Here is a 57,671-nt window from a genome sequence, read left to right on the forward strand (position 1 = left end):
CGTGGACCTGCTCGAAAACGGCTTCCCCAACGGCGGCCCCCGCTACGAGGGCCCGCGGCACTTCGACTACAAGCCCTCCCGCACCGACGGCTACGACGGCGTCTGGGAATCCGCCAAAGCCAACATGAACATGTACCTGCTCCTGAAGGAACGCGCCCTGGCCTTCCGTGCCGACCCCCAGGTCCAGGAAGCCCTCGCCGCCTCCGGCGTCTTCGAACTCGGCGAAACCACCCTCACCGCCGGCGAAACCGCCACCGACCTGCTCAACGACACCACCGCGTTCGAAGACTTCGACGCCGACAAAGCAGCCGAACGCTCCTTCGCCTTCGTCCGCCTCAACCAGCTCGCCATCGAACACCTCCTCAACGCGCGCTGACCCGAGCCACACTGCACACCCGCCGCCGTCATGAGCAGCCTGCACAGGCCTGGTCATGGCGGCGGCATCTTAGAAAAGACATTTTTATGCCATTAGTCGCCGGTATCGATAGCTCCACCCAGTCCTGCAAAGTCGTGATCCGTGACGCTGAGACGGGGGCACTTATCCGACAAGGCCGGGCGGCCCATCCGGAAGGCACCGAGGTACATCCCGATCACTGGTGGAATGCACTCAAGGAAGCTGTGGCAGAAGCTGGCGGCCTGGACGACGTTGCCGCGCTGGCAGTCGCGGGGCAGCAGCACGGGATGGTTTGCCTGGATGTCGATGGCCAGGTGATCCGGCGTGCGCTCCTCTGGAACGACACACGCAGCGCCGGTGCCGCAACAGAGTTGATCAAAGCCGCCGGTGGAGGCGACGCAGTTGCAGGGGCGGGATACTGGGCCGGCGCTACCGGGACAGTCCCCGTAGCGTCCCTTACCCTGACGAAGCTGCACTGGCTGGCTCAGAGCGAGCCGGAGAATGCGGCGAAAACAGCAGCGGTATGCCTCCCCCATGACTGGCTAACCTGGCGGTTGGCAGGCTATGGGCCAGGAAGCGGCGCACAAGGACTTGAGGCGCTCGTCACGGACCGGTCAGACGCGTCAGGCACCGGGTACTACTCCACGGCCGCGGGTCAGTATCTCCCCAGCGTACTGTTGGCTTCCCTTGGCCACGTCCCGATCCTGCCCAAGGTCCTTGACCCGCTGGAAGCAGCAGGCAAAACCCGCGACGGCCTTCTTCTCGCCGCCGGAGCCGGAGACAACGCCGCGGCCGCGCTCGGTGCCGGTGCCGGCCTGGGCGATGTGGTGATCTCCCTGGGCACCTCCGGCACGGTATTTGCCGTATCTGACACGCCAGCTGCCGATCCCACCGGGCTGGTGGCCGGGTTTGCCGATGCTACCGGACACTACCTGCCTCTGGTCTGCACACTAAACGCCACCCGCGTTTTCGACGCCACCGCTGCCCTGCTGGGAGTTACGCTGCAGGAATTCAACGAGCTTGCCCTCTCCGCTGCCCCCGGTGCGGGCGGCCTGACCCTGGTCCCCTACTTCGACGGGGAACGGACCCCTAACCTGCCTGATGCCACCGGCGCCCTGCACGGAATCACCCGCACCAACTACACCCCTGCGAACATGGCCCGTGCCGCCGTCGAAGGCGTGGTGTGCTCTCTGGCCGACGGTTTAGCAGCCCTTCAGGCTCAGGGCGTCAGGGCCCAACGCATCATCCTGGTAGGAGGAGGCGCACAATCGGCTGCCGTGCAGGAGGTTGCCGTGCAGCTGCTGGGAACCGACATTACCGTGCCGCAACCGGGAGAATACGTAGCCGACGGGGCGGCACGCCAGGCCGCCGGAGCGCTCTCGGGTCGCTTTCCCAACTGGCCGCTGAATGCAGCCGAACGGCCCGCCGTAAAAGATGACTCCGGAGTGCTCTCCAGGTACCGCCGCTACGCCGCTCTTTACGCATAGGGAACACCTTGAATGATTTCTTGAATGAGCACAGGATCAGCGCCGGAAGCTACACGGCCGTCGTCAGCGCAGAAGGAGCAAACCTCCGTAGCCTGCAGTACAGGGGGCGGGATCTGGTCCTTCCATCCAGGACAGGCCACCCAAACCCGGACTACAGGGGCATCATCGCCGCGCCATGGCCCAACCGTATCCCGGACGGACACTACACATTCGACGGAGAACTCCTTGAACTGCCGATCAACGAGCACGACCGCCGCAGCGCCCTGCATGGTCTGGTGTTCGGGAGGACATGGGAGCTGGACGTCCACGAGAGTTCATCTGTCATCCTCAAGTGCACCGTTCCAGCCCAGGAGGGATACCCCTTTGCCCTTCACCTGACGGCCCAGTACCGACTGACCGAGGAGGGCCTGAACATCACACTGACGGCGAAGAATACCGGTGCGACGCCCGCGCCCTACGGCGCATGCCCGCACCCCTACCTCGTGGCCGGTCCTTCCCCACTGGATGAATGGGTCCTGCAGTTCAAGGCGGAACGCTTCCTGGAAGTTACCGCCGACCGGCTACTTCCAGTCGGGGAACGCGACTTGATGGGGCACCCATTCGACTACGAACAGCCACGACCGATTGGAAACACGCAGATGGACCACGCCTTCACCGGCCTGGGCGTCGACGGGAACGGCACTGCGGAGCTGACGCTTATGGACCCGACTGGTGTGGGAGTAGGTATGTCCTGGGACACGAGCTGCACCTGGCTCCAGCTGCACACTGCTGACCGCGAACCGCCCCTGCCAAACAGGCTGGGCCTGGCAGTAGAACCCATGACCTGTCCCCCCGATGCTTTCAATAGCGGAAAGGACCTTGTCCGGTTGCTTCCGGGCGAGGAGCACCTTCTCAGGTGCAGCATCTACGCTCTGTAACCGGGATTTGCTTGGCTGCCGTTTAGGGCGGACCGGATCAATCAGGAATGCCCGCGCACAGGAGCCCTCACCGTGGTGAGGGTTCCTGTTTCGAGTGCAGGCAACAGCGGGATACGGTCAGGACCCGGGTTCGGCTGGCTGCGCATGCATCAAAACGTGTGGGCGGATCCGCTCGACCCAGGACCGGTATCCTTCTGCGTTCAGGTGCAGCTTGTCCAGTGAGAAGTCCGGTCGAAGGGTGCCTTCGGGTGTTGCCAGTGCCGGCCATAGGTCGATGTAGTGGGCTGACGGGAAGTCTGTTTCGCAGAGCTGTTCAAGTCGTTCGTTCAGGCGGCTGATTCTGTCCCGGTAAGCCGCGGTGCGGGGCATGACGCTTTGCACGTACACCGGGCAGCTTTCTGCGCGGCGACCAATTTCCCGCAAGGTATTGCGCACGTTCTGTACGATCTCATCCTCCGGAATTCCGACCGAGAGGTCATTGGTTCCGATGAGCAGGAATACCGCGAGTGGTTCGTTGATCGCTGAATCCAGGCGTGCGAGGACCTGGCTGGAGGTCTCTCCGCCGATTCCACGGTTAAGTACGGGAAGTTCAGGGAACCATTCATTCCAAAGGCATTGTTCGGTGATGCTGTCACCCAGGAAGACGATGCGCCCGGACCGGCACCCGAGCGCGTTGAACTGGGAACGGCGGTGTTCTTGCTGCGGACGGATGAGTGGAGCCGCTAATTGCCCGACGGCGCGACCGAGCCGGCGTCGTAGTCTTTGGCGCCAGGTGAGGTCGTGAGAAATACTGCCGGCGGGCCCTGTGGTGAGTGTCGTGGTCAAGGTCTGATTTCCTTTGAAGCTGTCTGGGTTGCGGGTGTGGGGCACATCTATGGATAGCGAGGGGCCTAGAGGAAACTCCGGCCGCCATCGGTCCCGGAAATAGTGCCGTTGATAGCGAAGCTGTGGTCACTGAGAAGGAAAGTGATGCACTCGGCGACCTGCAAAGAGGTTGGAACCATGGGAAGAGACGTCTGCAGCAGTGGACGGACTCGCCCTGGTGAGGTTTGTAGTGGAGTGCCGGTTGTGCCTGGCAGGGACGGGCTCGGGGCTACCGCGTTGAAGCGCAGGCCCTGAGGTCCGAAGGTAGCGGCCGAGCTCTTGGTGAGGCCAAGCACCGCGTACTTTGACGCCGTGTACGCAGCTCCCGCGGAGCATCCGCTCAACTCCGTCTCGGACGCAACATTTACAACTGAGCCCGCCCCGGCACCCAGCATCAGGGGTATCACGGCACGCGTAAGACGCATGGTGGCCGTGACGTTCACCCGGAACACCCGCTCCCAAAGCTCATCGTCGATGAGGTGGACAGGAGCGAAGTTGTCCACCGCGCCGACGATATTTGCCAGCCCATCGACGCGGTCCCCCGCAGCGGCCAGTACGGCGGCTACGGTAGCATCATCGGCGATGTCACCAAGGACCGGAACAAGATCCATGTCCTTGTTTCCTGCCAGGAGGTCGTCGAGTCGATCCTTGTTGATGTCCACCGCGATGACGCGTCCCGCTTTGGCACCTATCCGCAGGGCCGTGGCCAGGCCGGTGCCTGCTCCAGCGCCGGTGACGATAATCGTCTTGTCCGCGAACTGGCCCTTACCCGCGATCGTGCCGAATCCGATCTGGTCGCCGACTAGGCTGTTCTGTCGCGGTGTCGTCATGGAACTAGAGGCAGTCATCGAAGCTACGTGTGGGCTCTGGCCGGGCTTGACGGCCGCGTGGAAAGGCCGGCTGCCTGGTACAGCGCATCGATGGTCCGCAACTGAGCGACGGCTTCCCGTGCGCCCGTTTGCACCGCCCCGCCCCTTATTGCGTCGCGGAAAGCCTCCAACTGGTAGTCGAAGGTAGAGCGCCGGACGGGCCGCTCCACTCGCGAGCCCCGGATCCCGTCGATGCGGATGCGGCCGCCCAGCTGGGGGTGGGTCGGCGTGCCAACGCGCATTCTGCCCTGTGACCCTTGAACCTCAAGCCGGGAGGCCAGGAGCTTTCTGGACCATATCGAGGACAGCAACGTTGACCGGACTCCCCCGGCATGCGTCAACTGCGCCTCGAGGCACGCGTCGATTTCGCCTCTTGTTTTGGCAGTCGCCGTCATACCGGTGACCTCACCGAAAAGGTCGCGGAGGAGCCGAAGCGGGTAATAGCCCAGGTCAAGCAGACCGCCGCCGCCTAACTCGAAATTCCACCGGATGTCCTTTCCAGGCGGGATAGGGGCGCAAGCGATAGCCGTCGCGGACCAGATGTCGCCTAACTCGCCGGACTCAATGATGTCGTGCAGTCGCTGCCGCAGCGGGTGGTAGTGCGAGTGGTAGGCCTCCATGAGGACAACGGAGGAGGTTGCGGCAGCGGATGCCACTTCCTCTGCTGCGGCAGCGTTGCTGGTAAAGGGCTTTTCACAGAGTATGTGCTTCCCCGCCTCGAGCGCCGCTGTCATCCACTGGGCGTGCAGTGCGGATGGAAGAGGAATGTAGACGGCATCAATGTCGCGATCGTCAAGCAGAGATGAATAGGACGCATGCACCTTGCCTATTCCGTGTCTTGCCGCGTATCGAGCTGCACGTTCAGGATCCCGTGCTGCTATGGCAACGACTTCGATTCCTTCTACCCGCGCACTCGGGCGAAGGAGTGCTTCCTTCACGATATTGGCGGCACCCAGGACTCCGACACGGATCGACGTCTGCCTTGAGGTATCTGACTCTATTGCCATATCCACTCCTTTGAGGTTATGAGTAAAGGCCCGATTGAATCTTTGGGGTGCAGGTAAGCCAAGGCGACACTGGCCGATTGGTCTCGACGCCCTTACGCTAGGGGTGAGGAACGCGTTTGTCCGAGTTCGCGTGACAACGTAACGACCGGCAGTCCGACGCGACGCGGGAGACGCTGCCGTTTTTCCCATGCGGGAAAAACTCTATGGGGTCGGGTTCTTTCCGTCAACCCCCACCCACACTCCTTATTGCGGCTACAACTACTACGTCTCCGGCCCTGCAGATATGGATCTACCAGGCTAAGAGTTGACTAACGCTACGTGCGCCGTTAGGTTTTTCCCATTACGGGAAATATTGGCTGCAGTGCCGTGGTCTAGACATCTAGACGAAATTGGGGGTCTTCATCACCATGACCTGCGACGTGGCCTTCGCGACGCGCGATCCAGCGGTAAGCAAGACGCGTACGACCGGCGTCAGACAGCTTTCCTAAATGCATCATCAGAAGGAAGCAGAATATGAACTTGGAGAATAAGGTCTTCGTCGTCACGGGTGCTGGAAACGGCATCGGACGCGAAGTCGCTCTCGAACTGCTGAGGCGGGGTGGGCATGTAGCCGCCGTGGACCTCAGCCCTAAGGGCCTGGCAGAGACTGCTTCTCTTGCTGGCGCACCAACGAGCGGACTGTCGCTGCACGCTATGAACATTACGGAACGTGGTGCGGTAGAAGCACTGCCGGCGCGAGTTCTGGAGGAGCACAGCCAGATTGACGGGCTGGTCAACGTCGCAGGTGTCATCCACAGGTTTGTTCCTATTAAGGAGCTCTCCGTTGAGGAGATTGAGCGGGTGATGTCGGTGAACTTCTGGGGCACCCTGTACATGGTCAAAGCTTTCCTCCCCGAGCTGCTCCAACGCCCAGCCGCCAGTCTCGTCAACGTCTCTAGCATGGGCGGACTCGTACCGTCCCCGGGCCAAGGAGCTTATGGAGCCAGCAAAGCAGCCGTGAAGCTATTTACCGAGACCCTCTACGCCGAACTGCGGGATACGAACATCAAAGTGACCTGCGTCTTTCCCGGTAGTGTGGGAACAGACATTCTCAGCAACTCCGGAGTCACCTTGGATACTTCGAAGATCGCAGCGCCCAACGGGAAAGCGCCTAAAATGACCTCACCTCAGGACGCGGGAGGCCAGATTGTCAACGCGATTGCTTCGGGAGCAGTCCGTGTGCTGATAGGGACAGATGCCCGCGGCGTGGACCGGCTCGGAAGGCTGTCTCCTACGCGGGCTATTGAGATAGTCGCTGATCGCGTGAAGGTCCTGATCGGCTAGCAAAACTCCAGCACCAACGATTACCGCTGGGCGTGGATCTCCAAACTGCTCCTCCAACTCGCCATGGCATCGGCAGCGTCTTCTCCGTGTCCTCCCATGGTGGTGGTTGTCGTTGGAAAGTGCCTTCCTCATCATGGACGCCGGTTTTTGTTGCGCCCTGTCGCCGACGCCGCCTTCAATGTTGGCTCAGGTGATACTCAACATGGTTTCGCTTATGAAGCCCGTCGTCGTTCTGCGGGCTGGTATCGATATGATGCCTAACACCGTGGCGGCTGGACGTTACTGAGCTTTCAGCCTTGGGATAGAAGCTGAGACAAGGGTGTGGCGACCCATCCCGGTTTGGCCCCGTCCCGTCGTTGTTGTGCTTGTTTCCGGGCCCGCCGTGTTGACCATCAGACACGTCTGGTGAGGAGACTTCTTTTGCTCGCCTGCAGCCGGGAACGGGCAAAAACCGATGAATCTAGGTCGGGTGCTGCAGCCGCCACCTCCAAGGCTTCCTGTTCAGAATGACCGCCACCGGAGCTGGGAGGCCTTCTGCTTGAGTCTCCGGACAGATGTCAGAGCGCCCGACGAACCGCTCTGAATCCACCCCACATGGGACTCGACCAACGGACGTGCGATACTGCGGGAATGAAGGTCGAAAGAGCTCCCAGGGCTACGAGTTGGGATGTCGCCCGGCTTACTGGCCTCTCGCGAACCACTGTCAGTCAGATTCTGAACGGCCGCGATGCGCGCTTTCCCCAAGAGACACGGGACAGGGTGTCCGCCGCTGCGCGAGAGCTCAACTACCGGCCCTCAAGGGCCGGTAGAGCATTGGTCTCTGGCGTCAGTGATCTCGTTGTCATCGTTTTGCCGAATTTCAACATCGGGCGGCGCTTCCAAGAGATCGTCGAACGTTACTCTGCCGAGGTGGAAGCGCACGGGCTGAACGCCCTCGTACGCTATGCCGGCAGTGACGTCAGAGCCACCCTTACGACCATCCTTGACCTTCGCCCAGCAGCGGTCTATCACTTCAGCGTTTTCGATGCCGATGCAGTGGGGGAGCTTCGAGCGGCGGGAGTGCAGGTCCTACCGGAAGGCGCCGACAGGCCGGACCCGTCGAGTCGGTACGACCGCATGTTGGGACGCGTTCAATGCAAGATACTCTTGCGCGTGCCCGAACGCCGACTGCTGTATGCTGCCCCTGCCGACCCCCGAGTTGGGCCCTACGCACGGCTCCGTGCGGGAGGTCTGGCTGAAGGGGCCGCGGACGTAGGTGCTGATCAGCCGCGGGTGATAGCGGTTCCTTCGGACCTGGAAGGAGCCATCAGCGTGCTCGGTCCCACCCTGAGTCAAGCAGATGGCCCCCTCGGCATCGCATGCTACGACGACGAGGTCGCCATCGCTGTGCTCGCTGTGGCGAGGAGCTTGGGCTTGAAGGTTCCAGAGCGGGTGGGGGTCGTAGGTGTGGATGGAATCGACATCGGGCAGCTCATCCAGCCGCGCCTGACCACGATTGCGATCAATACTGCCGCCCTCGAAGCCAGATTTTCAGCCGAACTTAACCGGCTCTTGGGGCCAAGAGGACGGATAGCACGTGCAGGCCGAAAGGACTCTCCGGCACAAGGTCAGGAGGAAGAAAGCATCACTGTCATCGAGGGTGAATCCTGTTGATGGTGCACGGACGTTAGGACGGCGGTTCCGAGTGGTTGCTCGCATCCGTATCACGTGATACTAAGGGTGCGGCATGCCTTGTGTAGGGAGGCGGAATGCTTCATGACCCGAGGGGAGAGCTTGAAGATGGAGCACGCTGAACCTCGGCCGACCAGTTTGGACGTTGCAAGGCTGGCGGGCGTGTCTCGTTCCACGGTCAGCCAAATTCTTAACGGCAATGGCTCACGATTTCCTGAGGAAACGCGCACCCGTGTGACTGCCGCCGCGTGCCGACTGAATTACCGCCCGTCCAGGGCAGCAAGGGCCCTTGTTTCCGGTGTTAGTGACTTGGTGGTTCTGGTGGTGCCAACCATTACGTTTGGGCGGAGCGTCCAAGAGATGGTGGAAAATTTTTCTGCGGCGGCCGAAGCCTTCGGGCTCAACGCCCTCGTGCGTTATGGCGAAAGCGATCTAACGGCAACCATCACGACCATCCTTGACTTGCGTCCGAGGGCAGTATTCAACTTTGGTGTTCTGAACGCAGCAGCAGTGGCCGAACTCGAGGCAGCCGGGACTCAGGTCATGCCCCGCGGCGCCGAGGGCGTGGCAGGATCAAGTAGGTTTGACGAGATGCTGGGGCGCATGCAGGCAGCGGAACTTCTGAAAGTACCACAGCGACGGCTGATATATGCCGGACTCGCAGACCCCCGCGTTGCTCCTTATGCAGCCGCGAGAGCGAAGGGTGTGAAGGAGGCCGTCGCGGCAGCGGGCGGAGCGGTCCCTGATGCAGTAGAGATTCCGCTGCAGCTTGACGCGGCAATCGAAGCGTTGGCGCCTGTCCTTCAAGATATTAGCGGGCCCATCGGCGTGGCCTGCTACAACGATGAAGTGGCGATAGCCGTGCTGACTGCCACGAGATACCTTGGCCTCAGCGTGCCTGACGAGGTGGGAGTGATCGGTCTAGAACTTACACAGGCAGGTCAGTTTTTCTCACCACGTCTCGCCACGATCGGCCTCAAGACGTTACCGATGAGGGCTGTTTTCGAAAGGAATCTGCGGGATGCGATCCGGCCAGGTGGAGGGCGGACCTCCCCCGGTCGGATTGCTCTTCGCGTCGGAGTGTTTGAGTGGAATGAGCTGGTTACCCTTGTGCCCGGAGAGTCCTGTTGACAGACCCCCGCTGCGTATTCCTTCTAGGACAGCCCATCCTTGCGGCTCATCACCGCCGAGGAAGTGAACTAGGGCGTGTCTCTTAATGGGAAGGGAGTGGCCGTTCCGGGGCCGCCGCCAGGTCGTGAAGGATATCTACCGATACCGATGTGGGATTGCCTGATGGGACCCGCCCGTGCAATTCAAGCCCTGGCAGACCGCCTGGAAGCGGCATCGCCGTTTCGCCGCTGACGGAACTTGGGACCGGATTTTCAGCCGGAACTTGGCTGAATCCGATGCTGCCGGGCAGGTTGATTGAACCGTTTCCGTAGATTCGACCATCAACACAGGACAAACCTTCCCCGGGCCACAGGGGGAACTCCCGAATTACAAGAAACTGTTCGAAGAACCGCCGGACCACGCCATTGGGCGTTCCCGTGGAGGCCTGAATACCAAGATCCATCATGCCTGTGACGGGAGAGGCATACCTCTGGCAATGGGCCCGGTCAGGGCGGGGACTCACCGATGTTGCCGTTCTAGTGGAGGCCTTTAAGATGTCTCGGTTGGGAGGCGCGGGCCGCTCAGGACGCGCCGGGACGCCGTAATGGGCGATCAGGCGTACTCGTCCCGAGCGAACCGGGCTTTCCTGCGGACCCGACGCATCAAAACGCCGCGGATCTCGCGGCGGCCGGCCCATCAACTTTGACTCCCAGGCCTACAAAGGGCGGCAGCAGTGGGCCGTGTCGAACGGTCCTTCAACCTCTTCAACCAATGATGAGCGATCGCAACGCGCTATGATCAACTAGCTATCACCTACCGAGTTGGAGTCGCCAATAGGGAGACACACCCTAGGGCCAAGACCTAAGCAGGAGCGATGAGTAGCTGTCGGCGCGCTTCACGGCGCTTCGCCTGCCTGTCAGGGTCCGCCGTTGGCGCCGCCAACAGCAGCCGGCGCGTGTACTCGTTCTGGGGCGTGTTCGTCACATTACGCACTGAACCGGTCTCAACCAGTTCCCCTTGGTACATTACTGCGACTCGGTGACTGATATGCCTTACCACCGACAAATCGTGAGTGATGAAGAGGTACGCGACACCGGTCTCCCGCTGCAGTTCCATGAACAGATCGAGTACCCGCGCCTGCGTCGTTAGGTCTAGCGCGGAAACCGGCTCATCGCACACAATTAGTTTCGGCCTCAGCGCAAGTGCTCGTGCGATAGCGACACGCTGGCGCTGCCCCCCGCTGAACTCGCGGGGGTATCGTTCCGCTGCCCCGGCAGGTAGACCCACCCTGTCCAGGAGTGCGCTCACCGACGCCCGTGCATGCTTCGCATCAGTGCCTTGCGCAATGAGGGGTTCAGAAAGGATGTCCGCAATCTGCAGGGCGGGGTTAAGCGAGGTGTAGGGATCCTGGAACACAACCTGGATGTCTCGTGCTAGTGGTCGTCTCTCCCGATGATTAAGGTGTGTGATGTCCTTCCCGCCAAAACTGATTGAACCGCCGGTGGGTGCAGCCAGGCCGAGCACTGCCCGCCCGAGCGTGGTCTTGCCCGAACCGGATTCACCCACGAGCCCCAAAGTCTCCCCAGGAGCAATGACCAGCGATACTCCCCTTAGCACTTCGGCGGACTTGGCACGCAAACCCCGCCCTGGATAGCGGAGCCGCAGATCGGACACGGTGAGAAGTGCGGTCATGAAAACTCCTTCGAGGTCGCCAGGGCAGCGGAGGGGAAATCCTCGCGAAGGACGTCCTCGTCGAGGATCGATCCGATGAGCTCCTGAGTGTAGGGGTGCTGCGGGTTATGGAAGATGGACCGCACGGTTCCGGACTCGACCAGTTCTCCCGAGCGCATCACCAGGACACGATCACAGAGGTCGGCGACGACACCGAAGTTGTGCGTTACGAGGAGTACTCCCATGCCGTACTCTCGCTGTAGGTCGCGAAGCAAGTCGAGAATCTCCGCCTGGACGGTAACATCCAGCGCGGTTGTGGGCTCGTCGGCTATCAGCAGCTTGGGGCGCAATGCCACGGAGCCCGCGATCAACACGCGCTGAGCCATCCCGCCGGAAATTTGATGAGGGTAGGAGTTGAATGTGCGGACGGGGTCGGTGATCCCTACCCGGGCGAGCAATTTCAGCACCGTATCCTTGGCCTCGCGCCGGGTCATTGCGGAAGTGAGGCCTTCCACAAGCTGGCTGCCGACTGTGAAGGACGGGTCTAGGTTCGACATGGGCTCTTGGGGAATATAGGCCACGACCCCGCCTCGAAGCCGCCGCAGTGCATGATTGTCTTTGGTCAGCAGGGGCTCCCCCGCCAGGGCAAGGACGTCAGCGGTGACCACGGCTTGCCGCGGGAGCAGTCCGAGGATCGAGAACGCGGTCTGGGACTTACCGGATCCAGACTCACCGACCAGCCCGACGATTTCGCCGGGGGCCACATCGAGTGAGATACCTCGGACGACGTCTTTCTGTGAACCATCCACCTGTGGGTATCGCACCCACAGGTTGCGCACGGTGAGGAGCCCGCAAATGGCGGCGGCGGCGCTACTATTCGAGTTTTCTGTGCGGGGGTGGTGGTGGTTAACCTTTTTGCGTCGGCCAGCCCTGTTCCCTGCTTGGGGTGCGGCCAGTGCATCGCGGTAGGCATTGCCCAGCAGCACGAGGGAGCCGTTCAGCAGGGCAAGGAAGCCGGCTGACCACAAGAGCTGTACGGGTTCGGTGTAGATGTTAACGAAGGCGTCGCCGGTCATCGTTCCGAAGCTGGGCAGGGTGCTTTGGCCGAAGCCTAGGAAGGCGAGGCCCGCCTGGACTCCGATTGCCGCGCTGGCGAGAAAGGCTGCCGAGATGATTACTGGCCCTCGTACGGCGTAGAACACGTGGCGGGCGAGGATCCGCATATTCGACAGCCCGGAGACTCTGGCTGCGTCGACATACAGTTCGCTGCGGACGCCGACCACAAGGTTGCGGACGAGTCGGAAGATGCCGGGGGCGAGGAAGACACCGAAGAGCGCCATCATCGTTTGATAGGTACCGCCGGTGACAGGTTGGAGGACGATGACCAGCACCAACGCCGGAAATGTCATGAGCAGGTTGAAGATCCATGACATGACAGCGTCTATCCGTTGTCCCGCGTAGCCGGCGATGAGGCCAAACACGGTTCCCAAAACCACTCCGACGCCTGCGCCGATGAGCGCGGAAATGAGCGATACGTTAATCGAGGCGAGCACCCGGGCCCAGATGTCCCGTCCGTTCTTGTCTCCTCCCAATGGCCATCCCGGTGTGCCGGGTGGGGCATTGACGTACTCTAGCGCTGAAAACGTCGGTGAGTGTGTGGCAAGGACCGGCTCCAGGAGTCCTAGGGTGATGAGCGTCAGCAGCACCAAGAGTGACAACAATCCCAGGGGCTTGCGCAGTAGCCTGACAAAAACTCCTTTCCGACTAAGGGTCTTGGCGTCCGCCGAGACGATTTCTTCGATGTTTGTTGCCGTCATGATGTCCTTGCCTTGGGATTGAGCCAGCCATACGCGACATCGACGAGCATGTTGACGACGACGACCAGGCCGACGCCGAACAGGGAGACGCCGAGCATGGCGGGGAGGTCGCCTTGGACAGCCGAAAGGTAGGCGTAGGTGCCGTATCCGCCGAGGGCGAAGATCTTTTCGATGAACAAGGCAGCGCCGAACATGGTGATGAACTGCAGGGAAAAGGTGGTGAGTCCGGCCCCCGCTGCGTTTCGTAAGGCGTGTTTGAGCAGGATGGAGCCCTCAGAGACTCCGCGGCTGCGGAGTGTCTTTACATAGTCCCGTTCAAGTTCGTCCACCAGGGATCCTCGAATCTGTGAAGCGAGGGCTGCTACGCCGCCGATGGCGAGCACAATTGCCGGCAATATGACGGAATTGAACCATCCTGCGGGAGACTCGGCGAAGGGCACTAAACCGATCGCGGGCACCCATTGCAGGTTGATCGCAAAAACGTACACCAGGGCCACCCCAAGGACGATTCCCGGGAAGACGTACGCGATGGTAGAGATGCTTTGCAGCAAGGCATCAATGACACCGCCACGGGCAGCGGACATGACTCCAAGCACAACGCTCAGGGTGATGGTGAGAGTCGCCGCGACGACGACAACGGACAGGGTCACCGGGAGCCTGGCTGCAAGCGCCTCAGCTACGGGTTGGTTGCTGAAGTAGGAGTTTCCGAGGTCTCCTTGAATGACACCGGCGAGCCAGCCGAAGTATTGATCAAGGATTGGTTGGTCGAGGCCAAGCTGTTTTTCGAGCGCCAGGACCTGCTCGGCGGAAGCATTCGGGCCGAGGATGTTCCGCGCAACTGGGATGTCTGCACCGTAGGTCAAGAAGAATGTCACTGCCGTGACGACGAAGATTAGGACGAGACCGGCGCCTAGCCGCCTCAGGAGATAGGTAATCATGTTGCTGCTTTCTTCGGGTGCGGGGGCTTTAAGACCCCCGCACCCGCGGTGTCGGTCGTCCTACCCGGCCGGTTCGTAGCCAAGCAGGTTGATTGATGGAACGCCCTGCAGAGGCACCGTTTTGAGGTCTTTGGAGGAGACCCAGAATCCGCTCGGGGAGCTGAGCGGCGCAAACCAGGCCTGATCCACGAAGTACTCGTTGATCGCCCGGTACGCCTCGGTCTGCTTATCTTCAGGGGCAGCGTTGGCCGCCGCGATAAGTTCCTGCAGCTTCGGAGTTGTTGACTGGAAGGGGTTAAAGGCGCCGTTCAGAGCGGCGTCTGCGTCCTTCGCATCAATTCCGGAAATGGGGCTGAACATGAAGAACATTCCGTAGCTTCCGCCAAATACCTTCGCGAAGAAATCTTGGAAAGGCACTGGTTCCCAATTCACGGTGATACCAATTTCCGACAGCGCCTGGCTAACGATCGGCTCGTACGTCGTGGTGGCGAAGTTGCTCGGCATCGTTACGTTGAAGCCGTCGGCGTAGCCGGCCTCAGCCATCAGCTCACGGGCGCGTTTAACGTCGTATGGGGTCTTGTCGAGCAATTCCTTGTCGAAAGTTTCCGAAATCGGGCTAAACACCTGGTTAGTCGCGCCGTCGCCGGTTTCTACGAGATTCTTGGCTATTGATTCACGGTCAAATGCCATATTGATTGCAAGCCTCACGCGCTGATCGGCCAGGGCAGGAACAACCTTTCCTTCCCTGTCGACGAGCCAGAGTGCGGCCATATTGCCTGGAGGTGCCTCTCCTTGGTTGAACTGGCTAGCGGCGTACTGCTTGAGCGCCTCCTTCTTTTCGCCGTACACGTCAACCTGACCGGCGCGAAACGCATTTCGTGCCGCAGCCGAGTCTTGCAAAAGCTTTGCCTCCACACGCTCGAAGGGATACGCCTCGGCGTTCCAATGGTCCTCGTTACGGACGAGGACGTAGATATCGCCGACCTTGGTCGCTTCCTTGTCCAAAACGTATGGCCCGGAGCCGACGGGTTCTAACTTTGAACTCTCGGCCGTGAGGACTTTAGGTGACCCAACACTGCCGACAGAGGTGGACAGGTTATAGAGCAGAGCGCCATCGGGGCGGGACAATTCGACCAGAACGGTCGATTCGTCTGTGGCCTCCACAGCTGAGACGCTGGCGAGGCTTTGTGAGCTGGCCGGCCCCTTGCGCGCCGCCTCGAGTGATGCAACGACGGCCGCAGCGTCAACCGGAGCCCCGTCCGTGAAAGTCATCCCCTTCCGGATGTTAAGGGTCAGCCGTGTGCGGTCGGTGTTGTACTCCCATGCCTCTGCAATTCCGGGCTGGAACTTGTCGACCGTGGGGGCCAGAGTGACGATCGTGTCATAGACAGCGGTGGCCAAGTACTGCTCCCCACCGGCCCATTCGCCGATGGCAAAACTGGTGGGGGGTGTGTTGAGCGCAAGGTGGAGTGTGTCCTCTTTATCCTTGTTGCCGCTGTCATGGCCGTTGCCGGCGGTGCAGGCTGAAATTGCCAGACTCGCCATGACGGCGATGGCCGCCGTCTTCATCGCTAAAGCGATTCTCATATGGAACTCCCTTATCGGGTTGGATTAGAACGTGGTCCGCGTCAATAGCTGTTTGATGACACGTGTTACTTCACGTGAGCAAGAGCATATGCTTTCACGTGTTACCTAGCAATAGATGTGCGATTTTTCACTGAATCTTTCGCTAGCGGTTATCCGCTCTGGTGCTATATTGCAGCCAACAGCGGTCGCAGCTCCCTGCATTGGCAGAAGGGATCAACGCGGCCGGAGGCGCAGCAACAGCAACTTGGCTGGACCTCAGCGACCCCAGAGCCATGCGTTGGCCGCCTACGGTACCGTCCACTTCGTGCATAACAACGCCGCTGCCGGCGCTGAGGAGGGACGCTACCCTGGTTTCGTTCAGACCGACGTCTTTTTCGACATCAACGTCCGAGGCATTGCTCTTGACCTCTCCGCGCGCCCTCAAAATAATGTGGGACGGAGATGCCGCGATAGCGGACGCCTCCTCCGTTTCGGCTCTCGGTGGCGACATAGCACAGTTGGCACAGGCGCCTGCAAGGCGGCGATCAACGCCCTCACCGTCTACACCGCAACCCAAGACGGTCGGCAGGATATCCGATGCAAAGCAGAGTGCCCGGGCTTTACTCCGAGCGCGTCAGCGAGGAGGCATCCCGGACGATGAGCTGAAAATCCTGGGGAGGAAAACGTTGAAGCCGTACCGCTACGCCGGAGCTACTGGCGGAGGTATCACGTTCCTGGTCTCACCTTGCAGCGCCCCACGCTTCATGCCAGATCCTTTCTCCGGGCCGTGGCTTTAGACTCATCCGCAAACGCACGATCAGGTCGTCGTCGCGGGCGCCTGCCGACCATTAGGGACGGCTGCTTCTACACTTAGACGACTGGCAGGGCCCGGTGCGATGTGCTCCGGTCCCAGGCCCCGCGTCTGTATGCCCTACATGCGGATCAGGCCCACCGGGAGACCGTACAAATCCCCTTAGTCGCGGGTTTACGGCTAGATGGCCTTGATGACGGTTTCGATGGCGGAGAACTTGTCGGATTCGATGCAGATCCTGATTTCGCCGGAGCCGGTGGGGCGGATGACGGCAAGCGCTTGTCCCAGGAAGGTTGTGCAGGTAGACCCGGCGTAGTCATCTTCGGACTTCGGATCAGCACTGCCGAGGCCCTGGAGAACGCCGTTTCCGCTCACTTTCACGGTCACTGCGGCATTCTGGAGGACGTGGACTGTTCCTGCCTTGTCGGCGATGCTGATGTTGACGAAGGCCAGGTCATTATCGTCGGCGCGGATTTCGGTCCTGTCGGGAGTGACTGTCAGCGCAACGTCCGATCCGGCTGACTGCAGTTCGTCCCGGGCCGTCTCCTTACCATCTTTATAGGCGACAGCGACGAGGTGTCCGGGCTGGTACTCCGTTTCGAAAACGGCCATGAACCGGTTGCTCTTTCCGGCTGGGGCTCTGCCTACCGTCTTGCCATTGAGGAGCAATTCGATTTCCTCGGCGTCCGAGTACACCTCAATGGTCATAGGTGTGCCCTCATAGCCGGTCCAGGTCCAGTTGCTGACGCTGTCACTCCAGGTGTAGAGGGAGGGCTTGAGGCTTTCCTTATCCGTGATGTCGGGGCGGTGCACCGCGATGTACGGGGTGGTCCGCAGCCCCCAGACAATTTCGCGCCAGTAGGAGAGCGTGCGGCGCTGGCCGGTCACGCCGTGGTCGGCGGTCATCGATAGCCGCCAGGGGTAGTTTCCAAAGAAGGCTTCTTCGGCGGGTTTGTCCGCGCCAAGGCCGGCTTCGCCGATGTATTCCCAGGCGGTCCAGCTGAATTCCCCGATAACCTGCGGGTGGCGTTCGACGTACTCCCATACCTCGTCGAGCTTGTTTGGCAGGCCCTCTGTGCCGATCAGCAGCCGCTGTGGGTGGCGTTTCATGTCCAGTTCGTAACGGCCGTAGGCATAGTTGTATCCGGGGATGTCGACCTGGGACATCGCTTCTTCGAGTCGCTCGGTCGCGAGGTCCGATGCGACCAGGTCCTTGGTCAACTCCCCAAGGTCCCGCATGAAGGAGTTGACCCCTCCGGCGTCAGCCTGTTTGCCAACCTGGGCCTTGAGGTCGTGGAGGACGGTCATCATGGGGTTGACGGCGTTGGTTACTGGGCGGGTGTCATCGATGGTTTTGATGAAGTCGATCATGTCCCGCCCGTGGATGGCGCCCCAGGTGTTGCCGGTATCGGAAACCTCATTGCCGATTGAGTACATGATGACGCTCGGGTGGTTGTAGTCCCGCTGGAGCATCTCGGTGAGGTCGCGCCGCCACCATTCGTTCATGTCGACGCCGTAGCCGAAACCGACTCCGGATGAGGTCCATCCGTCGGTGAATTCATCGAGCACCAGCATGCCAAGGCGGTCGCAGGCGTCGAGCATCGCTGCGCTGATGGGATTGTGCGCGGACCGGATGGCGTTGTACCCGGCCTCCTTGAGGAGTTCGACCCGGCGTTCCTCTGCCCGGGCGATCGTTGCAGCCCCGATCAGGCCGTTGTCGTGGTGGATGCACCCGCCGCGGAGCTTGACGGTTTCACCGTTGATCCGCATGCCATGGCGCACGTCCCATTCGAGGGTTCTAATGCCAAAGGTGGACTCCACTGTCTCGCCCGTGCTGTTACTGGGTTCCAGACGCGTCCGGCAGGTGTACAGCGATGGTGAGTCAACGCTCCAGCGCGCGGGGTTGTCGATCGTGAACTGCTGGCGCAGCAGCGCAGACTCAAGCGGTCGTACCGCAAGGAAGGCTGACTCCGCTGCGACGACCGTGCCGGCCTGGTTTACCATTTCAGTCACGACGTTGAGCGTGCGCAGTTCCGTGGAATCGTTTTGGAGCTCAGTGATAACCCCAACCACAGCCGTTTCGGCGGTGGCGCTGATGGTGCGGATCTTTACACCGTTCCTGGCCACATGGAGAGGGGCGCCGACCAGCAGGTGGGTGTCGCGGTAGATGCCCAGGCCTGAATACCAGCGGGCGTCAAAGTGGTTGCGGCACTCGACCCGGATCTCGTTGTCGCCGTCTTTCAGGTAGGGGTCGATCCGGACGGAAAACGGGATGTACCCGTAGGGGCGCTGGCCAACGAACGCGTCATTGACGTAGATCATCGCCCCCCGGTAAACGCCGTCAAACTGGATCTCAACCCGGCCCTCCCGGTAGCCCTCAGGCGCGGCGAAAGTCTTAACGTACTCGATGACGTCCTCGCCGTAGAAACCGGTAAGCCCGCCCGGGAGGTTGTCTGCGGAGCGGGGCTGGGAGATCAGCCAGTCATGGGGAAGCGTCACCGGGATCGGCGCCTGGGCCTGGCCCATGATCTCCAGGAAGGGGCTGGTCCGGGGACGCACGCCCCAGCCCTGATTGAAGGATGTTTTCTGCATGCTCTTTTCCTTACAATAGATGTTTCGTCGGTCGTTGACGATGACGCTAGGGCAGGTGAATTAGGGTGGTCACAGCGTTGGGGTCGCCGGAAAAAGCGCCGGCTTCCAGGACGGCTACCGGGGCCGCCCAGGAGAAAAAGCCCCCGTCGACCCACCTCTGAAGGGGACGCAGCGAGCCCCGGACTCCGACCGTGACGCTCGTACACGACGCTGGTGGGTCGCGGTCGAACTACGGCAGATGCCCTTCGTTGGTTGGCATCGAGTAGGGCATCCTGCCGCTGCCGATCAAATCCCCAGCAAGCGTGCGTCCGTTTCGGAAGGGTGGGCGCCGTTTTGGATGCGGGCAACGGCGTCGTTGAATGTGCCCGTCTGGGTGGTTGTTGTTGGCATGCTGCAGTCCTCAATGTGTTGGTCGCGGCGCTCGGGCGACGGTAGCCGGCGCTAAATGCGCGGGGCGCCCAGGTGTTTAACCTGGGCGCCCTGCACCGGTGTTGTTAGGAGACGCTGGTGGTGGCGTAGAAGCCGCGGCGTTTTCCGTCGATGATGGCGGTGTTCTCGATGTCGAAGGCTCCGGTCAGTCGCGTGTCGGCTGAGGAGGCGCCGACTTTGACCGTCATCTGCCCGGCTTCGACAACCCACTGCATGTCCACGTCAAGGAAGGCGAACTGGTCGGCCCGCATGGTGAAGTGGACGGTTTTGGTCTGCCCGGCTTTAAGTTCCACCCGGTTGAAGCCGGCGAGTTCCTGCACTGGGCGGACCATGCTGGCGAGTTCGTCACGGACGTAAACCTGTACGACCTCTTCGCCGTCCCTCTGTCCGGTGTTGGTGATCTCGCACGAGAGGTGCACCACCCCGTCGGCCTTGACTGTGGGGTCCAGGGTGAGGTTGGAATACTCAAAGGTCGTGTAGCTCTTTCCCTCTCCGAAGTGGAACAGGGGGACCTTGGAGCCGTCGACGTAGCGGTTCATGATCATGGTCCCGGCACTGCTGAAGCTGTTGCTCCTCTTGTGAGCTGCGTACAGGGGGATCTGACCGGCGTCCCTGACGGCTGTCATCGGCAGCCGGCCTGCGGGGTTGTAGTCGCCGAAAAGCACATCGGCCAGCGCTTCGCCACCGGTTTCGCCCGGGAACCAGTTCTCAATGACTGCCGGGAAGTGTTCGGCAATGTACACGCTGGAGAGCGGTTTGGCGTCCATGTGGACCATGACGGTGGGTGTGCCGGTCTCGAAGATCTGTCGTGCGAGTTCTTCCTGGATGCCGGGAAGGCCGACGTTGGAGGTGTCGATACCCTCGCCCGAGGTGCAGGAGCTGCCCCAGCCGTACTTGCCGCCCAGGGTCAGGATCACGACATCGGCATCTTTCGCGGCCGCGACGGCTGCGTCAAAGCCGGTGCGGTTCGTACCGGCGATGTCGCAGCCCTTTTCGTACACCACGTCGGCTTCCGGGCACTTTGCCTTGATGGACGCCACGATGGTGGGGGTCTTGTGCCCGAGCGCCCCCTGAAGGGCCTGCTCCACGGCTTCCGGCTCGGACCGTACGTCGCTTCCCTCGAACAGGGGGGCCAGCGGCGGCTGCTCGTAGGAGGCGGTCAGTTCGGGTAGATCCAGCATTCCGGCCATCTCCGACATGGTTCCGCTCATTGCCAGGTCGATGGAGGCCGGGTAGGTGTAGCAGCCGAAGAACAGCCGCAGGGAGTTGCCGTGGGGCCCGATGACGGCAATTTTCTTGGTTGCCTTGCTCAGGGGGAGCAGCCCGTCGTTTTTCAGTAGAACGATGGACTCGCGCGCTGTCTTGAGGCTGTGGGCCTTGGTTGAGATCGGTTCGTAGGCCTCGGCGATCAGTTCCTTGCGTGCTGAGTTGTTCTCCAACAGGCCGAGCCTGGCTTTCAGGGTCAGCATGCGGCGCACGGCACGGTCGATAAAGCGTTCTTCCAGGTCTCCGCGCTTTACGGCTTCGACCAGGCCGTCGGTGAACCCGTAGGGAGTCGGCAGTTCCACGTCCAGGCCGGCCTTGAGGGCCTTGATGCCACCATCTGTCGGATCGGCGCCTACGTTGAGGTCAACGGCAAGGTTAATGGACATGTAGTCGGAAACGACGAGTCCTTCAAACCCCATCTCCTCCCGCAGCAGGTCATCGAGGATGTGCTTGGAGGCAATGATGAGTTCGCCATCGATGGTGCCGTAAGAGTTCATGATGCCGGCCAGGTTCGCCTCGGTGATGGCGGCCTGGAACGGCTTGGCGAAAACCTCGCGGAGTTCCCGGGGCGGGATGGGGTTGGAGGTCATGTTCAGGCCGCCCTCGGACAGGCCAAAGCCCAGGAAGTGCTTGCCAGTGGCAGCAACGCCGTCCTGCAGGTCCGGGCCCTGGAGGCCCTTGACGAAAGCCACGCTCATGGCAGCGCACAGCGTGGGGTCCTCACCATAGGTCTCCCCCACACGTCCCCAGCGCGGATCCCGGGCGACATCCATGATGGGTGACAAGGCCTGGCGCACGCCGACCGAGAGCATCTGGCCGCGCACGATGTCGGTCATGCCCTCGATGGTGTCGGGGCTCCAGGTAGCACCGAGCCCGATCGCAGAGGGAAAGACGGTCCCTCCAAGACCGGTCCAGCCTGAAACCGCTTCGCCATGCAGCAACGGCGGGATCGACAGATCCGTCTTGGCACTGGCCGCCTCCTGCACCTCGTCGTAGTGGTCGGCGTCGGCCTCAATCGACACCCCGGTGCTGATGCTTCCCGAAGCGCCCAGGCCATGGGGGAACTTGGCAAGGCCAGCCTCGAGGTGGCCGGTAATGGGGATAGTGCACTGAAGCTGGGCAACCTTTTGCTCCAGCGTCATTTGAGAAAGAAGGTCCTCGACCTGATCCGTGACGGCAACCGCCACGTCAGAAGTCGAAAGCAACTGGTTTTCCATGTAAGTCTCCTTGTTCCGCCACCCGCAGACGTGGCGTGAGATGGGGCATCGAACTGCCGCGGGTCAGCGCTGGGCGGTGGCCGGACAATGTCGGAAAGAGCACCGGGTCGAACGACCGGATACCAGGACGGGCCTGTGGGGCGTCTTTGCCACGGTTATCCTTCACCGTTGAAGCAAGCCGCTCGTGGCCAACCACGAGGACACCTCAGTTTTTCCCGAGGTGGGAAAAACCCTAGATTGCTTACGGACGTGAGTCAAGTCGCATCCACTCCACAGGAGGCGGGCGCAACAAAATAGGCCATTCCCAATGGGAGCCCGGAACGCGGGTGCCCCTTGGCCCGGCAGTGGGGACAAAGAAGGGTGCTCGGCGGCCAGTAACCTCCTCAGGGGCATGGCGTCCCGAGGGCGAGTCCGGATAGCTGCCGGCGGGCATAGGCACGGCACGCAACTCGTGGTGGCATTGGCGGCAAGTGTGGCCGGCCATCAATCGCTATCTCTTAGGGCCCTGATTATCTAACGAAGCGTTTCTTCGCTGGACTCCAGGAGGGTGGCACGGAGGGCGCACGAGGAGGGTGAACATGCGGCTCGGGAGGTGTACACCCCGGGCAGCAGCAAGCCAAAATAAGCACTGCCTGGGACGTCGCCACCTGCGGCGGACTGTCGCACGGCTGCACAGGAAGCTGGATTGGCTCAGTCTCCCCGTGCAGCCCGATGGCAATAAGTCAGCTCTGCTTCGTTTCAAGCATGCGTTCTATTCCAAGAGAGACAATTTCAAGGTTGAAGGCAAACTGTTCTTCGGTGCCCAGTTCCGAGGACCGGCCGCCAACAAGCTTGCGGAGCAGCGTGAACTCCTCCGTGGGCGCCTTCTCAAGCAGGTGCTCAAGAACCGGCTCTTGCGGGTGGCGGCCTGTAGGTTTTGGTATCGATCGGTCAGTGGCGGAGGTGAAGGCCAGGCCTGCCAGCATTGCTATCACGCGTCCTGCGTCAGCTTCGGAAAGGCCAGCCGCGACAAGGGCTTCCGCCGCTGCTTCGGCGGGCCTGAGGGCCTCCAGGTCTTCCTCCGTTTCGTAGCCGACAAAGCTCGCCCACGCACCTGCAGCCATGACGGCATCACGTGTGATGTGGGCAAAGCTGCGGATGGCCTTTCTCCAGTCCTTCTCTGGGATGAAGTGGTGGGAGCCAACTGCCTCCCGGAAGGCATCGGCAGCAACCATCTTCAGTAAGGATTCGCGGTTGTCCACATGGTAGTGCAGGGTCTTGCGGTCGACCCCCATTTCCTCTGCGAGGGCTTGCATCGTCAGGGTTTCCGGGTCCAGTACCTTGGCGGCCTCAATGATCCGCTCACGATCGATCCGCCGCGGCCGACCCCGTCGCGGCTTTACGCTCTCAACGCTGGTCATGGCCACCCCTTTACTGCATTCCATTGTGCTCGCTGCGCCCCGCCCCGCGTACTGGGACGCAACGGTGAACTTGACTGAAGCCTTCATCGCCTCTATCTTTTTTACCACAGCGGGAAAAATAACAGACAAGGCGAGGTTTCCTGACTCTACCGGAGTCTCCAAGGCCTCGCCACATTGATAGCCCACACGCCACTCCCCGTGTGCCGGACTTCCCATAGGCCTTGACGGACGCTGGTCCGACACCACAGTGGGGGCCGGACGTCCAGTGGTGCACTGAGTTGGACTTTGAAGGGCTTGCCGCTGCAGTGCACCTCCCGGCCAGGCTTTTTATCTTGGCATCGTCGTCATGAAGGTGCGCCTCAGTTTTGCCCGGCACCACACACCACTCACTGGAAGAATGGACATGGAAGCACTTAGCACAAGGACGAGCCGGCTTCGGCTCACGATAGACAACCGAAGCCAGCTGGAGAGCGCACTGGACTGCGCCGTCGGTGAGCTCATGACCAAAGCCGGGACAAGCGCCAGGCACGGAATTCTCGTGGAGCGGCTTGACCACAGGACCTTCACAGTCCAGTTCTGCACCGGCATCCGTCCTGGCATTGTGATGGAACGGGATTTGCGGACCCCCCTCCCCCGGTGAGCACAGCCGACCCGCCAAACATTTTTCGCTCGCGATATCTGCTACAGCCTTCAGGCGGTGGTGGAGTCCGCCCGGCCATCGCAGCTGCGGGTATCAGCGACCGCAGTGGTCGTACTGAAGAAAGGATGCATCGTGAACAGTCACACCGGCAGGAGTGCGTTTGACGCTGCAGGCTGGCAACCCGTCGATGACTGGGCAAGCGTCGAAGGGCGGTACATCGAGATTTATCGCCATGGGGTGCAGATTGATCGGGGTGTGGTGGATGCTGTAACCGCTGACGGGACCATCCTGTGGCTGATGCAGGACGGTGCGCTGCCCAGGCGCATTATCGAGCAACTGCCAGGAACCTACATTCGGGGGGGGTAAGCCCGTAAGGCGTAGTTCCCGTGGAGGAGGTTGCCCCGGTTATGCATGACCGGGGCAACCTGCCTTCTCATTTCCTACCTCATCAACAGGGACGCCCCCATGACCGCTCCTGCCGGGCTCCTACTGGTAGTGGGAAAACTCCCGGGATTTCACCCCATCCATTGCCCGCCGGCGACATCGATCGTCTGCCCGCACATGTAGTCCGCCGCCTCAGTGCTGAGGTAGGCGACCATGTTGGCAACTTCTTCGGGGATGGACACTCGTCCGAGCTGGATGTACCTGTCGACTGCTTCCAGCATGGAGCCCTTTGCGGCCAGCGCCTGCTCATCGGATGCGTTGGCCAGAATGTCCCGCAGCAGCGGGTTGATCATGACCCCTGGCGCTACTCCCAAAACGTTGATACCCCGCAAGGCGTACTCATGGGCGAGGTTTCGGGTGAACCCGATGACACCCGATTTCGCGGCGTTGTACACCGTGAGCCCCCGGTGCTGTATCCGGCCGCCCACCGAAGCGATGTTAATGATGCGGCCGTGGCCTTGGGGCAGGAAGTGCTCGACCGCGGCGTGGGCGCCGTACATGAGCATTGTCAGGCTCCCATGGACGGTGTAGTCGATGTCCGCCTTGGTGTGGTTTTCGAATTTGTCCGAAACCACCTGGACAGGGTTGTTGATCATGATGTCCAGGCCGCCCAGTGCTTTTGCGCTTTCCGCGACCACGGAGTGCACCTGGTCCCAGTCCGAGAGGTCGGCCTGGAAAGGGATGGCACGTGTGCCCCATCGTTGTTCGATGGTCGCCGCGTTGGAAACCGCACCGTCCTTGTTGATGTCGATGACCGCCACGTCCGCACCCAGGCCGGCAAGACGGTTGGCGATTGCCTGTCCGAGGCCGCCTCCCCCTGCCCCGGTAACCACCGCTTTCTTCCCGGTGAGATCCATTAGATCAGTAACCCGCTTTTCGACGATGTGCGTGGGGAGCCGGTCAAATCCCATCGTCTCGGCGAAGTCAGTTTCTTGCGTGCTCATCATGCTCCTCAATTGTTGTGGGAGGGCAAAGCGTTCTTTTGCTGAAACATCAGCGACCCTCAATGGCAACATACTGTTGCCTTTGAAGAAGGTCAATAGAATGTTGATTCATGGTGGAGATGACACGCAGGACGCAGGGCGTCCAGCAGGGTGCACGCAGTGTGCAGGTGGTAGAGGCCGTTCGCGCCGCCACAGTCTCGGAGCTCGCGCGGGTAGGTTATGCCGCCTTGACGATCGACGGCGTGGCGAAGGCGGCCCGCGTCAACCGCACGACCATTTACCGTCGTTGGCCGACACGCTCCGCCTTGCTGCATGCTGTGTTGGAGCCGCTCCTCACCCGGTATGACACCGTTCCGGATGCCGGGTCCAGCTGGCGGGACTTGTCCTCTCTTCTGCGCATGGTTCGTGACAACGTGGACTTGCCTGAGGGTCGGGCATTTTCGGAAGCAGCCAGGTCCACTGCAGTTGAGTTGCAGGACCTGGTGGCTTCCGTGCTGGAACGTGCCCTGGCCCCGTTCCACTCAGTGCTCGCGCGGGCTGTGGAGCGGGGCGAGATTGATCCCGGGCAGCGGGACCTTATCGCCCAACTCGCATTTTTTGGTGTCGTTATGTGGGACCAAACGCATACCGAACCGCTTAGCGACGGGGAGTGCGACAAGATGGCGCAACTGCTCTTGCCACGCAGCGCCGCCACATGACTGGCTCCTGAAATGGTCAGGCTGCTCAGCCGCCGTTGGATTGTCGAATGCCTTCGGCCAGGGCGGTGAAGCTGTATATGAATCCTCCATCCTTTCCGCTAACAGTCATGTAGCCATCTGTGCTGCCGGGCTTGATGGCGAGATTTGTGGCGGATGAAACAGAATCCTCTGCCGGTGCGGAGATGGTGGCGGCGAGTTCTCCATTTGGCCGGTAAACGAGGACTGCGGCCCTGTTATGCATGCCCACGTAGATGTTCCCGGCCGCATCAACCGCGAGGGAATCAACTTGGCCTTCCCCTGCACTGACATGTATCGCCGGATGTGCCGTCTCCACAGTCGTGCCATCGGGATTCAACCTCAGGTAGTCGATGCGGTTGCCGGTATTATGGCTGACCCACATTGCGTCGTGACCGGGTGCGAAGGCATTCCGTTGGGTGCAGCCATGCCGGCAGCGAGGACATTTCCAGTTGCGGTGTCCTTGTTGATGCGGACCATCCGTCCCTTTGGTTCCCAGTAGGGGTTTTGGGAACCGGCGGCGTCTGTGACGTAGAGCGTCCCGTCCTTGCCGAAGGCTATGTCGTCGGGATTCATTGCCACGCCTTCCAGTGCGCCGGCAAAGAACGTGCGGTGTTCCGTCCCCTCTGCGGTGATGCTCTGGACCGTGCCACCAACGAAGTCCGTGAGGTACAGCCGCCCGTCATGCGGGCTGAACTGGGCCGAGGTGAACGCGCTGGAACCGTCTGTGTAGACGGTGTCCACGGTGCCGGATTCAAGGTCGATTTTCATGACCTTTGGTCCACCTGGCGGGGCCGTGACGTCTACGACGAAAAGGTCGCCGTTGGGACCGAAGGTCGGTCCTTCCAGCAATGTCATGCCGGTGTCCTGATGTACTGGCGATACCTGGAGCATCCGATTGGCTGTCTGATGCCCCGCCAGTGCCGCATGTTCGGTTGTCACCCCGGGCGGAGTCTGCCGGACGGGTGGGGTGCATGCGGTGAGGAGGGTGATCGCAGCGGCGAGTGCGGCCGCGGTGACGGGCAGTTGCTGTTTCGCTCGGGTGGTCACCGTGCCGCCCTCGCCGGGGTCGTTTCTTTGGGGGGCGTTTTGCTGCCCTCATGGGTTGAGGCCAGTACATCGTTCATGTTGCTCTGGCGCCATTTGCGCAGTAAGCGATGGAAGGCAACCGGGCCGGGGCTATAGGCCGTTCCGGCGGAGGTTCGGGTTCCTTCACCGTTGTAGTAGCCGGGCGTGCATTCGGCCAGGAAGGATTCACCGTCAGTTACCGGTTGGGTCAAGTGGCTGACCCATGCTTCCTGGGATTCAAGGGTTGGTTCGACGACTCCTGTTGGTGTGTCACGTGCCCGCTTGATGACTTCGGTGATGTGCTCGGCCTGTTCCTGGAGGATATGGGCGTAGTTCACCGAGTTGGCGTTCTGCAGGAAGCCGAGGTTGAACAGGTTCGGAAAGCCGTGGGTGTAGAAGCCGTGAAGGGTGCGGGGCCCCTTGCTCCAGTTGCCCAGGAGCGATTGTCCGCCGCGGCCAGCTACCGGCAGTGTGCCAGAGAGGATTCCTGAAACTCCGACATCGAATCCTGTGGCGAAGATGATGCAGTCCACTTCATATTCGGTCTCACCCACCATGATGGACGTCTCCGTCATGCCGGTGATGCCGCCAAAGTCGGCAGTGTCAACGAGCGTGACGTTGGGCCTGTTGAACGTTTGGAGATAGGTGTCGCTGAAGCAGGGCCTCTTGCACATGTACCGGTACCAAGGTTTGAGCAGTTCGGCCGTTTCCGGATCGTCCACCAGCTCCGTGGTTCTGGCGCGGATGCGCGACATGGTCTCCCAGTCGGCAAGTTCATCCTGGATCTCGCGCGCTTGGGCGTCCATCGCACCATCTACTGCCCCGGACAGGAATTTTCGCTGCAGCCGGACGGTCCTGGTCCAGCCATCGCTGACCAGGCTCTCAGTGACCGGCTCACCGGAAAGAACCTCGAGGAAGTTTTCCATCCGTTCACGCTGCCAGCCGGGAGTCAAGGATGCCGCCCACTGCGGATCTGTTGGCCTGTTGTCCCGGACATCGATCGTGGATGGGGTGCGCTGGAATACGAAAAGCTGTTGCGCGTCCCGGCCCAGGTGCGGGATAACCTGAACGCCTGTGGCGCCGGTGCCCACGACCGCCACGCGTTTGTCCGCCAGCCCTACCAGGCCGCCTTCTGCTGTTCCCCCGGTATAGCCGTAATCCCAGCGGCTCGTGTGGAACGTGTGCCCCTTAAAGGTTTCAATTCCTGGAATGTTGGGCAGCTTGGGCTGGGTCAGCGTTCCGGACGAGGTGATGACATATCGTGCCCGGAACTGGTCGCCGCGGTCCGTTTCAACCGTCCATTCCTCCGCTTCTTCGTTCCAGGTCAGGCCTGTGGCGCGGGTGTGAAAGAGGGTGTCCCGGTACAGGTCGAACCGCTTGGCGATGGCGACGGCGTGCTGCCGGATTTCCTCGCCGGGCGCATACCGCCAGGAGGGAACGTATCCCACTTCTTCAAGCAGCGGCATGTAAACGTAGGATTCGATATCGCAGTGGATACCCGGGTAGCGGTTCCAGTACCAGGTCCCACCCACGTCCCCAGCCTCATCCATAAGCCGGATGGATTGGACGCCGGCTTCCCGCAACCGGGAGGCCGTGAGCAGTCCCCCGAAACCGGCGCCTATTACCAGCACTTCGACACGATCTTCTCGAGGTTCGCGCTCTGTTCTTTCGCGGTAGGGGTCCTTTGCGTAGTAGCCGAAGTTTCCCGCGGCAGATCGGTACTGGCCAAGACCCTCCGGCCGTACCCTGCGGTCGCGCTCCGTTCGGTACTTTGCGCGCAGCTCCTCGATAGAGGCTGGCTCCCCGGTATAACGGACGTGTGGTTCAGTAATCATGCGTCATTTCCCCGTCTCATTGGTGCGCCCCGCTCAGTAAGCGCAAAAAGCTGGGCACCAGCGAGGCAGGCCGCGGCTTCTGAGGCTTGGGCGACGCGTCGTTGGATCGATTGGTTAGCCCGGAGCTAACTATAAAAAGTTAGCGTTAAGCTAAGTAAGTGGTCAAACGGACCTAAGACGATACGGTTTACTGCATGCAGCGCCATGAAGAAAAACGAGAGTCGCTTCAGGAAAGCGTGAACAATTTGGCTGTTGCCATAGCAATACGATCCCTCCCTTTGGTGCTGCAAACATTCCTCACGACGGACCTGACCATTCAGCAACTCAAAGTATTGTCGGTGATCGTTACGTCAGCAGACGGAGTATCCATCGGAGGGCTGGTAAACCGTTTCGGCGTCTCCATGGCATCAATGTCAAAGCTTTTGGATCGGCTCGTGGCAGCCGGCCTGACTACACGCGTTTCAGACCCAGGCGATCATCGGGTTCGCATGATGGAGGCAACGCCCCTCGGACGAGCTGTCGTACGCGAACTAATGGCCACCCGGCCGGAACTGGGTGCCAACATACTGGCGCGCCTGAGCGTTAGCGAGTTGCAGGCACTGGAAACTGGCCTCGGCGCTATCAGCAGGGAGATGAGGGGCCTTTTAGGCTGAAGTTCCGGGGGAATGGACCGGCGCCAGGGCAACTTTCCGGGTCGTGTGCTTCTCAAGTTTGCCGCACGGCCGGATGATTCCGAATAAGAGATCGCTTTTCGGTACAGGACTAGGCTGTGGCTTTCACTCCTTCTGGGGACGGCCGGCCGTGGGCGAACCAGCGTGGGAAGGTGACGTCGAACAGTTGCTGGCGGGCCAGTTCTACTCCGCCCCGCAAGGGTTCTCGTTCGTCATTGGGCGACTGGAGGACGATGAGGTCGCGCGTGGCCAGCGGAAGAGCTAGTTCGTAGATCCTCTGGCGGACTTCAGAAAGGAAGACCTCCCCGGCAGACGCCATCACGCCGCCTATAACGATGACGCCGGGGTTGAACATATTCACCAAGGCCGAAATGGCTTCTCCTGCCGCCTGTGCCGATTTCCGAATGAGGGCAATTGCGAGCGGGTCCCCGTCTGCCGCGGCCAACGTAATGTCCTCAGGTATCAAGGGAGCTTTTCCGGCCCTGCTGGCCAGCGGCCCTTTTGCTCCCTGCCCGATCGCCAACTCTGCGTCGCGGACCAACGCCCATCCGGCGGCCACTGCTTCTAGACAGCCGATCTTCCCGCAACGGCATAGCGCCTCAGAGCCTGCAACTCTGACATGCCCGATGTCGCCGGCAGCACCGTTTGCCCCGCGATGTATTCGTCCCTCAGACAACAATCCGGCGCCCATACCCAACCCGATTTTGCAATAGATCAAGTCCGTGGGCACGTCTCGGCGGCGGGCGCATTCTCCGAGCGCCAGGAGATTCACGTCATTGTCTACCCAAACCGGCGCATCGTATCGCTCCTCGAAGGGTGTGAGGACGTCGAAATCGTTCCAGCCTGGCATGATGGCCGGTGCCACGGGCCGTCCGGTGAGGAAGTCTACGGGTCCGGGAAGCCCCACCACGACGCTCCAGACAGGTTGCTTGTTCCCCTTCTCCAGTAGGTCGTCCACCATCGAGATCACCATGTCAATGGTTTCCTCAGGCCCACGGGAAATGTCCCAGCTACGGTGCATGTGCTCCAAGATGTCGCCGTCCAGCCCGGCAATGCCCACTCTGACGTGCAGGGCTCCCAGGGCACAAACGACGACCATTCCCTGTTCAGCGCAAAATCGAAGCGTCCGAGGTTGGCGGCCCCCGGAAGAGGTTCCGAATTCACCGTCAGCCAAGAAGCCCATCTTGATTGCCTGATCCACTCGCTGCGAAACCACGCCGCGGCCAAGGCCCGTCAGTTTACCAAGTTCCGGGCGGGTGATCGCCGCACCAGTTCGGACCAGGTTGACGATCCGCAGCAGGCTCGTCCCTTCATCCGTTTGGGCTCCGAAGCGGAGGGTGGACTCCGTGGTCATGCTTAATCACTCCTCCACAGCAGCACGGACTAAACAGGGAACCTGTGATGTTGGGACCCGCCCCATGCATGAATAATCGAAAAAGCAATCCCATAGTGAAAAATAGCCTTCCTGCTGGACGCGCCGTTAAAGAAGGATTAAGACCGTGAGTGGGATGCGAACTGCCGCACTTGTTCCGCCTGAAGTTCGGACAGTCGCCAGTGCTACTGGCCCTGTTGTGCCAAGCCTGGAAGGCACGGTAAGTGGAGTTCGTGAACCGCGCTCCCCTGTCTCGACGCCAACAATGCCGGGCGCAGGCCGAATTTCGGAACCGTTTGCATTCTAGTTTATCCGCTTGTCGGAAAAAGTTATACACTTGGACCTGTCCAACGCAAGCTAAAGTTGCGGCTGGTAACCAAAATGCGCGGACCGTCGGTCATTGACGGGAGGATTGGCTGTCGTCGCGGGGCGCGTCAAAGTGCTGAAGGCGCTTGGAGGGAAATCAATGGCCATAGAGCGCTATACGGGTCTGGCATCAGTGCTGGAGACAATCCGTTGGCAGGACGGCATCACGCAGGCAACCCTGACTGACCAAGTGGGGCTGGGCCGGAGTGTCGTTGCCGAGCGGGTTGCAGAACTCGAACAGATCGGGCTCATCCACTCCCCCGGCCGCGCTCCCTCCACGGGAGGGCGGACCGCCAAGCTTTTGTCACTCAACGCCCAGGCCGGCTACGTCGTAGGCGTGGACATCGCCTCAAATGAAATGGTCGTGAGCGCTTCCGATCTTGCCGGTGCCTTGCTCGGCACCCGCTACCGGGAACTATGCGACGTCGGCGAAGGGCCCGCGCGGATCCTGGACCAGGCCAATGCGATTATCGAGGTAGTAATCAGGGAGCAAAGCAGCCACAACCTGCTGGGGATCGGCGTAGGCCTCTCCGGTCCGGTCAATTTCGATACCGGCACTCCCGTCGGCGTACCGGTCCTGCCCGGTTGGGATGACTACCCGGTGCGGGAAGAGTTCGCGGCGCGCTGGCCGGTTCCGGTCTGGGTAGACAATCGCGTCAATCTTTTGGCTCTCGCTGAAATAGACAGCAATCCGCGGGCTGCCAAAGCAAAGCATCTGCTCTATTTCGGAGCCGGCGCCGGGGTTGGAGCTGCCCTCATCACCGACGGCAGGCTTTACCGGGGCTCCCATGGCCTGGCCGGCTCTATTGGCCACGTGGCCGTCCCCGAGGCGGGAGTGGTCGCCTGCAGGTGCGGACGCACAGGCTGCCTTGAGGCCGTCACCAGTGGATGGGCGATCGAGCGGGACGGCTTGATGTTGGCCGAAACTGGACGCAGCACCTACCTCGCACAAGTCCTCAAAGAGACCGGCCGTGTTCGCGCATATGACGTCACGCTTGCCGCTGAGCATGGGGATGCAGCGGCGATTGAACTACTCAGCCGAACGGCGACGCTCCTTGGAAGCAGCCTCGCAACCTTGGTAAGTTTTTTCGCTCCTCACATGCTGGTTGTTGGCGGTGGCATTGCCCGAGCAAAAGACATCATGCTGAAGCCCATACAGCAAGCCGTCCTGGAGCGGCTGCCCTCAACAGGTGCACCGGACTTGCTCGTGGAGCTATCGGCCATCGACGAACAGGTGGGGGGCGTCGTAGGAGCAGCTCAACTCGTTCTTGGCGAGCTTTTTTCCAAAGACAACCTTCCCCGGCTAATGGAGCAGCTGGCCGAGACAGACAGCCAGGGCTTGTCCGCCTAATAATCCGGTGACCGGGATAAGTAGTTGACTTATTCCGGTCACCGGATTATCTTTGTAACCAACGCCACAAAGCGTTTTTGGAGCAACAACATAGACCTCGACGGCGAGGGAAACCGAGATGGAGTACATCACCTGCATCCCGTGGCCCGGCGCCCATGTTCATTCAGGTATTCGCAGGATTTCCTGTGAACCAAGACGCCTTTCCAAGGCAATTCAGCCACCATTCCTCGCCATACCTACCCATTTCCGTTGCGTTGTCGCCGGAGAACAGTCGGATCACTCGAAGCTGAGCTTTCGACGCTTTGTCTAGGAGAATCATGCGTAAATTTGTCGGCATTGCCGCCGTCACGGCCGTTATGGCGCTTACTGCCTGCACCGGCTCTTCCCCCGGTGGTTCCGCCGCCCCTACTGAGCTGGATGTGGCGGCTATTGCACCGCCTGAGTCCTTCTCTCCGGGCAACTTCGGTACCGGCCCCAGCACTATGTTCCTTCAGCCCGTGTACGACTCCCTCTTCCGGAACACCAATGAGGGAGAACCTGCTGAGAACATCGTGACCAAGTGGTCTTACGATGATTCCCGAACGAAGCTTTCCCTCACCATCAGGGAAGGTGTCAAGTTCACGGATGGTACGCCTTTGGATGCAGCGGCGGTGAAGGCCAATCTCGATTCCGCCCGCAAGGGCACCGGCGAAGCCGGTGGGCAACTTCGCTTCATCCAAGAGGTCACCGTCACGGACGGCACCAACCTCACGGTCACGCTCTCCGCTCCCGACCCGTCGCTTGTGCCGAATCTGGGCGGAACAGCCGGTATTCTTGCCAGCCCGAAAGCTCTGGGCACTCCGGACCTGGACACCACTCCCGTAGGTTCCGGCCCATACATCCTTGATGCCTCAAAGTCCCAGACCGGCATCAAGTATGCCTACACCAGAAATCCCGAGTACTGGAACGCCAAAGACTTCCCGTTCGACACCGTCGAAGTCACCGTCTTCAACGACAACAACGCCACCCTTAACGCGCTGCGCGCAGGGGAGACGGATTTCGCCGTCGTTACTGATAAAGATGGAAACGGCCTCCAATCTGCAGGCCTGAACATTCAGTCCAGCCCTGCCTACACCACCACCGGTCTCTACTTGTTCGACCGGGCCGGTTCCCTGGTCCCTGCACTGGCTGAGCCCAAGGTACGCCAGGCTATCAACATGGCATTGGATCGCGACGCGATTCACGCGCAGGTCTTTGGGGGTAAGGGAAAAGCCACCACCCAGGCTTTCAGTTCCACCAGTGACGCCTACATCCCGGAGCTGGATGAGAAGTACCCCTTCGATGTGGCTGCCGCGAAAAAGCTCCTGGCCGACGCCGGCTATGCAAACGGCTTCACGCTGCCTATGCCGGATGTGTCACCTGTATATCCCGACCAGCAGGCGGCTGTCACTGAAGCGCTCACAGCAATCGGAGTCACCCCCCAGTACCAGCCCGTAAATGGCCAGTCCTTCATCTCGGATCTGTTGGCAGGAAAGTATCCCGCGGCAATTTTCCAGCTCAATAGCCCGCGCCCGTGGGATTTCGCGCAGATCGCGCTCACTCCGCAGTCGCTCTGGAACCCGTTCCGTGTCTCCGATCCCACGGTGGTTGATCTGATCAACAAGGCTCAGGGCGAGACCGGTGAGGCCCAAACGGAAACGTTCCGGCAATTGAACACCTATTTGGTGGACCAAGCCTGGTTTGCCCCCTATATCCAGTCTGACAGCGTTTTCGCAAGCAACGCTGAAATAACGGTCACGCCGCAGCGCTATGCCACCCTTCCGCCGCTCTGGGGCTTCACTCCTTCGAAGAAGTAGGTGGGCGGCCGGCCCATGCCGGGCCGGCCTCCCCCTCCCTACGTATCCCGTGATCTTCCGAAGCCCAAGGAGCTGCCGTGCTGATGTTTATCCTTCGCCGCCTGGCCTCAGGACTGGTGCTCATGTTCGTTATTTCCACCGCAACGTTCTTCCTGCTGAACCTCACAGGGCAGGACGCCGTCCGTCAGGTCTTGGGGCCTGTGGCTTCGGCCGAACAAGTGGAAGCCAAGCGTCAAGAACTGGGCCTCGATGAGCCGTTGATCGCCCAATACTTCCAGTGGCTCGGATCAGCCGTACGTGGAGACTTGGGACGGTCGTGGTTCACCAACCAGCCAGTGGGAGAATTGCTCTCCCAAACACTCCCTCCCACCCTTTCCATGGTGATCGGATCACTGATCCTCGCCGCCTGTTTCGGAACGTTGATAGGGGTCACTGCTGCATTGCGCCGGGGACGGCTTGACCGCGGCCTCCAAGTAGCATCGACCTTGGTTCAAGCAATTCCCGGTTTCCTGGTGGCCCTCGTTCTGGCTTTGGTCTTCGCTGTCCAACTTCGCATGTTCCCGGCTACCGGGTTCACTGCTTTCACCGATTCTCCCGGCAAGTGGCTCGCCTCCATCACGCTCCCGGTGGTTGCCCTGGCGTTGGGTTCTTTGGCCTCTATTGCCCTGCAGGTCCGGGGGTCAATGATCGATGTCATGCAGCAGGACTTTGTTCGAACACTGCGCAGCCGAGGCCTCCCTGAGCGAAGCGTGGTGGTCAAGCATGCCTTGCGCAGCGCCGCCGGCCCCAGCCTCACCACAGTGTCGCTGATGTTCATCGTGGCCATCTCCAGTTCGGTGATCATTGAGAAAGTTTTCAATATCCCCGGGATTGGCACCCAGGCCAATAACTCTGCCAGCCGTGGCGACCTGCCAGTTGTACTCGGGATCGTCCTTGTCACAGTGGTGCTCGTCGTCGTCGTCAATCTTCTCGTCGATTTGGCACAAGGCTGGATCAATCCGAAAGTTCGTGTCTCATGACCGATAACCTTGTCACCGGCACCGGCAAGTCTCTGGACGTGGTTAGCGCCGCACCCCAAGGCGACAACCTGGTCAAGAAGTTCCTTCGTGAACCTGCGGCGGTAATTTCGCTGGTGTTCCTCGCCCTGCTTGTCGTGGTGGCGGTCCTGGCACCGTTGATCTCCTCCTACGATCCCACCGCAACGCGAATTGCCGATGTCCTCGCACCTCCTTTCACCCCTGAGCATCCGTTGGGTGCTGATGGTGTGGGCCGCGACGTGCTGGCAAACCTCGTCTACGGCGCCCAAACCAGCCTTTCCAGTGCCGCGATCGTCATCGCAGTGAGCTTACTAATTGGAGTGCCAACGGGGCTTTTGGCGGGTTACCGCCAAGGATGGATCGACGGCGTGAGCATGTGGATCAGCGGTGCTCTCCTCTCGCTGCCGGCAATCGTTGTGCTCCTTGTAGTGCTGGCCCGTGTGGGCCGCAGTACCTCACTTGCGCTGGTGGTGTTCGGCATACTGATCGCCCCATCTGTGTTTCTGCTCATCCGTGGCTCGGTCCGGGCCGTGCGGGAAGAACTGTACGTGGACGCAGCCCGGGTCTCTGGCTTAAGCGATATCCGCATTATGGTTCGTCACATCCTCCCGGTCGTCATCACGCCCACCATCATCCAAGCGGCTCTGTTGGCAGGAGCCGGCATAGGAATCGAAGCCGGCATTGCCTTCCTCGGCCTTGGCTCATCTGACAAGGCCAGTTGGGGCCTGATGCTCAATGACGCATCACAAAACATCTTTAACGCTCCCTGGCTGCTCCTTTGGCCAAGCGTGGCACTGGTGCTGACTGTCATGGCCTGCACCTTAGTTGGTAACGGCTTCCGCGACGCCCTGGCGAACTACGGATCATCTTCCGCCCGCACCAAGACACTCAAAGCTGCCGAACACGCCGGAACGACACCCTCGGTTGCGCGGCAAACGGAAACAACACCTGTGGATCCGGAGGACACGCTCCTGGTCATCAACGACCTCCGGGTGTCCTACCCCCGTCCCAACGGTGAAAAGTCCGAAGTCGTCAAAGGCATTTCCTTGAGAGTGGAGCGCGGCCAGATCCTTGGTCTGGTGGGAGAATCAGGCTCGGGCAAATCGCAGACTGCCTTCTCGGTCCTGGGACTCTTGCCCGAGCAAGCCGAAATGACTGCGGGGACCTTGAGTTTCGCCGGAGTGGATCTGCTCGGGATGACCGCAAAAGAGCGCAATCGCCTGCGCGGCGCCCGGATCGGTTACATCCCCCAGGAGCCGATGAGCAACCTCGATCCCGCCTTCCGCATCGGGTCCCAACTCACGGAGCCAATGCGACACCATCTGGGGATATCGGCAAAGGCTGCAACAGATGAAGCCCTCAAACTCCTCGCTCGAGTGGGCATTCCCGATCCTGAGAGGGTCTTTAGGTCCTACCCGCATCAAGTCTCAGGCGGAATGGCGCAGCGTGTGCTCATCGCCGGAGCCGTCTCCTGCAACCCGGACCTTCTTATTGCCGACGAACCCACCACCGCGCTGGACGTTACTGTGCAGGCCGACGTGCTGGACCTCATTCGCAGCCTTCAGACCGAACGAGGCATGGGTGTCGTCCTGGTTACCCACAACTTCGGAGTGGTGGCGGATCTCTGCGACCAAGTGGCCGTCATGCGCAACGGAGAAATTGTGGAGGTAGCTGCGGTGAATGACCTGTTCACGAACCCCCAGGAAGAATACACGCGGCTCCTCTTGGACTCTGCCCTCGATTCGACCTCGAACACAGCAGCCGCCCCCTCAGTGGAGTCGGACATGACCACCGAGACAGAAGGTGCACGATGACTTCCGTCAACCAGGCCCACTCGCCTGAAGAAGAGCCCCTCCTGCGGATCACTGACCTGACCGTCGACTACCGGATCGGCGGGTTCGGTCGAAAACGGACATTCCGGGCGTTGCAGGGCGTGAGCCTCGGCATCAAGCCCGGGGAAACCCTGGGACTTGTGGGCGAGTCCGGTTCCGGTAAGTCAACCATCGGTCGCGCCGTGTTGGGTCTCGCTCCGGTGACCGGCGGCGATATCCGTTTCGACGGCAGGTCAATCACCAAGCTCAGGAAGAAGGAACGCCGGGCGCTCAGCAGCGACATCCAGGTGGTGTTTCAGGATCCTTACACTTCCCTGAATCCTTCAATGACCATCAGCGACATTTTGTCGGAGCCCATGCAGGTTTCAGGCACCTCCCGGACTGATGCTCAACGGCGGGTCCGGGAACTCCTTGATGTAGTGAATCTGCCCTCCAACTCCAGCGGCCGATACCCGCGGGAGTTCTCCGGCGGCCAGAGGCAACGCATTGCAATTGCCCGCTCCTTGTGCCGAAAGCCCAAGCTCATCGTGTGCGATGAGCCCGTCAGCGCACTGGACCTGTCCACCCAAGCACGGGTTCTCCAACTTTTCGCCGAGATACAAGAGCAGACCGGGGTTTCGCTGCTGTTTGTCACCCACGATCTGGACGTGGTCCGGCACATCAGCCAACGGGTCGCCGTGATGCGACGTGGAGAAATTGTGGAGACCGGCGCCACCGAGCAGGTTATTGCTGAGCCGCACCATGCCTACACGAAGGCCCTCCTTCTGGCCTCCCCCATCGCCAACCCGGCACTTCAAGCCGAGCGTCGTCGGGAACGGCGACTTTTTCTTGACGCTCAACCTGCACTGTCCACAGTTGCCCGCTGAGCAAACCACCAAGGCGTGACGCCCTCCCTTCTACAGACTCCTGGAGAACAGCATGACCACCACAGCGGTACCTTCAGCGCGCCCTTATCCAGCCGGCGTCGACGTCGCAATCATCGGAAGCGGCCCCGCCGGTGCTACGTATGCGCGGATACTTTCCGAGCTCAGCCCCAAGGCCACCATTGCCATCTTCGAGGCGGGACCGACCATCAGTGATCCCCCCGGATCCCACGTCAAAAACATCGCAAGCCTTGAGGACCGCGAAGCTGCCCAGCGCCGCTCGGAGGGAAAAGTGAGCGCCGTTCCGGTTGGAGGGGACCTCGCAGGGTACGCCCGCGACGTTGCCCGCCCGGTGCGGCCCGGGACCTTTCTCCTCGACGACGGGTGGCAACAGCCAGGCGAGGCGGGACTGCCGGGGCTTGCCTTTTCCAGCAATGTTGGCGGAATGGCAGCGCACTGGACCGGCGCCTGCCCGCGTCCTGGCGGGAGCGAGCGAATTGCGTTTCTTCCGAACATGGACGAACTCCTGACCGAGGCAGAACGTCTCCTCTCCGTGAGCGCGGAGGCCTTGGCTGACGCTCCCCTGGCAGACCTCGTCCGATCACGGCTGGCCTCAGCCCTCGACGCTGGCCGCGCCCCTGACCGTCGCGTGCAGCCCATGCCGCTGGCCGTTCGCCGCAGTGATGACGGCAGGTTCATTTGGTCCGGAGCTGACGTGGTGTTCGGCGACGAAACACGCAACAACCCCCAGGCCCGCTTGTTCGACGAAAGCGTTGTTGTGCGGGTGCTGACCACCGGGAACGAGGTCAGCGGTGTCCGGGTCCGTGACGAGAAGACCGGAGACGAGCATGAAATTGCCGCCCGGTACGTCGTAGTCGCCGCGGATGCCCTCCGCGGCCCACAGCTGCTGTTCGCGTCCGGTATCCGCCCCGAAGCACTCGGCCGGTACCTGAATGACCAGCCACAGATTGTCCATGCTGTCCGTTTGACCGGCGTCGTGGATGATATTCCCGCTGCCTCGTCCCGCGACACCACCATCACCGCCCAGAGCGGCGTCAGCTGGGTGCCCTTCACCGATGAGCAGCCCTTTCATGGGCAGGTTATGCAACTCGACGCGTCGCCGGTGCCAATCTCAGGGGATGTCATTCCTGGTTCGATCGTTGGCCTTGGATGGTTCTGCGCCAAGGACCTTCAGGCGTCGGACCGCGTTGAATTCTCCGAAGACACCAGGGACGCCTACGGGTTGCCGGTTATGAGCATCCACTACACCTTCACGGAACGTGACGAGCAGACCCTGTCCGCAGCACGCCAATCGGTGGTCGCGGCTGCCCGGTCCTTGGGCGAGCCTCTCGGAGACGAACCGCTCACTTTCCCTGCCGGGGCCTCGCTGCATTACCAAGGCACCCTGCGGATGGGGGCATCCAACGACGGAACCGCCGTATGCGACCCCACCGGACAGGTGTGGGACGTTCAGGGGTTGTTCGTTGCCGGTAACGGCGTCATCCCCACCCCCACAGCCTGCAACCCCACTTTGACTGGTGTGGCCCTTGCCGTGGCCGGTGCACGCCACATCGCTGAATCAATCAACTCCACGTCCACAGAGAAGTGAGGAAAACATGGTCCTCGAACGAGAACTGATCCAAAGCCGCGGCTTTCGCAACGTCCAGGAAGGAACCGAGACGGTCGGTTTCGAAATAGCCCTCCGCATGCCCAACTACCGAGGCCTCTGGGGAAGCCTCATCGACGGGGTCGCTGTCACCGTGGATGGCCAGGAGTGGAACCGGGAAGTACCGCTCTGGACCCTCCAGGGACGCACTTTCAGCATCGAAGAACTGCGTCGGTCCACCGACGTCCGCTGGCAACTCGATGAACTGGCCACCATCATGGTGCCGCTCGCAGGCGGTCTGGCCGTAGGTGTCCATGATGTCCGCGTTGACATCGCCCTGCACGCGCCCTACATCCCTGCAGAATTCCAACCGTCAATTTTCACGTCCCAGCGAAAGGTCACGGTCCTCGCATGAGCAACCTCAAGTACGGTGTCTCCCTCTACAGCTACACAGGTGACATCAACACCGTCCTGACCCTCGAAGACGCCATGGCACAAATAGCTGACATCGGCGCTACCGGGATCGAGATCCTCGGCGAAGGCCACGTGCCCAGCTACCCGGAGCCGTCCATCGCGTGGATTGACCATTGGTACGGGCTGCTCGAGAAATACCAGCTTGAGCCCACCAACTACGGCTCCTGGATCGACTCAAGCATGTGGCGTGACCGCGACCTGACTGCCGATGAGGGTGCTGTGATGCTCGCCCGTGATCTTCGGCTCGCCCATCGCCTCGGGTTCACCTCAATCCGCCCGAAGATCGGTGTGGTGTCCATGGACCTGCGTCCCCATCCGATCTGGGAAGAGGTGATCGAGCGCAACCTCGACCTCGCAGCCGAGCTGAACCTCATCATTTGTCCGGAAATTCATGCGCCCACACCGATCAAGCACCCGGTGGTGGATGAGTACATCGCCTTCATCGAGCGAACCGGATCGAAGAACTTCCGCTTGCTGATCGACACCGGCATCTTCCAAAGGGCAATCACCACCGCCAAGCATGACGGCCTCAGCGAAGAGGCACAGGAAGAAGGATGGCGTAAACCCCTTGCCGTTCCCATGTCGGATCTGGTGGATGTCCTCCCCTACGTATCGTTCATCCAAGCCAAGTTCTTCGACATCGACCAGAACCTCGTTGACGGCCAGATACCTTGGCGCGAGATCCTTCAAACCTTGAAGGAGAACGAATGGTCAGGTTACCTGTCCAGCGAGTACGAAGGCGATCGCCTGCCTTACCGTTCCATTGAACAGGTGCGCCGGCAGCATGCCCTTCTGCATCGCCTGGAGGCCGAGATCGCCGGGACGCCGTGACCGCAGCCCGCCGCAGCAGCACGGTCCCAATCGCTCCCACCCGTCTCCGGCTCCTCATGGCAGCGCTCCTGGCGGTGTCATTCCTTGGAGCCCTCGATCACACCATCGTTTCAACTTCATTGGCCACTGTTGCCGGGGAACTGGGAGCTCTCCAGCACATGAGCTGGGTTGTGGTCGGCTACACGCTGGCAAGTACTGTCCTGCTTCCGGTCCTCGGAGGGCTGGGCGATCGAGTCGGTCCACGGATGGTCTTCCTCGTTGCGCTGGTCGGCTTTGTTGCCGCTTCCTTCGTTTGTGGACTCGCGCATGACATGACCCAGCTTGTCGTTGCGAGGGTCCTCCAGGGCATGAGCGCCGCGGGTCTCCAGCTGATGTCGCAGACGATCGTCGCCGAGGTAACAACACCAAGGCAACGTCCCCGATATCTATCACTCATCGGCGCCGCATTTCCGGTGGCGATTCTGATCGGGCCGCTCCTCGGGGGTCTGATCACAGACCACTTGGGGTGGCCTTGGGTGTTTTGGATCAACGTCCCGGTGGGGCTGGCCGCGCTTCTCCTTGCGGTCATCGCCGTTCCCCACATCGAACCAGCGGGCAAAAGACGGTTCGACGTCGTTGGAGCACTCCTGCTCACAGCTCTCCTTGTGGCGGTGGTGCTGGCAGTTGCGTGGTTCAGCTCAGGAAACGCATCAGCATGGAGCGCCGTTGGCGCAGGCGTAGCAGCGTTAACCGGTCTTGTCGCCGTCGAGCGTGGCCAGCAGAACCCCATCATCCCGGTTCACCTGTTTCGCAACCGCACCTTCAGTGCAGGCGTGGGATTATCAGCAGTCATGGGTGCCGGACTCATCTCCGCTACGGCGTACCTGCCGACGTACTTCCAGATGGCATACGGCGTCAGTGCCACCATTTCAGGGCTGGTTCCCATCGCAACCGTGCTTGGAATGTTGGTAGGCAATCTTGTGACGGGTTGGCTCGCTTCGCGGACAGGCCGCTACCGTCTTTTTCCGATCGTCGGTACGGTGTTGGGAGCCCTCGGACTCGGGGCCATGTCCGTAGTTCCGGAGGGTGCGCCGCTGTGGGTCCCGGCGTTGATCATGGCGTTCGTCGGCCTCGGCACGGGAGCGTTCATGAGCCTCGCCATTGCCATCGTGCAAAGTGCTGCGCCACGCAGTGAACTCGGCACCGCAACCGCAACCGCCGGCCTTAGCGGCCAAATCGGATCCACCATCGGCTCAGCCGTAGTGGGTGGTGTGGTGGGGTTCGGGGTCGCGTCACTGTTGCCAGCCGGGCTCGATTCTCACACGCTCACCCCGGCCTTGGTCCAAGCCGCAGACCCCGCCTTGCAGGCCGAGATAGCGTCGATTTACCACGACGTGTTTTCTCCCGTTTTCCTTGCACTGGCCGGCATCTACATCCTGGGTTTCATTGCAGCGCTGCTGCTGCCTGACGGACGCCTTTCGGACGAAGCCACCGCTCCCGCAGACAACCCTGCCAACCTGGCACTGCAAGCGAAGGATTAGCATGCCCGACACCACGAATGTGAGATGGGGGCTTGCCGGCACGGGAACCATCGCCCGTGAATTCGCGCGGACCCTGGCTGAAGTACCCTCAGCCTCGCTCACTGCTGCTGCATCCCGTACCACCGCAGCCTCAGAAAAGTTCTGTTCCGAATATGGCATCCCGAACCAGCACCTGTCATTTCAAGACCTCGCCCGTGACCACACCATAGACGCGGTGTACGTTTCCACCCCGGCAGGACTGCACCATGAGCACGCCACGCTGTTTATGGAGTCGGGCAAACACGTCCTGGTGGAAAAACCCTTTACCTCCACCCACGCTGAAGCCCTGGACCTGGCTCGAACCGCCAAGCGCACCGGGACAGTCCTGATGGAGGCCATGTGGTCCCGCTTCCTTCCTGCCTACGTTGAGCTGAAGCGGCTGGTGGACGACGGCGCCATCGGGGAGGTTCGAAAGGTTGAAGCGTCCTTCGGTTTCCCGATTCCGGAGGCCGGTCCGCGGGCACGGCCACAGTTGTACGATCCCGCGCTGGGCGGGGGAAGCCTGCTGGAGATGGGCGTTTACCCCGTTCAGCTCTCACACTGGCTCCTCGGCAATGAGCCGGCCGTCGCCGCGGTCGGCCGCAGCAGCACCAGCGGGGTGGACCTGGACACAACGGCGCTTTTGTCCTTCGGTGACGGTGCAACTGGAAACATCAGCTCCTCAATGTCCACAGTGCTTCCCAATGACGCACGGATACTGGGGACCGAGGGCTACATCCAACTGCCGGCCCCGCACCATTGTCCACACGAGCTGACTGTTTCACGCTACAACCCCTCGGGGCCGGGACTCATGCAGTCCCACCGCATCCAAGCCCCCATTGTTGGCGGCGGACTCAAATACGAAATTCTCGAGTTCCACGCGCTTCTCGAAGCGGGTAGGTCGGAGAGTTCCGTGATGCCCCTCATCGACTCTTTGGCCATCATGCGAACGCTTGACCTAATAAGGCACCAGATTCACAACCCTTCTCAGGAGGATCTTCACCCTGAAAGTTAATGTCCAGCCGGAGTGAATCCCGGCAACCATGACCCGGGACACAACTTAAACTCGCTACACAAGTATTAAGGACACCTACCATGCCATACGAGAACCTCCCGCGACTCGAGCGGATAGGCAACCACACCCGGCTCATCGTTGAGGAGAAGCCGTTTCTCTGCATCGGGGGTGAACTGCATAATTCGAGTGCATCCGACCGGAGCCATATGTCCCCCATCTGGGACAAGGTTGCAAAGACAGGGATCAACACCGTCATCGCTCCAGTGACCTGGGAACAAATAGAACCGGTGGAGGGACAACTCGACTTGTCGATCGTGGACGGATTAGTGGAAGACGCCCGGTCCACTGGGGTCCGTCTGGTAATGATCTGGTTTGGGGCCTTCAAGAACGCCTTTTCCACTTATGCCCCCAGCTGGGTTCGCGCTGATCGTGACCGTTTTCCGCGCGCGGACAGGGGCGCGAAACCGCTGAAGACCCCCTTCTCCTATCCCGGATCAATGCCGCGGCCAAGCTTGTCCGTCTTCTCTCGCGATCTTTTCGAAGCGGACCGAACTGCCTACACGGCCCTGTTGAGGCATGTCGCCCTGATCGATCCGGACCATACAGTCATCATGGTTCAGGTTGAAAACGAAGTGGGGCTGTTGGGTGCAGGAAGAGACCACAGCGCGCTGGCCGAGGCCGCGTGGAACGCACCGCTGCCCGAGCAACTGATGACTGCGGTCTCCGAAGCTCCGGATTCCTTTGATCCTGAGCTTGTACAGGCCCTTGGCGCAAATCCGGACAGCAGCAGGACCTGGGCGGACCATTTCGGCGACGACAACCCCATTGCTGAAGAGACCTTTATGGCGTGGGGATTTGCATCCTTTGTGGGAGGTCTGGCGGCTGCCGGAAAAGAAGTACTTCCCCTCCCCGCATACGCAAACGCCTGGATCGGCCCCCAACGTGGTCAGGACCTGCCCGGCCAGTACCCAAGCGGCGGACCAACCGCCCGGATGGTCCCCGTGTGGCGGGCCGCGGCGCCAGCCATCGACTTCCTGGCACCGGATATTTACGTTCCCAACTCGGCAGAAGTCATGCGGCAATACGCCACCGATTCCAATCCCTTGTTCATCCCTGAAGCGCGTTTTCGCGCCGGAGATGCGTTTCTGGCAATCGGCGGCTTTAGAGGCCTCGGCTACAACGTCTTCGGTGTGGAAGAAGGCAGGGAAGGCAACCAATTCAGCACCGCCTGCTCCATCATTACTTCCCTTACTCCAGAGATAGTGGATGGCCAACGCGACGGCAGGATTTTTGGTTTCGCCCTAGACCCAGACGAGGAATCCATCCGAGCCGACCTGATGGATACCGGCATCACTGTTCGCAATTCCAGGAAGCTCCTCGAAGGCATGCTCCTGGACGCAGGTGTGCGGGTCCCACCGGCACCCGAACTCCTGGAAGAAACGGTTGCCGCTACCCATGGCCCCACCCCAGGAGACGCCCGTCCCTTCGGGATGGTCCTGGCCATCAATCCCACCGAGTTCATCGTGGTGGGCCAAGGAGCGCAGGTGGACTTCCACAAGCCCGGGTGTGACGTTGAGCTTGATTCAGTGAGGGAATTGCTGGTGACCGACGCCGGGCTACAGGAAGGACGATTCCTCAACGGAGACGAGCGCCTTGAGATCCTTTCCGACAAGCACATCAGCGCCGTGAGGGTCCGACTCCTCGTCAGCGCCGTCAGCTAGCCGGAAGCATCAGGAAAGGAACCCTATGCCGTTTCATCCCGACATCGCCGCCCGGCTCCCCTTGCTGAACGGAATCCCCGTCATTAAAAGTGGTCTCAGCGAGCCGCCCACGAGGGCGCAGATGGAGGCCTTTGATGCCTACCCGGACGCGACTCCCCCACCGACTGCCACAACCCGGATGGTTTCCTTGCCCGGCCCCCATGTGTCGGTACCAGTTCGCATTTACACCCCTGCAGAACCGTCCGATGAAGCTCATTCCGCACAAGCATTAGTGTGGATGCATGGCGGTGCCTTTCAATTCGGAGATCTGGAAACCAAAGAGGCCGACTGGACAGGCCAGCAGTTGCTCACCGCGCTGACGGGCTGGTCATCGGCTGCAACCCCTACCCGCACGCAACCAAGGTAAGAGGCGCATTTATGACCGAGCCCGAACACAACCCCTTTGGCTTTATCGGCCTGACCTACGATGACGTCCTGCTCCTGCCGGAGCACACGGACGTCATCCCGTCCGAGGCCGACACCTCCTCGCGGATTTCCAAGCGGATTACTGTGCAGACCCCGCTGCTGTCGGCGGCCATGGACACGGTGACCGAGTCCCGGATGGCCATCGCCATGGCCCGCCAGGGCGGCCTGGGCGTGGTGCAGCGCAACCTGTCCATCGCTGACCAGGCGGACCAGGTGGACCGGGTCAAGCGCAGTGAGTCGGGCATGATCACCAACCCGCTGTCCATCCGGCCCGAGGCCACGCTGCGCGAGCTGGATGGTCTGTGCGCGCAGTACCGCGTGTCCGGCCTGCCGGTTGTTGACGAGGACAACCGGCTGCTGGGCATTGTCACCAACCGCGACACCCGCTTTGTGCCGGAGTCCGATTTCCCGCTGCGGCTGGTCAGCGACGTGATGACCAAGATGCCGCTGGTCACCGGGCACGTGGGCATCAGCCGTGAAGAAGCCTCGCACAAGCTGGCCACCAACAAGATCGAAAAGCTGCCGCTGGTGGATGAGCAGGGCCGGCTGAAGGGCCTGATCACCACCAAGGACTTCACCAAGGCGGAGCAGTACCCGTTGGCCACGAAGGACGACGAGGGCCGGCTCCGTGTGGGTGCCGCCTTCGGCTTTTTCGGGGACGGCTGGGAGCGGGCGATGGCACTGGTTGATGCCGGCGTCGATGCCCTGTTCGTGGACACCGCGAACGGCCACTCGCAGGGCGTGCTGGATATGATCCGGCGCCTGAAGTCCGATCCTGTGGCGGCCCATGTGGACGTCATTGGCGGCCAGGCCGCCACCCGTGAAGGCGCCCAGGCCTTGATCGACGCCGGTGCTGACGGCATCAAGGTGGGCGTTGGGCCGGGCTCCATCTGCACCACCCGTGTGGTGGCCGGTGTGGGCGTTCCTCAGATCACTGCGATCTACGAAGCCGCCAAGGCTGCCATACCGGCCGGTGTGCCGATCATTGCCGACGGCGGCCTGCAGTACTCGGGCGACATCGGCAAGGCGCTGGTGGCCGGCGCCGATACGGTGATGCTCGGCTCCCTCCTGGCCGGCTGCGACGAGTCGCCGGGCGAGCTGATCTTCGTCAACGGCAAGCAGTTCAAGTCCTACCGGGGCATGGGCTCCCTGGGTGCCATGCAGTCCCGGGGCAAGAACACCTCCTACTCCAAGGACCGCTACTTCCAGGCCGACGTCTCGGGCGACGACAAGCTCATTCCCGAGGGAATCGAAGGCCGTGTGGCCTACCGTGGCCCGCTGGCACCGGTGGCCTACCAGCTGGTGGGCGGCCTGCGGCAGACCATGTTCTACACCGGTGCTTCCACCATTTCCGAGCTGAAAGCCCGGGGAAAGTTTGTCCGGATCACCCCGGCCGGGCTGAAGGAATCGCACCCGCATGACATCCAGATGACCGGCGAGGCGCCGAACTACGGATCCCGCTAGTGACCACCGCCGGGCAGGCTGGCAAGGTGGAACCCCCCAAGAATGCGCCGACGCCGCTGAGTCCTGAGAGGGATCGCGGCGGCGCTCCCCGCGGGCTCCAAGGGGCACCTCTGAAGGCGACACCCGATACATATATCGAGATGCGAGAAGCTGGACGGCGGAGGGGCGCCCGCTACGCGTCTTCAACCCGCTGAAGTTAGCTGACAACGACGCCGGAATCGTCCTCCCGGACCAGATCTCGCCCCGATCACCGTCACAATCACCATGCTCGGCGTCTACACGGTCAACAACAGTCTCTTCGACATGTTCCTAGTGATCATCTTCGGCATCATCGGCTACATCCTGAAAGGACCAGTTTTGAACCCGGCCCCATGGTGCTCGCGTTCGTGCTGGGTTCCATGCTCGAAGTAGCCGCCCGCCAGTCTCTGCTCCTCTTCGACGGCAATGTCGCCGGGTTCGTCACCCGCCCCATCTCCGGCGGTCTGCTGCTCATGATCGTCGCCACCATTGCCCTGCTCCCGGTAATTAAGAAGCTGCGGGACCGACGGGTCGCCATCACTGAAGCCGTCGAATCCGGCCACCCGGAGAACGCTCCGGAACTGATCAACGAGAAGGGCAAGAAATGACAATCGTCGTCGCCTACACCCCCACCCCAGCCTCCGAGGCAGCACTCGCCTTCGGCATTTCGGAGGCGAAACTACGCGGAGAACGCCTCGTTGTCGTCAACTCATCCAAGGGCGCAGCCCGGGTAGATGCACGGCTCGCCAGCGACGAGCAACTAAACAGTCTCGACGCACAGCTGGCCTCCAGCGGAATCGACCACGTCCTGGAACAGCCCAGCCGCGGCAAGGAAGCTGTCGAGGAGATCCTGAACACGGCCGAACATCACGAGGCCAGCATGATCATCATCGGCACCCGTCACCGTTCCCCCGTGGGCAAATTCATCATGGGCAGCACCGCCCAGCAAATCATTCTCGACTCCGCTATCCCCGTCGTCGCCGTCAAAGCCGCGACTGACGGCCGCCACAAGAGGCCCCGCCACCATGAATAAGAACATCCCGCGGACCAACGCATACGTCAGCCGGACCTTGCCCGCGGTTCCCGACGCTGGTTCACAGGGGTAAAGGCGGGGAGACCCTGTGGACCGCGCCGGCATTCTTCCAGCACGATCACGTCCGAACCCCCCCGGCCTAAGTCTGAACACGTCTGGCCCGGAAAGGGCGGCATCCCAAAAAAATATGGCAAACCCGGAGTTTACGATCACTCGCGTCAGCGTAACCCCCATCCTCATAGAGGATGCCCCCTGCTGAATTTGCAAGGGGTCCACCAGCCATCCACGGGGGTGATGAGGATCGAAACTCAGGGCGGTCAGTACGGAGTCGGAGAAACCTACGGCGACACCGAGATCATCGAGTACCTGCAGATGTTCGGCGAGCAGCGGCGTGGCCTCACTGCAGACCTTCACAAAGCCTCTGGCAGGTCGACCCACCAAAAGCCAATCCCGTTAATCGGGATGCGATAGCATTTATCGGGACTTTACGGTATCTTACTTAGAGCAGGTTCTACGGCCTGGTTCGCCGGCATCATCGTCTCGACGCGTGGTGCATTAAGTCCCTGCGCTTCACGGCTCGTACCTCGGAGGAAAGAGAAGATCATGGTTTTGGATCAGCGAGTTGAGACGGTGGGGGCAGCTGCCCTGGCTTATGGCGCCTCGACCGTCGTGGGCGTGGAAGTTTACGAACTCGATATCCCTTTTGACGACGGCAGCACTGGTTATGGGGCTCCTGCCGGTCGGTGGAACCGTTTCGACGGGGTCATCGTGCGCATTACCACGGCTGACGGGATCAGCGGCTGGGGAGAATGCTTTGCTTACAGCTGCCGGTCAGCGGTTGCGGAGGCTTTTCGCACCATGGTGGCTCCGCTCCTTATGGGCCAGGACGCCGGCGATGTCCCGGGCCTGATGCGCAGGGTGCAGCAGAACATACACTTGTTTGGCCGCTACGGCATTGCAATGTTCGCGGTTTCCGGAGCTGACATCGCCCTGTGGGACAGGAAGGCCCGATCAGCCGGGGTGCCCCTTGCAGAGCTGCTTGGCGGTCGAAAGCGTGCTGAAGTTGCCGCCTACGCCAGCCTCGTCCACTACGGCCAGGCGGAGGTCGTCCACGATCGGGCACGACAGGCTGTCGAAGCAGGTTACACCTCGGTTAAGCTGCACGAGACGCTCCCGGAGATTATCCGCGCCGGCCGCGAAGGCGTAGGTGCGGAAATCGAGCTCACTGTGGATGCAAACTGCGCCTGGAGCCTGGACGAAGCACGCGAGCAGTTGCCCGCACTGGAAGCAATCGGCATTGACTGGCTCGAGGAGCCCATCTACCCTCCTGAGGACTTCGAAGCGCTTGCCCAGCTTGCAGCGGCGACCAGCATCCCGCTGTCCGCCGGAGAGAACGCATGCACCCGCTACGAGTTCCACAAAATGATGCAGGCCGATTCCGTCCAGCACCCCCAACCCTCGGTGACAAAGATCGGCGGGATCACTGAATTCATGGCAGTTGTGAACGAGGCCGAGCAGCGCGGCATCGTGTGCATGCCGCACTCGCCCTACTTCGGCCCCGGATACTGGGCAACGCTTCAACTGCTCTCTGCGGCTCCCGGTGATCCGAAGCTTGAGCATCTCTACGTCGAACCCGAAGCCTTCCCGGGCATCGCTACCCCCATCCCCCGTGAGGGCCGGGTACGCATCCCGGATAGCCCGGGCACGGGCTTTGAACCTGACTGGACGGTACTTAACGCGTATGCAGCCCGAGCACGTCCCGGCACTCCAACCTAAAACACAGTCCAGCATCATGGAACGCATCGCCATCGGTGGCGGGGCGTGATGGCGCAAGGCCGCCCTTGCGGTGACCCCTGGACGGCGATCCTGGCTGCAGCTGGGTGCACTTCGACCCCATCGCGGGGCTGCGGCACGGCGGTCTGAGAATACTTAAGAACGGAAACGATGATTTCTGCCACGTTGACGCAGGGATCACCTGCGGTCACTGATGACCGGTTGATCCTGCGGTTTCTCACCGCCCCTCAGGACATGGATCATGGTGGCGGGCAAGTGAATGCCGGCCGCGTTCTCGAATGGATTGACCGCGCGGGCTACGCCTGCGCCGTGGCCTGGAGCTCCAGTTACTGTGTCACGGCTTACGTCGGCAACGTGCACTACGACGGGAGTATTGGCCCGGGCGACGTCGTTGAAGTCGATGCGAGGATCATTCACACAGGTAGGTCCAGCATTCATGTTCTGGTCTCCGTTCACGCGCGTTCTTTGGACGAGGCCGAGTACACCCGTGCCATGCACTGCATCCTTGTCTTTGTGGCAGTGGATGAGCAGGGTAAACCTCACGGGGTCCGGCCCTGGCAGCCCAAAACTCGGGACGACGAGGCCAGGCAGCAACTTGCTCTTCAGCGGATTCCCGTGCGGATGCGGATCAAAGAGGCGATGCTGGCTGAGCTGTATTCCGGCCAAGGAACCGGGCCCGGAAGTACGCTCCGGTTCGTGGCAGGTCAGGAAACCGCGAACTGGGCGGGCAACGCCCACGGCGGTACTGTTATGCGCTGGATTGATGAAGCCGCAGGGACCTGTGCTGTACTCCTTAGCCTGAATCCACCGGTCCGCTGGGGCGGGTAGCCTGATTCCATTTTCGGTGATTTTGCGGGTTGCGGGCATGGTGGATTGCCGGGGCCTCGCTGCCCTGTGGTGTTCCACTGCCGGTCCTGGTTGCTCCTGCAGCCAATCGGGCAACCCTCCATCACGTCCTGCAGCCAATCGGGCAACCCTCCATCACGTCCTGCAGCCAATCGGGCAACCCTCCATCACGTCCTGCAGCCAATCGGGCAACCCTCCATCACCTTTGGGTCAACCGAAGGCGCCGAAAGCATATGCCTGCGGGAGCACCGCCGTCGGACTTCATTAGTTAGTGATGGAGCGAGGCGCCAAAAGCCGCAGGAGCTGATGGGGCGTTGGATGGAAAGCCGCAGGAGCTGATGGGGCGTTGGCCGGAAAGCGGGAGGAGCTGATGGGGCGTTAGACGGACCAGTTCGTCCACCCGCCCGGACCTTCCCATCACATGTCCGCCATGTCCTGCGTTTTAACCTCGCCGGCGCGCTCGTACACCAGCGACACCGCCCCTTTCGGGAAGCTGCGGGCAGGCTCGGCGAGGCGGAAGGAGGCGGGGATGGTCCCGGCGTCGAAGAGGCGCTTGCCCTGCCCGAGCGTGACGGGGTACAGCCAGAGGTGGAGTCGGTCCAGTACGTCTGCCGCGAGCAGTGAACGGATAAGGACGCCGCTGCCGAACATGTGCACCTGGTCGTACTCCTCTCGGAGCCGGCCTGCAGCCGTGGCGTCCGGCAGGACTGTCGTGCCCGCCCAGGCCGGAGCGGTCAGGGTGCTGGAAACAACGAACTTCGGCACCCGGTTGAGCGTGCCGCCGATGTCGCCGGACTGGTGGGGCCAGTAGCTGGCGAAGATGTCGTAGGTCTTCCGGCCGAGAAGCAGGGCATCGATGAGGCTGATCTCAGCCTCGATGGCAGCCCCAGCCTCGTCGTCGGATACGGGCATCTGCCAGCCGCCCAGACCGAAGCCGCCCTCGGTGTCCTCTTCGCGGCCGCCCGGTCCCTGGTAGACGCCGTCGAGGGTCAGGAACAGGTTCGCGACGATGATTCCCATGCGTCCAGTCTGGAACTGCCCTCCGGTGCTGTCCAGCATTGCCCGGCCTCCCTACCCGGCGTCGGCCGGCGTGGCACACTGGTGCCATGCTGCTCGATGAGCTTGTGAGAACTACGGATGCCGTGGCGTCCACGCGCTCCCGGCTCGCCAAGGTCGATGCACTCGCAGATCTGCTGCGCAGGCTCGAGCCCGCTGACATCGCCACGGCGGTCGGCCTGCTGACCGCCAGGCCGCGGCAGGGCCGGGTAGGGGTCGGTTGGCGCGGCATGTCAGCGGCCATGGGGAAGCCAGCCGCTGAACCGAGCCTGACCGTCGCCGACCTGGACGCAGCGCTGGACCGGCTGCTCGTTACCTCAGGCGCTGGGTCTGCCGCCGAGCGCGCCGCGACCCTCCGCACGCTGACGGCGGCCGCCACCGAGCGCGAACAGGCCTTCATCGCCGGCGTGCTGCTCGGCGAACTGCGTACCGGTGCACTCGAGGGCGTCCTCACCGATGCCGTCGCCCGCGCCGCCGACCGGCCCGTCGACGCTGTACGCCGCGCGGCCATGCTCTCCGGTGATCTCGGCGAAACCGCACTCCTGGCTATGACGGGCACGGCGGACCAGCTCGCCGCCGTCGGCCTGGTGGTCGGCCGCCCTGTGCAACCCATGCTCGCCTCAACCGCCGCCAGCGCCGGTGCCGCGCTGGAAGTCACGGGGGAGGCATCGGTGGAATACAAGCTCGACGGCGCGCGCATCCAGGTGCATCGCCTCGGCGACAATGTGCGCATCTTTACGCGCACCCTGGCCGAGGTTACCCACCGGCTGCCCGAGGTGGTCGACGTGGTGCGCGGACTGCCCGTGCGCGATGTGATCCTCGACGGCGAGACCCTGGCCCTCAACGAGGACGGTGGCCCGCGGCCGTTCCAGGAGACCATGTCGCGGTTCGGGGCGGATGCCGTGCGCGACACCTTGCTGCATCCGTGGTTCTTTGACGTGTTGCACGTCGACGGGCGGGACCTGCTCGACGATCCGCTGACGACCCGCATCGAGGTGCTCGAGCGCATCGCTCCCGGGTATCGGATTCCTGGGGAGATCACGGCGGATGCGGACGTAGCTGAAGAAGTGGCCCGGGATGCGCTGGCCGCAGGCCATGAGGGCGTGGTGGTAAAGGCCGTTGGTTCGGCCTACGCGGCGGGCCGCCGAGGTTCGAACTGGGTCAAGGTGAAGCCGGTGCTCACCTACGACCTGGTGGTGCTCGCGTGCGAATGGGGGTCAGGACGGCGCACCGGGCTGCTGTCGAACCTGCACCTGGGAGCCCTCGACCCCACCGGCGAGTTCGGCGAACCCGGCGGCTACGTCATGGTGGGCAAAACCTTCAAGGGCCTCACGGACGCCCTGCTGCAATGGCAGACAGGGCGCTTCCAGGAGCTGGAGGTGCGGCGAACGGCGGGCACCGTCTGGGTGGAGCCCGTCACCGTGGTGGAGATCGCGATCGACGGCGTGCAGCAATCCTCGCGCTATCCCGGCGGAATCGCCCTGCGGTTCGCGCGCGTGAAACGCTACCGCGACGACAAGACAGCTGCCGAAGCCGACACCATCCAGACACTGCGGGCGCTGCTGCGTTCGTAGCGGGAAAAGGAACCCCCGGGCGCGCCCAAGCTGTGCTGGAGCTACGGCCAGGGTTGGGTCGGGGAGGTGCCTGCGACGTCATCTGGTGCGCGGTACCTGGCCGGGAAAATACGCCAATTGGGTAGAATTGATGTTTTGCCTATGCGCCTGTGAGGTCTTTTAGTGTCAGTAGCGAGAACAGCGGTTGCAGCCGGACCGCCTTCCGGAGCCGATGCCAAGAGCCGGAAACCCACTTTCCGTCCCGAAGTCCAGGGCCTCCGCGCGCTCGCAGTACTGATGGTGGTGGCCTACCATGTGTGGCTTGGCCGGGTATCGGGTGGAGTGGACATATTCCTCCTGATCTCGGCTTTCCTGCTCACGCTTTCCTTTGTCCGGAAAGCGGAGTCAGGGCGCCCTTTCGGGCTCCTGGGGCACTGGCTGCACCTGTTCAAACGGCTGCTCCCGGCCGCCGTTGTGGTGATCCTCGGTGTCCTCGCGGGGACGTGGCTGATCCTGCCGCAGAGCCGCTGGCCACAGGTGCTGGACCAGGCCTGGGCGTCGCTGCTGTACAACCAGAACTGGCTGCTCGCTGATACCGCTGTGGACTACTACGCCCAGGACCATGCCGGCGCCAGCCCGCTCCAGCACTTCTGGTCGCTGTCCATCCAGGGCCAGGTGTTCATCCTGTGGCCGCTGATCTTCGCCGGCACCGCGGCGCTGCTGGCGTTGGTGGGCCGCGTCCCGGCACTTCACAGGGTGAATTACCGGGGGCTGCTGGCGCTGGTTTTTGGCACGGTCTTCGCCTTTTCGCTGGCCTACTCCGTGGAGCAAACCGCCACCAACCAGGCGTACGCCTACTTTGACACCAGGGCCCGCCTTTGGGAGTTCGCACTTGGGTCGCTCCTGGCACTTGCGCTGCCCTACCTCAAGCCTGCCCGGGCCCTGCGGGTCATACTGGGCTGGGCGGGGCTGGCAGCCATGGTCTCCTGCGGCCTGCTGCTGACCGTGGACCGGTCTTTCCCAGGTTTCGTGGCGCTGTGGCCAACCCTGGCGGCGGCTGCAATTATCGTTGCGGGACAATCCGGCAGCCGCTACGGTGTGGACACGTTCCTGGGCAGCAAGCCCTTGGTGGCGCTGGGAGATAACTCCTATGCACTGTACCTGTGGCACTGGCCCGTCCTGGTTCTTGCGCTCGCCGCCACCGGTGTGGACGCACCCAACCTGGCCCAGGGACTGGGGATCGTGGGCGCATCGGTCGTCCTCGCTGTCCTGACCACCCGCTTCGTTGAAAAGCCGCTTCGCGACTGGCACTGGCCCAAACTCCGGGCCTGGCGCACCGCCGTCGTCATTGTGGCCTGTGGGGCCATCCTCGCCGGTCCCGTGGCCGTCTGGCAGACCACGCTCACCGCAGAGGAAAGCGCGACGGCGGCCCAGCCGCGGGAGCTCACGCCCGGGGCGGCGGCCCTGAACCCGGAGCACGCCCCGCTGCCCGATCCTGACGCCAAGATCATTCCGGGGCCGGCCGCGCTGGACAACGACTGGGCCGGCATCCAAGCCCCCTGCACCGGAGCCAATGCCACCAGTGACCCCGTCCTCGAAGGATGCCGGCAGGAGGTCCCGGAAGGGGAGGTCACCAAACGTATTGTGGTCCTTGGCGACTCCCACTCCCAGCAGTACCTGGGTGCGCTGGCACCGATTGCGGCTGCGCGGGGCTGGGAACTGGTGACGCTGCTGATGCCGGCGTGCCGCTTTGGAGCCGAGTCAGTGGAGAGGAACGCGGAATGCAACGCCTACAACCAGGCCAGCGCCGCCTACGTCCTGGAACACAAGCCCGACGCAGTGTTCACGGTGGCATCACTGACCCATGAGGAAGCCCCGTTCGAAACCGAAGTCCCGGGTTACCTGGAGGGGGTCCGGCCGTTTGCTGACGCCGGGATCGAGATTATCGGCATCCGGGACAACCCCCGCTTTACGTTCAACATGCCCGAGTGCATCCAGCGCAACGGCCCGGACGCCCCGGAATGCAGCGTGTCTCTGGAAGAATCCCTGGTGGACCCATCTCCGCTCGAAAACTACTCGGGCCAGGTGGAGGGGCTGCACCTGATGGATCTGAGCGACTTCATCTGCGCGCGCGGCATCTGCCCGGGCGTGGTGGGAAATGTCTACGTTTACAAGGACGACAACCACCTCACCCGGACCTATGTGGAAACCATGATTCCCATGTTCGAACAGCGGCTCCTGGCCGCGACCGGCTGGAACTGACCCTGCACAGCATCCCGCTGTGGGGCTGGCGTTGGTGTGGTTGCTCACATTGCCGGCATGGAATAGGGGGATCGGCGCCGAGGTTCTAATATTTACTCAACACTTTCTGAACCCGGAGCGCCGCATGCAGTGGTGGTCCCGATCTTCTGCACAGGCCAGTCCCGTAATGACGGGCTGGTCATCGGCTGCAACCCCTACCCGCACAGCAACCATGGTAAGAGGCGCATTCATGACCGAGCCCGAACACAACCCCTTTGGCTTCATCGGCCTGACCTACGACGACGTCCTGCTCCTGCCGGGCCACACCGAGGTCATCCCTTCCGAAGCGGATACGTCCTCCCGGATCTCCAAGCGCATCACCGTCCAGACGCCCCTGCTGTCCGCAGCCATGGACACCGTGACGGAGTCCCGGATGGCCATCGCGATGGCCCGCCAGGGCGGCCTGGGTGTGGTGCACCGCAACCTGTCCATCGCAGACCAGGCGGACCAGGTGGACCGCGTCAAGCGCAGCGAGTCCGGGATGATCACCAACCCGCTGACCATCCGGCCGGAGGCAACCCTGCGCGAGCTGGATGACCTCTGCGCCCAGTACCGCGTGTCCGGCCTGCCGGTGGTGGACGAGGACAACCGCCTGCTGGGCATCGTCACCAACCGCGACACCCGCTTTGTGCCCGAATCCGACTTCCCGCTGCGGCTGGTCAGCGACGTTATGACCAAGATGCCCCTGGTCACCGGTCACGTTGGCATCAGCCGCGAGGAAGCCTCGCACAAGCTGGCCACCAACAAGATCGAAAAGCTTCCCCTCGTTGATGAGCAGGGCCGCCTCAAGGGCCTGATCACCACCAAGGACTTCACCAAGGCCGAGCAGTACCCGCTGGCCACGAAGGACGACGAAGGCCGCCTCCGCGTTGGCGCCGCCATCGGCTTCTTCGGGGACGGCTGGGAGCGCGCCATGGCACTGGTTGATGCCGGCGTCGACGCCCTGTTCGTGGACACCGCGAACGGCCACTCGCAGGGCGTGCTGGACATGATCCGCCGCCTCAAGTCCGATCCCGTGGCGGCGCACGTTGACGTCATCGGCGGCCAGGCCGCCACCCGCGAAGGGGCCCAGGCCCTGATCGACGCCGGCGCCGACGGCATCAAGGTGGGCGTGGGGCCGGGCTCCATCTGCACCACCCGCGTGGTGGCCGGTGTGGGCGTCCCACAGATCACCGCCATCTACGAATCCGCCAAGGCAGCCATTCCGGCAGGCGTTCCGCTGATCGCCGACGGCGGCCTGCAGTACTCGGGCGACATCGGCAAGGCGCTGGTTGCCGGTGCTGACACGGTGATGCTGGGCTCGCTGCTGGCCGGCTGCGACGAGTCACCGGGCGAGCTGATCTTCGTGAACGGCAAGCAGTTCAAGTCCTACCGCGGCATGGGCTCCCTGGGTGCCATGCAGTCCCGCGGCAAGAACACGTCCTACTCCAAGGACCGCTACTTCCAGGCCGACGTCTCGGGCGACGACAAACTCATTCCGGAGGGCATCGAAGGCCGTGTTGCCTACCGCGGTCCGCTGGCTTCCGTGGCCTACCAGTTGGTGGGCGGCCTGCGCCAGACCATGTTCTACACCGGTGCCCCCACCATCCCTGAGCTGAAGGCCCGCGGCAAGTTTGTCCGGATCACCCCCGCAGGG

At 61.8% G+C, this 57,671-nt stretch carries 45 protein-coding genes and 1 pseudogene (1 of these 46 cut by a window edge); 31 read left to right on the forward strand and 15 right to left on the reverse strand.

The annotated features are described in order from the left end of the window. The 3 genes and pseudogenes from M8J71_RS13225 to M8J71_RS13235 all read left to right on the forward strand — a co-directional run. Nucleotides 1-376, forward strand: a pseudogene (locus M8J71_RS13225) (xylose isomerase); the annotation flags it as partial. 86 nt (nt 377-462) lie between these two features. After that, the gene (gene xylB, locus M8J71_RS13230; RefSeq protein ID WP_256248323.1) at nt 463-1,881 is read left to right on the forward strand and encodes a xylulokinase; all 1,419 of its coding nucleotides are present in this window, start codon (nt 463-465) and stop codon (nt 1,879-1,881) included. Nucleotides 1,882-1,901: 20 nt separating this feature from the next. Continuing rightward, nucleotides 1,902-2,798 (forward strand): aldose 1-epimerase family protein, encoded by an 897-nt coding sequence (locus M8J71_RS13235; protein WP_256248324.1) that lies wholly within the window; start codon nt 1,902-1,904, stop codon nt 2,796-2,798. A gap of 117 nt (nt 2,799-2,915) precedes the next feature. On the opposite strand, the gene M8J71_RS13240 is transcribed toward M8J71_RS13235, so the two are convergent. From M8J71_RS13240 to M8J71_RS13250, 3 genes are all read right to left on the reverse strand, one after another. Then, nucleotides 2,916-3,623, reverse strand: coding sequence for a GDSL-type esterase/lipase family protein (locus M8J71_RS13240; RefSeq protein ID WP_256248325.1), 708 nt, complete (start codon nt 3,621-3,623; stop codon nt 2,916-2,918). A 65-nt stretch (nt 3,624-3,688) separates the two neighbouring features. Continuing rightward, the gene (locus M8J71_RS13245; RefSeq protein WP_256248326.1) at nt 3,689-4,492 is read right to left on the reverse strand and encodes an SDR family NAD(P)-dependent oxidoreductase; all 804 of its coding nucleotides are present in this window, start codon (nt 4,490-4,492) and stop codon (nt 3,689-3,691) included. A gap of 23 nt (nt 4,493-4,515) precedes the next feature. Continuing rightward, the gene (locus tag M8J71_RS13250) at nt 4,516-5,538 is read right to left on the reverse strand and encodes a Gfo/Idh/MocA family protein (protein ID WP_256248327.1); all 1,023 of its coding nucleotides are present in this window, start codon (nt 5,536-5,538) and stop codon (nt 4,516-4,518) included. Nucleotides 5,539-6,051: 513 nt separating this feature from the next. Here M8J71_RS13250 and M8J71_RS13255 point away from each other — a divergent pair. The 3 genes from M8J71_RS13255 to M8J71_RS13265 all read left to right on the forward strand — a co-directional run bounded on the left by M8J71_RS13255 (nt 6,052) and on the right by M8J71_RS13265 (nt 9,663). Continuing rightward, nucleotides 6,052-6,861: an SDR family NAD(P)-dependent oxidoreductase gene (locus M8J71_RS13255; protein ID WP_256248328.1), complete on the forward strand. Its 810-nt coding sequence runs from the start codon at nt 6,052-6,054 to the stop codon at nt 6,859-6,861. 630 nt (nt 6,862-7,491) lie between these two features. Then, nucleotides 7,492-8,514, forward strand: coding sequence for a LacI family DNA-binding transcriptional regulator (locus tag M8J71_RS13260; protein ID WP_256248329.1), 1,023 nt, complete (start codon nt 7,492-7,494; stop codon nt 8,512-8,514). Nucleotides 8,515-8,640: 126 nt separating this feature from the next. Further along, the gene (locus M8J71_RS13265; protein ID WP_256248992.1) at nt 8,641-9,663 is read left to right on the forward strand and encodes a LacI family DNA-binding transcriptional regulator; all 1,023 of its coding nucleotides are present in this window, start codon (nt 8,641-8,643) and stop codon (nt 9,661-9,663) included. An 840-nt stretch (nt 9,664-10,503) separates the two neighbouring features. Here the strand turns inward: M8J71_RS13265 and M8J71_RS13275 are convergent. The 7 genes from M8J71_RS13275 to M8J71_RS13305 form a co-directional block, all read right to left on the reverse strand. Then, nucleotides 10,504-11,334 carry an ATP-binding cassette domain-containing protein gene (locus M8J71_RS13275; RefSeq protein ID WP_256248330.1) on the reverse strand — a complete coding sequence of 277 codons (831 nt, stop codon included), beginning with the start codon at nt 11,332-11,334 and terminating at the stop codon, nt 10,504-10,506. Further along, nucleotides 11,331-13,130, reverse strand: a complete 1,800-nt coding sequence (locus M8J71_RS13280; protein ID WP_256248331.1) for a dipeptide/oligopeptide/nickel ABC transporter permease/ATP-binding protein — start codon at nt 13,128-13,130, stop codon at nt 11,331-11,333. The genes M8J71_RS13275 and M8J71_RS13280 overlap by 4 nt, the downstream gene beginning before the upstream one ends. Next, entirely contained in the window at nt 13,127-14,068 is a 942-nt protein-coding gene (locus M8J71_RS13285) for an ABC transporter permease (RefSeq protein WP_256248332.1), read from the reverse strand. The genes M8J71_RS13280 and M8J71_RS13285 overlap by 4 nt, the downstream gene beginning before the upstream one ends. Nucleotides 14,069-14,128: 60 nt before the next feature. Then, entirely contained in the window at nt 14,129-15,655 is a 1,527-nt protein-coding gene (locus M8J71_RS13290) for an ABC transporter substrate-binding protein (protein ID WP_256248333.1), read from the reverse strand. 970 nt (nt 15,656-16,625) lie between these two features. Then, entirely contained in the window at nt 16,626-19,037 is a 2,412-nt protein-coding gene (locus M8J71_RS13295; RefSeq protein WP_256248334.1) for a glycoside hydrolase family 2 TIM barrel-domain containing protein, read from the reverse strand. Between the two features lie 494 nt (nt 19,038-19,531). Continuing rightward, nucleotides 19,532-21,949 carry a glycoside hydrolase family 3 N-terminal domain-containing protein gene (locus tag M8J71_RS13300; RefSeq protein WP_256248335.1) on the reverse strand — a complete coding sequence of 806 codons (2,418 nt, stop codon included), beginning with the start codon at nt 21,947-21,949 and terminating at the stop codon, nt 19,532-19,534. Nucleotides 21,950-22,671: 722 nt separating this feature from the next. Further along, nucleotides 22,672-23,349, reverse strand: coding sequence for a TetR/AcrR family transcriptional regulator (locus M8J71_RS13305; protein ID WP_256248337.1), 678 nt, complete (start codon nt 23,347-23,349; stop codon nt 22,672-22,674). A gap of 772 nt (nt 23,350-24,121) precedes the next feature. Between M8J71_RS13305 and M8J71_RS13310 the strand changes: the two genes are divergently transcribed. Continuing rightward, a complete protein-coding gene (locus M8J71_RS13310; protein ID WP_256248338.1) occupies nt 24,122-24,355 on the forward strand; it encodes a hypothetical protein in 234 nt (77 codons plus the stop codon). 149 nt (nt 24,356-24,504) lie between these two features. Here M8J71_RS13310 and M8J71_RS13315 read toward each other — a convergent pair whose 3' ends face one another. After that, nucleotides 24,505-25,377, reverse strand: a complete 873-nt coding sequence (locus M8J71_RS13315; protein ID WP_256248339.1) for an SDR family NAD(P)-dependent oxidoreductase — start codon at nt 25,375-25,377, stop codon at nt 24,505-24,507. 110 nt (nt 25,378-25,487) lie between these two features. On the opposite strand from M8J71_RS13315, the gene M8J71_RS13320 reads away from it, so the two are divergent. After that, nucleotides 25,488-26,075 (forward strand): TetR/AcrR family transcriptional regulator, encoded by a 588-nt coding sequence (locus tag M8J71_RS13320; protein WP_256248340.1) that lies wholly within the window; start codon nt 25,488-25,490, stop codon nt 26,073-26,075. A 25-nt stretch (nt 26,076-26,100) separates the two neighbouring features. Here the strand turns inward: M8J71_RS13320 and M8J71_RS13325 are convergent, their stop codons facing one another. Next, nucleotides 26,101-26,589 (reverse strand): SMP-30/gluconolactonase/LRE family protein, encoded by a 489-nt coding sequence (locus M8J71_RS13325; protein ID WP_256248993.1) that lies wholly within the window; start codon nt 26,587-26,589, stop codon nt 26,101-26,103. Between the two features lie 547 nt (nt 26,590-27,136). Continuing rightward, nucleotides 27,137-28,993, reverse strand: a complete 1,857-nt coding sequence (locus M8J71_RS13330) for a flavin-containing monooxygenase (protein WP_256248341.1) — start codon at nt 28,991-28,993, stop codon at nt 27,137-27,139. A gap of 194 nt (nt 28,994-29,187) precedes the next feature. On the opposite strand from M8J71_RS13330, the gene M8J71_RS13335 reads away from it, so the two are divergent. Continuing rightward, nucleotides 29,188-29,646: a MarR family winged helix-turn-helix transcriptional regulator gene (locus tag M8J71_RS13335; protein ID WP_256248343.1), complete on the forward strand. Its 459-nt coding sequence runs from the start codon at nt 29,188-29,190 to the stop codon at nt 29,644-29,646. Between the two features lie 109 nt (nt 29,647-29,755). Here the strand turns inward: M8J71_RS13335 and M8J71_RS13340 are convergent, their stop codons facing one another. Continuing rightward, the gene (locus M8J71_RS13340; RefSeq protein ID WP_256248344.1) at nt 29,756-31,018 is read right to left on the reverse strand and encodes an ROK family protein; all 1,263 of its coding nucleotides are present in this window, start codon (nt 31,016-31,018) and stop codon (nt 29,756-29,758) included. Between the two features lie 484 nt (nt 31,019-31,502). On the opposite strand from M8J71_RS13340, the gene M8J71_RS13345 reads away from it, so the two are divergent. From M8J71_RS13345 to M8J71_RS13435, 19 genes are all read left to right on the forward strand, one after another. Continuing rightward, a complete protein-coding gene (locus tag M8J71_RS13345; protein WP_256248345.1) occupies nt 31,503-32,753 on the forward strand; it encodes an ROK family transcriptional regulator in 1,251 nt (416 codons plus the stop codon). Between the two features lie 317 nt (nt 32,754-33,070). Then, nucleotides 33,071-34,588 carry an ABC transporter substrate-binding protein gene (locus tag M8J71_RS13350; protein ID WP_256248346.1) on the forward strand — a complete coding sequence of 506 codons (1,518 nt, stop codon included), beginning with the start codon at nt 33,071-33,073 and terminating at the stop codon, nt 34,586-34,588. Nucleotides 34,589-34,671: 83 nt separating this feature from the next. After that, nucleotides 34,672-35,607, forward strand: coding sequence for an ABC transporter permease (locus M8J71_RS13355; RefSeq protein ID WP_256248994.1), 936 nt, complete (start codon nt 34,672-34,674; stop codon nt 35,605-35,607). Next, a complete protein-coding gene (locus tag M8J71_RS13360) occupies nt 35,604-37,439 on the forward strand; it encodes a dipeptide/oligopeptide/nickel ABC transporter permease/ATP-binding protein (protein WP_256248347.1) in 1,836 nt (611 codons plus the stop codon). Before M8J71_RS13355 ends, M8J71_RS13360 begins: the two co-directional genes overlap by 4 nt. After that, nucleotides 37,436-38,323, forward strand: a complete 888-nt coding sequence (locus M8J71_RS13365) for an ATP-binding cassette domain-containing protein (RefSeq protein ID WP_256248348.1) — start codon at nt 37,436-37,438, stop codon at nt 38,321-38,323. Before M8J71_RS13360 ends, M8J71_RS13365 begins: the two co-directional genes overlap by 4 nt. Nucleotides 38,324-38,375: 52 nt before the next feature. Further along, nucleotides 38,376-39,929 (forward strand): GMC oxidoreductase, encoded by a 1,554-nt coding sequence (locus M8J71_RS13370; RefSeq protein WP_256248349.1) that lies wholly within the window; start codon nt 38,376-38,378, stop codon nt 39,927-39,929. 7 nt (nt 39,930-39,936) lie between these two features. Continuing rightward, the gene (locus M8J71_RS13375) at nt 39,937-40,341 is read left to right on the forward strand and encodes a C-glycoside deglycosidase beta subunit domain-containing protein (RefSeq protein ID WP_256248350.1); all 405 of its coding nucleotides are present in this window, start codon (nt 39,937-39,939) and stop codon (nt 40,339-40,341) included. Further along, nucleotides 40,338-41,231, forward strand: a complete 894-nt coding sequence (locus M8J71_RS13380; RefSeq protein WP_256248351.1) for a sugar phosphate isomerase/epimerase family protein — start codon at nt 40,338-40,340, stop codon at nt 41,229-41,231. The genes M8J71_RS13375 and M8J71_RS13380 overlap by 4 nt, the downstream gene beginning before the upstream one ends. Then, a complete protein-coding gene (locus M8J71_RS13385) occupies nt 41,228-42,751 on the forward strand; it encodes an MDR family MFS transporter (protein ID WP_256248352.1) in 1,524 nt (507 codons plus the stop codon). Before M8J71_RS13380 ends, M8J71_RS13385 begins: the two co-directional genes overlap by 4 nt. A 1-nt stretch (nt 42,752) precedes the next feature. Then, complete coding sequence (locus tag M8J71_RS13390; protein ID WP_256248353.1) at nt 42,753-43,784, forward strand: Gfo/Idh/MocA family protein; 1,032 nt, start codon at nt 42,753-42,755, stop codon at nt 43,782-43,784. An 80-nt stretch (nt 43,785-43,864) separates the two neighbouring features. Further along, complete coding sequence (locus M8J71_RS13395) at nt 43,865-45,505, forward strand: DUF5597 domain-containing protein (RefSeq protein ID WP_256248354.1); 1,641 nt, start codon at nt 43,865-43,867, stop codon at nt 45,503-45,505. Nucleotides 45,506-45,530: 25 nt separating this feature from the next. Beyond that, nucleotides 45,531-45,911 carry a hypothetical protein gene (locus M8J71_RS13400; RefSeq protein ID WP_256248355.1) on the forward strand — a complete coding sequence of 127 codons (381 nt, stop codon included), beginning with the start codon at nt 45,531-45,533 and terminating at the stop codon, nt 45,909-45,911. An 11-nt stretch (nt 45,912-45,922) separates the two neighbouring features. Then, nucleotides 45,923-47,434 carry an IMP dehydrogenase gene (guaB, locus tag M8J71_RS13405; RefSeq protein WP_256248356.1) on the forward strand — a complete coding sequence of 504 codons (1,512 nt, stop codon included), beginning with the start codon at nt 45,923-45,925 and terminating at the stop codon, nt 47,432-47,434. 264 nt (nt 47,435-47,698) lie between these two features. Next, a complete protein-coding gene (locus M8J71_RS13410; protein ID WP_256248357.1) occupies nt 47,699-47,845 on the forward strand; it encodes a hypothetical protein in 147 nt (48 codons plus the stop codon). Further along, the gene (locus M8J71_RS13415; protein ID WP_256248358.1) at nt 47,806-48,060 is read left to right on the forward strand and encodes a hypothetical protein; all 255 of its coding nucleotides are present in this window, start codon (nt 47,806-47,808) and stop codon (nt 48,058-48,060) included. Before M8J71_RS13410 ends, M8J71_RS13415 begins: the two co-directional genes overlap by 40 nt. Beyond that, the gene (locus M8J71_RS13420; RefSeq protein ID WP_256248359.1) at nt 48,057-48,485 is read left to right on the forward strand and encodes a universal stress protein; all 429 of its coding nucleotides are present in this window, start codon (nt 48,057-48,059) and stop codon (nt 48,483-48,485) included. Before M8J71_RS13415 ends, M8J71_RS13420 begins: the two co-directional genes overlap by 4 nt. 294 nt (nt 48,486-48,779) lie before the next feature. Further along, complete coding sequence (locus tag M8J71_RS13425; RefSeq protein ID WP_256248360.1) at nt 48,780-48,956, forward strand: hypothetical protein; 177 nt, start codon at nt 48,780-48,782, stop codon at nt 48,954-48,956. Between the two features lie 132 nt (nt 48,957-49,088). After that, entirely contained in the window at nt 49,089-50,261 is a 1,173-nt protein-coding gene (locus M8J71_RS13430) for a mandelate racemase/muconate lactonizing enzyme family protein (protein WP_256248361.1), read from the forward strand. Nucleotides 50,262-50,429: 168 nt separating this feature from the next. Next, nucleotides 50,430-51,107: a hotdog domain-containing protein gene (locus M8J71_RS13435; protein ID WP_256248362.1), complete on the forward strand. Its 678-nt coding sequence runs from the start codon at nt 50,430-50,432 to the stop codon at nt 51,105-51,107. A gap of 435 nt (nt 51,108-51,542) precedes the next feature. Here M8J71_RS13435 and M8J71_RS13440 read toward each other — a convergent pair whose 3' ends face one another. Continuing rightward, nucleotides 51,543-52,145 (reverse strand): dihydrofolate reductase family protein, encoded by a 603-nt coding sequence (locus M8J71_RS13440; RefSeq protein WP_256248363.1) that lies wholly within the window; start codon nt 52,143-52,145, stop codon nt 51,543-51,545. Nucleotides 52,146-52,231: 86 nt separating this feature from the next. On the opposite strand from M8J71_RS13440, the gene M8J71_RS13445 reads away from it, so the two are divergent. From M8J71_RS13445 to guaB (M8J71_RS13455), 3 genes are all read left to right on the forward strand, one after another. Then, nucleotides 52,232-53,755: an ATP-dependent DNA ligase gene (locus M8J71_RS13445; protein ID WP_256248364.1), complete on the forward strand. Its 1,524-nt coding sequence runs from the start codon at nt 52,232-52,234 to the stop codon at nt 53,753-53,755. 162 nt (nt 53,756-53,917) lie between these two features. After that, nucleotides 53,918-55,996 (forward strand): acyltransferase family protein, encoded by a 2,079-nt coding sequence (locus M8J71_RS13450; RefSeq protein WP_256248366.1) that lies wholly within the window; start codon nt 53,918-53,920, stop codon nt 55,994-55,996. Nucleotides 55,997-56,225: 229 nt separating this feature from the next. Continuing rightward, nucleotides 56,226-57,671, forward strand: partial view of an IMP dehydrogenase gene (gene guaB, locus M8J71_RS13455; RefSeq protein WP_163162037.1) — the 5' portion only. It continues 66 nt past the right edge of the window; the window shows 1,446 of its 1,512 coding nt (coding positions 1-1,446); it begins with the start codon at nt 56,226-56,228; its stop codon lies off the right edge, out of view.

This window comes from Pseudarthrobacter sp. R1 (assembly GCF_024494415.1).
In the GTDB taxonomy this organism is placed as follows: Bacteria; Actinomycetota; Actinomycetes; order Actinomycetales; family Micrococcaceae; genus Arthrobacter.

Bases quoted from the DNA above. Each gene is read 5' to 3' on its own strand.
- M8J71_RS13295 (WP_256248334.1), bottom strand. From the start codon at position 19,037: ATGCAGAAAACATCCTTCAATCAGGGCTGGGGCGTGCGTCCCCGGACC.
- M8J71_RS13335 (WP_256248343.1), top strand. From the start codon at position 29,188: ATGCAGCGCCATGAAGAAAAACGAGAGTCGCTTCAGGAAAGCGTGAAC.
- M8J71_RS13250 (WP_256248327.1), bottom strand. From the start codon at position 5,538: ATGGCAATAGAGTCAGATACCTCAAGGCAGACGTCGATCCGTGTCGGA.
- M8J71_RS13395 (WP_256248354.1), top strand. From the start codon at position 43,865: ATGCCATACGAGAACCTCCCGCGACTCGAGCGGATAGGCAACCACACC.
- xylB (WP_256248323.1), top strand. From the start codon at position 463: ATGCCATTAGTCGCCGGTATCGATAGCTCCACCCAGTCCTGCAAAGTC.
- M8J71_RS13245 (WP_256248326.1), bottom strand. From the start codon at position 4,492: ATGACGACACCGCGACAGAACAGCCTAGTCGGCGACCAGATCGGATTC.
- M8J71_RS13315 (WP_256248339.1), bottom strand. From the start codon at position 25,377: ATGAGCACGCAAGAAACTGACTTCGCCGAGACGATGGGATTTGACCGG.
- M8J71_RS13345 (WP_256248345.1), top strand. From the start codon at position 31,503: ATGGCCATAGAGCGCTATACGGGTCTGGCATCAGTGCTGGAGACAATC.
- M8J71_RS13420 (WP_256248359.1), top strand. From the start codon at position 48,057: ATGACAATCGTCGTCGCCTACACCCCCACCCCAGCCTCCGAGGCAGCA.
- M8J71_RS13350 (WP_256248346.1), top strand. From the start codon at position 33,071: ATGCGTAAATTTGTCGGCATTGCCGCCGTCACGGCCGTTATGGCGCTT.
- M8J71_RS13280 (WP_256248331.1), bottom strand. From the start codon at position 13,130: ATGACGGCAACAAACATCGAAGAAATCGTCTCGGCGGACGCCAAGACC.
- M8J71_RS13300 (WP_256248335.1), bottom strand. From the start codon at position 21,949: ATGGAAAACCAGTTGCTTTCGACTTCTGACGTGGCGGTTGCCGTCACG.
- M8J71_RS13380 (WP_256248351.1), top strand. From the start codon at position 40,338: ATGAGCAACCTCAAGTACGGTGTCTCCCTCTACAGCTACACAGGTGAC.
- M8J71_RS13320 (WP_256248340.1), top strand. From the start codon at position 25,488: ATGGTGGAGATGACACGCAGGACGCAGGGCGTCCAGCAGGGTGCACGC.
- M8J71_RS13440 (WP_256248363.1), bottom strand. From the start codon at position 52,145: ATGGGAATCATCGTCGCGAACCTGTTCCTGACCCTCGACGGCGTCTAC.
- M8J71_RS13365 (WP_256248348.1), top strand. From the start codon at position 37,436: ATGACTTCCGTCAACCAGGCCCACTCGCCTGAAGAAGAGCCCCTCCTG.
- guaB (WP_256248356.1), top strand. From the start codon at position 45,923: ATGACCGAGCCCGAACACAACCCCTTTGGCTTTATCGGCCTGACCTAC.
- M8J71_RS13410 (WP_256248357.1), top strand. From the start codon at position 47,699: ATGCTCGGCGTCTACACGGTCAACAACAGTCTCTTCGACATGTTCCTA.
- M8J71_RS13305 (WP_256248337.1), bottom strand. From the start codon at position 23,349: ATGACCAGCGTTGAGAGCGTAAAGCCGCGACGGGGTCGGCCGCGGCGG.
- M8J71_RS13445 (WP_256248364.1), top strand. From the start codon at position 52,232: ATGCTGCTCGATGAGCTTGTGAGAACTACGGATGCCGTGGCGTCCACG.
- M8J71_RS13355 (WP_256248994.1), top strand. From the start codon at position 34,672: ATGTTTATCCTTCGCCGCCTGGCCTCAGGACTGGTGCTCATGTTCGTT.
- M8J71_RS13285 (WP_256248332.1), bottom strand. From the start codon at position 14,068: ATGATTACCTATCTCCTGAGGCGGCTAGGCGCCGGTCTCGTCCTAATC.
- M8J71_RS13275 (WP_256248330.1), bottom strand. From the start codon at position 11,334: ATGACCGCACTTCTCACCGTGTCCGATCTGCGGCTCCGCTATCCAGGG.
- M8J71_RS13330 (WP_256248341.1), bottom strand. From the start codon at position 28,993: ATGATTACTGAACCACACGTCCGTTATACCGGGGAGCCAGCCTCTATC.
- M8J71_RS13415 (WP_256248358.1), top strand. From the start codon at position 47,806: ATGGTGCTCGCGTTCGTGCTGGGTTCCATGCTCGAAGTAGCCGCCCGC.
- M8J71_RS13370 (WP_256248349.1), top strand. From the start codon at position 38,376: ATGACCACCACAGCGGTACCTTCAGCGCGCCCTTATCCAGCCGGCGTC.
- M8J71_RS13425 (WP_256248360.1), top strand. From the start codon at position 48,780: ATGAGGATCGAAACTCAGGGCGGTCAGTACGGAGTCGGAGAAACCTAC.
- M8J71_RS13290 (WP_256248333.1), bottom strand. From the start codon at position 15,655: ATGAGAATCGCTTTAGCGATGAAGACGGCGGCCATCGCCGTCATGGCG.
- M8J71_RS13400 (WP_256248355.1), top strand. From the start codon at position 45,531: ATGCCGTTTCATCCCGACATCGCCGCCCGGCTCCCCTTGCTGAACGGA.
- M8J71_RS13390 (WP_256248353.1), top strand. From the start codon at position 42,753: ATGCCCGACACCACGAATGTGAGATGGGGGCTTGCCGGCACGGGAACC.
- M8J71_RS13435 (WP_256248362.1), top strand. From the start codon at position 50,430: ATGATTTCTGCCACGTTGACGCAGGGATCACCTGCGGTCACTGATGAC.
- M8J71_RS13260 (WP_256248329.1), top strand. From the start codon at position 7,492: ATGAAGGTCGAAAGAGCTCCCAGGGCTACGAGTTGGGATGTCGCCCGG.
- M8J71_RS13265 (WP_256248992.1), top strand. From the start codon at position 8,641: ATGGAGCACGCTGAACCTCGGCCGACCAGTTTGGACGTTGCAAGGCTG.
- M8J71_RS13375 (WP_256248350.1), top strand. From the start codon at position 39,937: ATGGTCCTCGAACGAGAACTGATCCAAAGCCGCGGCTTTCGCAACGTC.
- M8J71_RS13430 (WP_256248361.1), top strand. From the start codon at position 49,089: ATGGTTTTGGATCAGCGAGTTGAGACGGTGGGGGCAGCTGCCCTGGCT.
- M8J71_RS13360 (WP_256248347.1), top strand. From the start codon at position 35,604: ATGACCGATAACCTTGTCACCGGCACCGGCAAGTCTCTGGACGTGGTT.
- M8J71_RS13340 (WP_256248344.1), bottom strand. From the start codon at position 31,018: ATGACCACGGAGTCCACCCTCCGCTTCGGAGCCCAAACGGATGAAGGG.
- M8J71_RS13255 (WP_256248328.1), top strand. From the start codon at position 6,052: ATGAACTTGGAGAATAAGGTCTTCGTCGTCACGGGTGCTGGAAACGGC.